We start from the raw sequence: 40687 nt of genomic DNA on the forward strand, positions 1-40687 counted from the left end.
CATGAGGCAGAAAGCCACCACTATAAACAAGGCGTTTAGTGGTGGGATGCTGGTGGGGGGCAATTTACTTAGATATATGCACTGAACAGATTTAACATAGATAAACATGCATTATATTTAGAAGTATACAATGTGTTACTCTTGCTCTATTCTATAGATTAGTATACATACTGCACTTTTGCCAGTTTTAACTACACCAGTTGCATTGGTGAAACAAGTTTCTGTGCCATTTTCATTTTCCAACCTATAGTTACCTTCAGTTGCTTTGGGTACATCATATTTGTTAAGAATGGCCTTTGCTTGGTTTGGGGTTATTGCACCTGTTACATCATTTGATAGAGCATTTGAGGCTGTAAGTGCTGTGCTATCAGGAATGTTATACAATATCAAGCCATTGCTAGAAAATGCACTAGTATCTCCTGCATTAGTTAAGAAAGCAGCAGCATATCCACCTCCAACACCTCTAGATTTTGGCACATTTTTACCTGGTACAACTTTATCATCGGTACCATATGTTAGGTTTGGTATATCTACACCTGATAAAGCAAGATGACACCAGAAATATCTTGTTTCTGCTGTTGTTGTTATCATTCCATTACCATCACCATCATTGCCACCTGTGCCTCCAGCTAAACAATTGGCATCGTGTGGAACAACTGTTGTTGCATTACTGCAGTCTCCAGGTATGCAATTATACGATACTTTAAATATATAAAATGCTTCTTGATAGCCAGTAAGTTCATTGTTTACAGCTCTAACTTTAGCTTGTTCAACTAATGCAGTACCAGTAAGTACAGATACACTAATAAGTCCCATTACAACCAAAACTATAGTAATTTCTATGATTGATATAGCTAATTTTCTGCTTTGCATGATTAAAATTCCTTTAATTATTTTTACCACTAATCTAACTATTAAACTATTACACATAAAAGTAAATTTTAACTTAATAGTCATATTTGCATTAGAATATTTGCCATGATATAAGTGCACTATTAATGTTTGCTTATTTAATATTTTATAGTGATATATTTTTTTTATTTTTTTGCACTTGCTCTACTGATATTTTCTTTTTTTGTTGTAATGCATACCAACCCAGTTAATTCTATTTTCTCTTTAATTGGTGTTTTTATAGCAGCAGCATGTTTAATGATTGCTATAGGCATTGAATTTTATGCTTTTACGCTACTGATAATTTATGTTGGAGCAGTGGCTATTCTTTTTCTTTTTTTGGTTACACTGTCTAATGCAAAAGATAAGGTTTTAAGGTCATTTATTCCACTGTTATTTTGCGCTATGCCAGTGCTGCTGCTGCTGTGGAAATTTTTAAATATATTTCATTTAACTAAGAGATCTTGGTCTACTGCTTCAGAAACTAGCACTGCTCATATAGGGTATGCAATGTTTACAAAATACTTTTTACCACTCCAACTTGTAGGAGTTTTACTGTTACTTTCAATGTGTGCTACTGTTGCATTGGTACTAGAAAAGTCAAAACGTAAAGATCAGTTGGTTGCATTAGAAACTAGGAAAGTTGTGCTTATTGACAAAAAATTTGGTGAAGGTGTGGATTGTGATTGTTGATTTTTCAATGTACTTGTTCTACTGTTTTGTATGTATAATATCATTATATTTTATTTGGGTTTATTATGCCTAGTGTTAGTTTACTTGTACAGCTAAGTAATGATATGTCAGCATTTGTTTCTAATCCAAGGATTATTGCCATTCCATTGAATTCACTTGGTGCTTATTCTATTCTATCATTTTGTCTATTTAGCATTGCAGTTTTTGGGGTGTTGATTAATAGTAAAAATATATTGGTTTTATTAGCATCCATAGAGTTAATTTTTTTGGCTGCAGGTATAAATTTTGCCTCACTATCATCTTTTAGTGGCAGGGCCGAAGGACAAGTATTCTCTTTTTTTTTGTTAGCTATTGCAGCAGCAAAGGTTGCTATTGGACTTGGAATTATAATTGTTTACTACAAAAAGAATAGTACCATTACTATAGAAGTTGACCCTAGTGTTGAGTAGGTTGTTATGCAATATGTGGATTTAGTGCTATTTATTCCTATGTTTTTTATTATGCTTAGTGGAGCTTGCTTGCTATGTTCTGTTGGGCATTATGTAGTTAAAACAGTTTTATTTGCAATTATATGTAATTTTGTCATAACTATTATTTTTTTTTGCAAAGGCATTATGTCAAGTGGTGAATATGTGCACACTATACTTGAATGGTTGCCATTGATTAGCATGAGTGCAGATTGGTCAGTGCATTTAGATAAGCTGAGTTTGTTAATGCTGTTAGTTGTATATACAGTTGCGCTGGTGGTTTTTATTTATAGCATAGGATATGTGGAAAATGCAGATGAGCGTGCTAGGTTTTTTTGGTTGCTTTTGATTTTCATATTTTTCATGACTTTGTTAGTTGTTTCAGGAAACCTGTTGCAATTATTTTGTGGATGGGAAGGGGTTGGTTTAAGTTCTTATTTATTAATAGGATTTAACAGAAATAGCAATAATGCAGCAAATGCATCAATTAAGGCATTTATAATGAACAGAATTGGTGATGTATGTTTTATTTTGGCAATAGTGTTAGTTTACAATGTTTTTGGTACTTTAAATTTTAACTTGATTGCTGCTGATATTATTGACAAAGATTTTAATATTTTGCATTGGATTGGCTTCAAGGTTAATATTTTAGATATAATATGCTGTTTAATTTTTATTGCTTGTATGGCAAAATCTGCTCAAATTGGTTTACATACTTGGTTACCTGATGCAATGGCAGGTCCTACACCAGTTTCTGCATTGATTCATTCTGCAACTATGGTTGCATCTGGTGTTTTTCTTGTAGTGCGTTGCTCATTCTTGTTTAAATCTTCAGTGATAGCTAGCTTGTTAATTATGGTGGTTGGTTCAGCAACTGCACTATCTTTTGCAATTGTAGCTCTTAGAGAGAATGATCTTAAAAGAATTATTGCTTACTCTACATGTAGTCAGCTTGGCTATATGATGATGGCATGTGGTGCATATGATTATGCTGGTGCCATGTTTCATCTAGTTACTAATGCTTTTGCCAAATCTCTACTGTTTTTATCGGCTGGTATTGTGATTAAAATTACTGGAATGCGTGACATTAGAAGCATGAGTGGTATCTGGAATACCCATAAACTAGTTTGCATATTTTTTTGGACAAGCTCATTGTCTTTAATAGGCATATTTCCTTTTGCAGGTTATTTTTCCAAAGAACATTTGTTGCTTAGTGTTTATTACTACTCTAAGTTTGGCATTTTATTCTTTTTTGTAGGCATGGTTGCAGCTTTTTTCACTGCACTTTATTTGCTACGTGTAGTTTTCAAAATATTTTATGGCAGCAATAATCAGTTAGACAATAATAAGCATCTAGTTGATTGTTTGATGTCTTTTTCTCCAATTGCATTAGTTTGTATGTTGCTTGTTTCTCCCATGTTAGATCTTATTGGTTTGACTGATGGCTCATACTTTTCTGGCATTCTTTCACTTGTGAATGCTAAGCAAAGCACTACTTCTGTGGTTAAGATATTGCCAATATTTACTGGCATTTTAGGTATATTGATGGCATATATTATGTTCTATAAAAATAAATTCTTTATCTTAGGCTCAACAGATGTCAGTAGTGGTAAAGTTTCTAGATTTATATCAATGGACAGAATATATAACTTTTTTATTGTGTTGAGATTTAAAAACTTGTCATTTTTTGCAGCCAATATTATTGATCTTAAGTTTTTAGATTGTATTTTTTCTAAATTAGTGAGTTGGTTGTTTAATTTTTGTGCAATGTTAGTAAATCTATTGCATTTAGGCAGATTAAACTATTATTTATTTACAATGTTTATTGGCATGGTATTGTTGGCACTGCTATTTTTATGATTTGTGTTGTTAGGCTTTAAATTTTGTGTACAATAACTATTTATTAAGGTGTATAACGTTTTGGTGAGTTCTGCTAATTTTCCAGTGCTGTCACTTATGGTTTGGTTGCCAATTATTTTGGCCATTTTTTTTATTTTTTCTCATAAAGTATATGGCTGTGCTATTGTTTGTATTTGCTCATTACTAATCTTTCTCTTATCTTTTTTTTTATTGTTACAGCAGAAAGGTGCTGCAGATGGGTGGCTTTTTTTAGAGCAGAAGAAGTTGTTCTTTTTTAACTACTATCTTGGTATTGATGCTGTATCTGCTGCTCTTGTGTGTTTAACTTCATTTATTGTTATGGTATGCATAGTTTATGCATGCTTCATTATTAAAGTTTCTGTCATGAATATAACTATGTTGTTGTTAATAGAATCATTTGCCACAGGTGCTTTTTTATCACTTGACTTATTATTATTTTATATGTTTTTTGAAGTTTCACTTATCCCAGTGTTTATAGTGGTAGGAATGGGAAATGATAGTGATAGTAGTAGTGCTTCTTTTAAAATGTTTTTATATACAATATTTGGATCTTTGCTTGCACTGCTTGCAATAGTATATTTGTATTTTGGACATGGTATTAGCAGTGTCAATGAGTTACAAAATGGTATTGCTACACTAACATCAAATATTAGATTATGTGTATGGATTGCTATGTTTATAGCTTTTGCAGTTAAATTACCTATGCTGCCATTACATATGTGGTTACCAAATGCACATACAAATGCCCCTACTATTGGATCTGCAGCTCTGGCAGCTATTATGCTAAAGCTTGGTGCATATGGTATGTTGCGTTTTATAGTGCCATTTTTTAGTGATATAAATAAGCTTGTTGTTAACTATATAAATATATTAAGTATTTCTGCTGTTATATATGGTGCATTGGCAGCATTTGCACAAAAAGATGTTAAGAAAATTATTGCATATTCATCTATATCACATATGGGATTTGTAACAGTTGGATTATTTAGCGGCAATGTGAATGCAATAATTGGGGCAATTTTTCAGATGATTGCTCATGGTCTTTCATCTGCTGCATTATTTTTTTGTGTTGGAATTCTTAAGCAAAAAATTCATGGCAAGCTATTGGATGACTATGGTGGTATTGCTAGAATTGCTCCAAAGTTAGCTGCATTTTTTTTATTTTTCACCTTTTCTGCTATTGGTGTGCCTGGTACATCTGGATTTGTTGCAGAATTTTTGATTGTGCTTGGCCTAGGAAGAGAAAGGATAATGATTGCAATATTATTAGCATTTGGTTTTGTGCTTGGTGCAACTTATATGTTGAATTTGTATAAAAAAGTTTTTACTGGCAATTTAAGCACTAGTCATGCTGCTTGTGGCGATATAGGCAAGCTGGAAATTTCATTATTGTTGTTATTGGCAATTTCAGTATTGTTCCTAGGAGTATATCCTAAGTTTTTTCTAACATTGTTGGAAGATTATGTTGAGCATAAGTTATTGTTTATTCCAAACTAGAGGTTATTTGTGTTAGGTATGGTTTGTGATCTGTGGGCTGAGGTTGCAGTTCTTGGTATTGCACTACTACTGCTCATCTCATCATTAATTTTTAAAAATAAAATCCAACTTGCAAAATTAGATTTTCTGTCAATGATTAGCATGCTAGCTATTGTGGGTTGTATGCTGGCGCTAAATCATCATAATACAGTTGATAGATTTTACCTTACTGATAGATTGTCTGTTAGTGTTAGGGTTTTGATTTTGCTTATAGGGTTTTGTACATATATGCTACCTACTTGGACAAGATATGCTAACAAGGAACATCATTCAAGCTATGGTTTTATTGTTATGATGGCTATTTTTGGTATGAATATTGTTGCTATAGCTAAAGATCTAATGGTTTTATACATTGGGCTGGAGATAATGAGTGTTGCATTTTATGCTCTTATGGCTATAGATAAAAATAATAGATTTGCCATAGATGCTAGTATTAAATATTTTATTAGCAGTGCTTTTTTTTCAGGGATATATATTTATGGTGTTTCTATAGTTTATGTGAATTATGGCAGCACTGAGATGCCAATTAGCTTGCTTTCATCTATTGCTAATGGATCCATGCTTTCTTTTGGTTTGTTAATGGTTGTTTCTGGTTTATTATTTAAAATGGGGTGTGTTCCATTTCATATGTGGACTCCAGATGTGTATCAGGGTTCGCCTATGTTTGTGACTGTGTTGTTATCAACTGCATCAAAAGTGGCTATTATTGCACCATTAATACATTTAATTCCTTTGCTTCAGACTGCAGCTGTAATGTTTTATTCTGTTTTTAAGCTGATAGCTATATCTTCAATCATTTTAGGATCATTAGCAGCTCTATATCAATCAAATTTAAAACGTTTAGTTGCTTTTAGCTCAGTGGCTCATATGGGTTATGTTGTGTTACTGATTGCATTTCTTTTAAATCAAAACTTAGGTAGTGTAAATAATAATTACTTTAGTGTTATTATGTTATATATATTTAGCTACATTGTTTTTACGCTAGGCTTTCTGTCTTTTATATCTCTATCAACTAAAAGCAATAGAGATAGTAGTGACTATGAATTATCTAATTTAGAAATTTCTGTTCAGCATCCACTGACTAATGTATTGGCTGTTATTTTGCTAATGTCAGGAGTTGCTATTCCACCATTGTCAGGTTTTTTTGCCAAATTTTATGTATTAAATCTAGTGGTAGAAAATAGTCCAATGTTAGCTGTTTTTCTAGTTATTTTTATTGTGGTCTCAAGTTCTTATTATATAAGAATAGTGATTATTATATGTTTTGCAAAAAATTTACAAGTTAATGTTGATAATAATTTGATTTTAGCCAGATCATCATCTTGGTGGCTATTGCTTATCACATCATTAATGTGTTTATTTTTTGTATGTTATGGTGGGTTTCTTATGAATCTGATACAGCCACTTCTACGTTAGTAATCATTTGATATATTTTAGTTTAATTTTAGTCTTCCCTTAGAAGTGTTTTGTAAGATTGTAGAATTGGCTGACAGAATGTTGTTTTTAATAAGGGTATATAATATGATATTTACTTGATATTGCTATTTAATTTGTGTGATTTATTCATCATGTTTGTGAATTATGTTAATAAAAATAAGTTTAACCAATGATGTGTGAGTTGATGCTTGAAATTGATGGAATGCCTGTTTTTATATATGATGAGGTCTCAAGCACAATGGATATTGCCTTAGAGCACTTTATGGCTGTAGATTATGAGTTTGCAGTTTTTGCAGCAAGTCAAACAAAAGGTGTTGGCAGGAATATGTCATATTGGAGCTCACCAAAAGGTAATATATACTTAAGTATAGTAAAGAAGTTGCCAAGTAATATTAACAACATATCATCTCTTTCACTTGTTGCTAGCATAGCAGTAGGTGATTTAGTGCAAAAATTTTCTAATCTTGATATTTCCTATAAATGGCCAAATGATGTAATGGTTAATGGTAAAAAAATTGCTGGTATTTTGTTACAAATGGTGGAAAATTTTGTGGTTATTGGTATAGGGATTAATATTTTGTCTGCACCATCTGATGCTTCAATGCTTGGATCAACAGGTGCAGGTCTGGATTCAATGTGCAGATCTTTAGTGCTACTTCTTAATAGCAGATATAATGAATGGTTGTTGCATGGATTTATTTTTTTAAGAGAATTGTGGATGCAAAGAGCAATGGGTCTAAATAAGATGGTTTATGTCTCTGATTATCAGGAGTGTATTGGTTGTTTTGTTGGAATTAACGACTGTGGTGCAATGTTGGTTAAGAAGAATGGTGTGGTGAATAGCTACTTATCTGCAGAAAAGGTAAGAGTCTATTAATGCATTGCATAACTGCCAAAGGTAAATTTTTGTTATATGATTTGTCAGTCTAATTGTTTTTAATATTTATATTAGATGAATTATATTATAATATAATTGTGAATAGATAGGATAACTGATGAACTAATTTACTCTTTTTAAGATTGTCAATTATCTTATATCTACTAGTAAAGAGGTTTTTGTGTTTAAATCCATTGAACAAGTCTCAAAGACTATTAACTCTCATGAAGTGTCTTTTATTGATTTATGTTTTACAGACTTTGATGGAAATCTTCGGCATAAAGTTTTTAGCACTAATTCCTTCAATCTTGCTGAATTAGATGGTAGTAATATAAAATGTGATAACTTGACACTCTCAGCAGTATTATCAACTGGTTTTATGAATCCATTTACAACACAGCGTACTATATCTTTTATTTGCAATACCAGCTCTTCTAATAATTTTGATTGGCGTAGTGCATGTGATTTGTTTGCAAAAAAAGGAATGCCTATTGGTATGTCTGATTTTTTTTATGTAACATTGCAATTCTCTGTTTTTGATAGCATATCATTTGACACTAAATTATATAATTCATTTTATAAAATTGAGTGTGGCAATAATTCTGATATGTTTGGCAACTTGCAGTGTGATAATAATAAAGTTAACACTACTGCTGGGCTTGCTATGTTGGATGATTTATTTGATTTGCGTTCAGAAATTGCCGATACTGCACAATCAATTGGTATTAATGTTGTTTCTCACGCTAATGGAGACAGCTCATCATCTGCTATAATTAGTTTTAAAGTTAATGGTTTAACATTAATGGCTGATCATTTACAATTATTAAAATTGGTTATTGTTAACACAGTTAGAGCATATGGTAAAAGTGTGGTTTTTATGAGTGGCTTTAGTAAAAATGAGAACTGTGCTGGTATTACTCTTTCACATTGTTTATCAAAAAATCTTATTGAAAATCATGCAAATAGTATAGTGAATTTGTCAAGTGCTCTTTGTCCTTTTGTTTCTCCAATGTCACTTGGTGGTAAGCGTTTTAATAAAAAGATAAATTGGATTATTGGAAAAAGAATACCCAATACAGATAATTTTATGTGTGAGTATAATTTTATTGATGGAATATGCAATCCTTATGGAGCAATTATTGCAGTATTTGCAGCTGGTAAAATGGGTTTGGGCTTGGATGTGAATGATATTGAATGCACTGCTTCTTTTAGTGATGACTTGCATATTTATTCACCGGATATCTTGCCTTATTCACTAGCAGAATCTTTGAATGCATTAAATGATGCACGTTCTTTTGCATTAGAGTTTATGAGTAGTGAACATTTTGATATTTTTTTGGCTAAGAAAAATGTTGAGGCTAAAAAAATATTAGCTACAATTAATCCTATTGAATTTGAATTTTACTATAACTCATAATTAAAATTTTCAGGAGGCAATATGCCAAATCCTATGACCACTAATGGCTATGAGGAGCTATTAAGGCGCTTAGATGAATATAAATCTCAACGTCGTCCAATTGCAGAAGAGATAGCTGAAGCAAGAAGCAAGGGTGATTTGTCAGAGAATGCTGAATATCATGCAGCAAAAGCAAAACAGGAAATGCTAGAGCGTAAAATAGCTGAAATAGGTAGCATTGCCTCTGATGCAGAAGTTATTGATGTTGCTACTATTGAATCTGATAATATTGTTTTTGGAGCCACGGTTTCTTTGAGGGAAGTGGATAGTGGCAAAAGACACATATATAAGTTAGTTGGACAAATGGAAGCAGATGTTAGTAATGGTCTTATATCAATAGATGCTGCATTATCTAGAGAAGTATTGGGTAAGAAAGTTGGTGATATTGTATGTGTTTCTTTGCCAGCTGGAGAGCGACTTTATGAGATAGAAAATATAAAATATGAATAATAAAGAGGTTTAAAATGAATGCTATTATTCAAGGCAAAGCATACAGTAAAGTAAATTTATTTTTAAATATAGTTGGTAAGCGTGAAGATGGTTATCATTTACTTGAGAGTTTAATGGTATTTGCTGATTTGTCTGATTCTATTATGATAGCAAAAGCAGATAAGTTTACTGTTAAATATACTGGTTCTTCTAAGAGTGATATTGTTGTTGGTGAAGATACAGTTAGTAAAGCAGTGCAGGAGCTTAGTAAGTATTTTGACTGTAATTTTAAAGTGGCAATACAGGTTGAAAAAAATATTCCTGTTGGTGCTGGACTTGGTGGTGGTTCAGCTGATGCAGCATTAGTGTTGCGCATGCTGATAAAGCTTTATAAGCTTGGTATTAATAATAATGCATTATATAAAATTGCTAAAAAGATAGGTTGTGATGTGCCAATATGTCTAGAGAACCATGCATGTTTAGTTAAAGGTGTGGGGGAAGTTTTGTTATCTGTTCCATATTTTAATAACATTCCTGCTATTTTTATCAACCCAATGAAATTTCTTGGTGCTGGTGATGTATTTAAGAATCGTACTGGTGATTTTAGTAAATCTAGCATTTTTAAAAGAAGCTCTATTATGGAGAATTTTTTGACATTTAAGAATGATTTGTATGACTCAGCTGTTTCTTTGGTTCCTGAGATTGCTGAAATAATTCATGCTATTAGAGCACAAAAAGGTTGTAGGCTTGGCGCAATGTCAGGGAGTGGTGCAACATGCTTTGGTTTATTTAATAGTGTATTATTACGTGACAAGGCTTATAAAGCTCTACAGGTAATGTTTAAGAATTATTTTGTAGCTCGAACTAGTATTACCCACAAAGGTGATACAGATTTTATGACACGTGAGTTAGATGTTAATTTTTGTTTATAGTGTTTTAATTATTTTTATCTATTATTTTTATATATTATTTTGATAATGAGGTCTTTTGTGAGCATGTTTGAGAACAATCTTATACCTATGGTTGTTGAACAAAATAGTCATGGGGAGAGAGCATATGATATATACTCTCGTTTGTTAAGAGAAAGAATAGTTTTCGTGACTGGTGGAATTGAAGATCATATGGCTAGCGTTATAGTTGCACAGTTGTTATTTTTAGAGGCTGAGAGCCCAGAGAAGGATATTTATATGTATATTAATTCACCAGGTGGCGTGGTAACATCAGGATTGTCTGTATATGACACAATGCAGTTTATTAAACCAAAGGTATCTACATTGTGCATAGGTCAGGCAGCCTCAATGGGCTCATTGTTGTTAGCTGGTGGTGCAGCTGGTGAGCGTTATTCTTTGCCAAATGCACGCATTATGACTCATCAGCCATCAGGTGGTGTTAGAGGACAAGCTACTGACATACAAATACATGCTGAAGAAATATTGTCATTAAAAAAACGTCTTAATAAGATTTATCAACATCATACGAAGAAAGATCTACAAGTAATAGAGGATGTTATGGAGAGAGATAGGTTTATGAGCCCAGAGGATGCAAAACGGTTTGGTATTATAGATAAAATTATTGAAAGCAGATAGACTGTCATGCTATACTAATAGTATTAAATTAATTTTCTATGGTTAGAGATGTTAAAAAATGACGGTGAGTTGATGTACTGTTCATTTTGTGGTAAATGTCAGAGTGAAGTTTTTAAGTTAGTTGCTGGTCCTACAGTTTTTATTTGCGATGAATGCATTGAGTTATGTAAGAATATCGTTAAAGAAGAAGATAAGGAAGGATCAAGTATAAACAAACTGTTAAAGCCTAGGCAGTTAGTAAATGTTTTAGATAGTTATGTTGTTGGTCAGCATTATGCTAAAAAAGTTCTTGCAGTAGCTGTTTATAATCACTATAAAAGATTGCTTAATCCTTCTAAAGAGCTAGCTGCTAATAATGTTTTGGATAATGTAGAGCTGCGCAAGTCTAATGTGCTTTTGATTGGACCTACTGGATGTGGAAAAACATTACTAGCACAAACATTATCTAAATTTTTAGATGTGCCATTTACTATAGCTGATGCAACTTCTTTAACAGAGGCTGGGTATGTTGGTGAAGATGTAGAAAGTATTGTTTTACGATTATTTCAGGTTGCTGGTAGTAAGATAGATTTTGCACAGCGTGGTATAATATATATAGATGAGATTGATAAAATAGCACGTAAAACTGATGGTCCATCTATAACACGTGATGTGTCTGGTGAGGGTGTACAGCAAGCTTTATTAAAGATAATTGAGGGTACTGTTGCCTATGTTCCTCCACAGGGTGGCAGAAAGCATCCACAGCAAGAATGTATAAAAATTGATACTTCTAATATATTGTTTATTTGTGGTGGTGCATTTGATGGGTTAGAGAAAATTGTGCGTAAGAGAATTGAAGGTAATTCAATTGGTTTTAGTGCAGATTTAAAAACTAAGAGTGAAAGATCAACTAATAGTATCCTAACACATGCCCAATCTGAAGATTTAGTGAAATATGGATTAATTCCAGAGTTTGTAGGGCGTTTTCCAGTTGCCTGTTCTTTGAGTGAGCTTGATGAAGATGCATTGGTTTGCATATTACAAGAACCAAAAGATGCATTAATTAAGCAATATCAATTATTGTTTGATATGGATGGTGTTAAACTCACATTTGATAATGAGGCAATAAGGTTAATTGCAGCCGAGGCAATGAAGACCAGCACTGGTGCTAGGGGTTTAAAAAATGTAATGGAAAAGGTGTTGTTAGATTATATGTTTGAGACTCCAAGTAATGATAATATCTCAGGCATTCAAATAACTACCAGCATAGTTAAAGAAAAGCTAGCTATTAAAAATGTCTTGGTTGATAACACTGCTGCATAATTATATGGTTTTTTGTGATTTTTGAGGATATGGATGTGAGTGAAAAGACATTGTTAGGATTTTATCCAATACTTCCTTTGAAAGATTCTGTTGTTTTTCCTGGTATTATTACCCCACTTTTCGTGGGTCGTGATAAGTCAATTATGGCAGTAAATAAGGCGCTTGAAAGAGATAAACATATTGTTCTTTTGTTGCAAAAAGAATCTTTAATAGATGCTGTTGGTATTGATAATTTATTTTCTGTAGGTGTTTTAGCTGAGATACTACAAAACAATGAACTACCAGATGGTGGTATGAAGGTTTTAGTTAATGCTGTTAGCAGAGTTTTAGTTAATACTGTTCAGGAAGCTAATGGTTTCCTTGAAACAAAAATAGAAATTATACAAGAAAAGGAAGAAAGCCCTGAGATAATTAGTTTATTTCGTAAGAATATAGTTAATGATTTTATGCAGTATGCAAATATTAACAAGAAGATTTCTTCAGAAGTTATAAGTTTTATAGAGCATATACCCAATGATTCAAAATTTGTTGATAAGATTGCTACTCATTTAGAAATTCCCTTACTTAAGAAGCAAAAAGTGCTTGAGAGTATTGATATTATTGATCGAATGGATCTTATATCTATGTATATAGCTGAAGAAATTAAGATTGTTAATATGGATAAAGTTATACGTAGTAGAGTGCAGCGGCAAATGGAGAAAACGCAAAGAGAATATTATTTAAATGAACAAATAAAAGCAATACAACGTGAGCTTGGGGTTTCTAATAGCAGTCCAGAAAAGGCTGAGCTTGATGAGATAGAGAAAAAGATACATTCAGTTCAACTGTCCAAAGAAGCTAAAGAAAAGGCATTATCTGAGTTGAAGAAGTTGAATTTTATGAATCAAATGTCAGCTGAGGCTGGTGTGTTGCGTGGTTATTTGGAATGGATGCTATCTGTACCATGGAAGAATAGAACACAAACCAAAAGCAACTTAAATGTTGCTAAAGATATCTTGGATAAGAATCATTATGGCATAGAAGAAGCAAAAGAGAGAATACTAGAGTGTCTTGCAGTGCAAGGTCGCATTAAGCACAATAAGGGGGCAGTTATATGTTTTGTTGGTCCTCCTGGAGTTGGCAAAACTTCACTGGCACGTTCAGTAGCAAAAGCAACAGGACGTAAGTTTGCACAGATAAGTTTAGGTGGAGTAAAGGATGAGTCTGAAATTAGAGGTCACAGAAAAACATATATAGGCTCTTTGCCTGGAAAGATTATTCAAGGTATGAAGAAAGCTGGATCAAGTAACCCATTGTTTTTGTTGGATGAAATAGACAAAATGTCCTCTGACTTTCGTGGTGATCCATCTTCAGCATTGCTTGAAGTTTTGGACTTTGAGCACAATCATGCATTTGTTGATCATTATTTAGAAGTTGATTATGATTTATCAGAGGTTATGTTTTTGGCAACTGCAAACTCTTTGTCTACTCTGCCATATCCATTGCTTGATAGAATGGAAATTATAAATATTGCAAGCTATACAGAAGCAGAGAAGATGCATATAGCGGTTGAGCATTTAATTCCAAAGCAACAGAAGTTAAATGGTTTGAACAATGCTGAATTAACTATATCTAATGATGCAATTTCTTTACTTATCAGAAGATATACCAGAGAGGCTGGCGTTAGATCTCTTGAGCGTGAATTATCTAAAATTGCTCGTAAAACTCTTAAAAAAATTGTATCAGATAAAAATGTTGAAAGTATTTATATATCAAATGACAATTTATCAAATTTTTCTGGACCTATGAAATATGTTTATGGCACTGTTAATACAAAAAGCCTAGTTGGTGTAGTAAATGGCTTAGCTTACACAGAAGTTGGTGGTGATTTACTGACAATTGAAGCTATTGCAATGCATGGAAAAGGCAGGCTGAGCTGTACTGGTAAACTGGGTGATGTAATGAAAGAATCTGCACAGGTTGCATTTAACTATGCATTATCTTACCTAACTTCTAGGTATGATGATGTTTTAGGTAAGCGTGATATACATATTCACGTTCCTGAAGGTGCAACTCCTAAAGATGGTCCATCAGCTGGTATAGCAATATGTTCTGTTGTGCTTTCACTGTTGCTCAACACTCCTGCAAAGCGTAATGTGGCAATGACTGGCGAGATTACATTGACTGGCAGGGTTTTGCCAATTGGTGGATTGAAAGAGAAGCTGCTTGGTGCAATTCGTGGTGGAATAGAGAAAGTTATTATACCACATGATAATGAACAGAGCTTGGTTAAAATGCCAGCTGAAATTTTAGATAGTCTAACTATAGTTACTGCATCTAGCATGGATGATGTGCTACAACATGTATTTGAGCACAAAATTAAATGGGAAAATATTATAAATAAACCACTTCCCATTTCTGATAATTTCATAACAGAAATTACCAGTTCAGTTAGCTAACAATATTGTCTCTTCAGCTAGTGATCATTGTTATCTGGTAGATCAAATGAAAATAAATTGTCTTTGTCTTTTATTTTTGCATATTTATCAGCTTCTGGATGTGGTTTTGGTTTGTAGGTGATATTTGGCCAATTATACTTGTGCACAGCATCATGATTTATTGCTAGCCATTTGTTATGATTTTTGTTAGCTGGATCATGTTGCACAATTGCATTAATAGGACATTCTTGGACACATACGCCACAGTCTATGCATGCTTCAGTATCAATTGCAAGAGAATTTTTACCTTCATGGAAGCAATCAACAGGGCATACTGCAACACAATCACCATATTTACATTTTATACATTTAGGTAGTACAATATGAGACATATATCCTCTTAATATGATTATGTGAGATTGACAGGAATTGAACTGTGGCCATCTGGATTAGCAATCCACTTCTATCCTACTGAGCTATAATCTTATTATTTGCTCAAAGCTCTTTTAAAAGCATCATTTATCATTTGATATGCATTCTCAGCATTTCCCCATGATTTTACCTTAACCCATTTATCATCATCAATATCTTTGTAGTGTTCAAAAAAGTGTTTTATTCTTCTTAGAGTATGTTTGTTGATATCATTGATATCATTGATGAAATCATAAAATGGATCAATTTTTTTTATAGGAGTGCATATTATTTTTTCATCATTACCTGCCTCATCTTCCATCATTAATACTCCAACTGCTCTGCATAACACTGAGGCATTAGGTAGAATTGGATTTGATGATATAACCAATGCATCACATGGATCATTGTCTTCTGATAGAGTGTTGCTTATAAAACCATAGTTACATGGATAGTGCATAGAGGTTTTTAGCATACGGTCAACAGAAAGGAGGCCAGTTTTTTTGTCAATTTCATATTTAACTGCTGAAGAGTTTTCAGAGATCTCAATTATGACCTCAAAATTTTCATTTTTCATTTTATGCAATAACTGCTAGATTAAAGCAACTATTATATAATCAATATTTTTTGTATGCAAAATATTTTCTGTTTAATGTTTTGCATATGCTGCTAATGATGTACTTGTTTAGTTATTTTACAGGCTCTTATGTGTGATAATAATTTTTTTATATGCACTTGCAATGGTGATGATGCAGTAAGCCCACACCCAACAGTTTATTTGTTTGTTGGCTCTGATGGTGCAGTTTGTCCTTATTGCTCTAAATTTATTAAACATTGTGAGTAAATTTTAATTTAGAGAGATGTTGTTATATTAGGCGTTATGTGGTTTTTTCTGGTTGTTTTAGTATATCTTCACGCTTTCCATATGCTGCAATCATTCCATCTTGCATAACAAGAATTTTGTCAACATGTGTAAGAAGAGATGTTTTATGGGTGGTGACTAATGTTGTTATACCATTCTGTTTTGCATACCCTAATGCTTTTACTAATGCAAGCTCACCTTGTTGATCAAGATTAGAGTTTGGCTCATCTAGAATAATTAGTTTTGCATTACCATAAAATGCTCGTGCTATTCCTATTCTTTGCTTTTGTCCACCTGATAGTTCTAATCCTTTTTCCCCAATTATTGTTTCATATCCATTAGGTAATGATAGAATGACTTCATGGATGCCAGCTATTTTGGCAGCATTGACAATTGCATTTGGATCTGGATCATTGTCCATCTTTGCTATATTTTTTTTTATTGAAGCATTAAATAATTCTATATTCTGTGGTAAATATCCTATATATTTTTTGCATAATGGTCTAGGCCAACGATGCATACTACATCCATCTAAAGAGACTCTTCCAGCTACTGGTTTCCAGACACCAACTAGCATTTTTGCAACAGTTGATTTTCCAGCTGCACTTGGTCCAACAATACCAACTATAGCTCCAGGATCTACTTTGAAAGAAATCCCTTTAATTATTGGTTTGTTAGTGCCTGGAGGGGCAAAAACAACTTTCTCAAAATCAATCATGCCTTTAGGTTCTGGTAATTCCATGGATTCATTTCTGTCAGCAACATTAGTAAGCATGTTATTAATACGTTTATAGGATAAACGTGCATTAATAAGATTCTTCCATGTTATTATTGCAGATTCAAATGGTGACATGGCACGACTCATTAATATAGAGGCAGCAATAATTCCACCAGCTGATTTATGGTATTTTATTGCTATAAAAGTTCCAAGACCAATAACCATGATTTGCAGTGTCATTCTTGAAAATTTAGTGATGCTTTGTATAATTGATGTTCTTCCATTTGACAGTGCTTGGATCTTTCTTAGGTCTTTGCTTCTATTCATCCATTCATTGATTATATCATTAGACATTCCCATAGCTTCCATGGCTTCAGCATTTCTGTTTGCTATCTCAATATCACGTACATTTTTCATGTATTTTTCAGCTGATTCTTTTATATTAGATTGTGTGCTTTTTTCATTCCATATAGCTAGTATTAGCATTAATATTATGCCAAATATAGCCAAGAAACCTGTAGCTGGATGTATCATAAATATTAGTGCTAGATATAATATTGACCATGGGGCATCAAATAATGAGAATATTCCACTGCTAGTTATAAATGCCTTAAGGGTGTTTAGATCACGCAATGCATCCCCTGTATAATTGCCATTATTGGAAATGGTCATATGAATTGCTTTTTTTAACAATACTGGTGCTATTTTTTCATCTAACCAATCACCTATGTTATTTAATATGGCGTGACGACATAAATCTAATGTTGCTATGCATAGAAAGGCAGATAGTGTAATAATAGTTAGCATAACTAATGTCTCCAAGCTACCACTGGACATTACCCTGTCTAATACTTGCATTGTGTATATTGGCATAAACATCATCAGAATGTTTGTGGCCATTCCAAATAAAAAGACTGCTTTGAATGCTTTTGTACATTTGTTTAGTGATGCTACTAGTATTGTTTCTTTATTTTGCATGATATGACAACTTATTGTAGAATAATAATCTATAATAATATTTTAACTGAATTAATATTTATAAACAAGATTTTGAGATGATATGCTTAAAATGTCCTATGCTGGTTTATTTTTTGTAGTTATTTTGTTGATTGCTGCTAGTTATTTTGCTGCACCTAATTTTTTTAGCAATGATATTGCTTGGCTGCCAAAAAGTAGATTACACTTTGGTCTTGATTTGCGTGGTGGGTCATCCATAACAATGCAAATTGATTATGATGGCTATGTTAGTGATTTTTTGGATGGAGCTATAGATGAAGTGCGTAATTCTTTAAAGAAAGCTAAAATTTCTTATCACAGCATTTCAAAAGAAAAAGATATGGTTGTTGTTTCACTAATTGGTGGGTCTGATAGCAAGCTATTGAAGAGTTCTTTTGGTGATTTTAGGGTTAGTTTTGATATTGATTTATCAAACACATCTTTGGTAAAAATTAGATTGAAAAAGCAATATGCTAAACGTCTGCAGCGTGATGTTTTGCTTGATTCAATAAAGAATATACGAAAAAGAATAGATGCTATGGGTATTGGTGAGGTGTCAGTTCAAATAAAAGGATCTAATTCAATATTGTTGCAAATACCACATTCTGAAAATGCTAATAAGATAAAAAAGATTATTAGTTCTACTGCTAAGATGACTTTTCATTTAGTCAGCGATTCTAAAGAGTCGAAAAATTTTGCTAAACCAACTAAAATGGTGAAGGATCGCAATGGCAAGCTTTATGAGATATATAGGAAAGTTGAGCTTGATGGCAGCTTGCTAAGAAGTGCAATAGTGGCTTATGGTCGCAATGATCAACCTGTGGTTTCTTTTGCATTTAATTCTATTGGAACTAGGAGATTTGCAGCACTAACTCAAAGAAGTGCTGGTAAGCATTTAGCAATTATGATAGATAATGTGTTAATGACAGTAGCTACCATTAAAGAGCCTATTGTTGCAGGCAGAGGAGAGATAAGTGGTAATTTTACCATGGAAAGTGCTGCTGAGTTAGCATTAATTTTGCGCACTGGTGCACTTCCTGCATCACTCAAAATTGTAGAAGAAAGGATTGTGGGTCCTACACTAGGTGAATCATCTGTATTAGCTGGCAAGAAGAGTATGGTTATAGCTTTTATTGGCATTGGATTGATGATGGTTGTAATTTATAAAATTTTAGGCTTATTTGCAGTTGTTGCATTATTGTTTAATTTAATTCTTTTATTAGCATCTTTAACTGTTTTGCATGCTGTTCTTACACTTCCTGGAATGGCTGGTATAGTTTTAACTATAGGAATGGCAGTAGATGGTAATATAATAATTTTTGAGAGAATTAAAGATGAAGTTAGGAGTGGTCATAGAATTTTTAGGGCAATAGAGGATGGCTTCAGTAATGCAACTACTACTATTGTAGATTCTAATCTTACTACATTGATTTCTGCTATAATTCTATTTTTAGTTGGCACAGGCCCAATTCGTGGATTTGCAGTATCTTTAGGTATTGGAGTATTGACCACACTTTTTTCAAATGTTACAATAAATAAAATGATGATTTATGCATGGTATAATTTAACTCATCCAAAAAAGATGATTATTTAAGTTATTTTCTGCTTGCATAAATTTTTTATTAGCGTAATTTATTAAAAATTTATTAGTTTGAGGATGCAATATGGATGATGTTCTTGAGAGAGTTAAGAAAAGAATGATTGAACGACTAGATATAAAAAATGCTGATGACTTAAGCATGAAATCTCATATAGCTAACGATTTAGGTGCAGATAGTCTTGATATAGTTGAATTAATTATGGATTTTGAAGATGAGTTTGATATAAGCATTCCTGATAGTGATGCTGAATCTATCTCTACAATTGGTGAAGTTGTTAAATATATTGAAGATAAAATTAATAACAATAGCACTGCTTAAGCACATGGTTAATAAAAACAGAAGAGTGATGGTAACTGGTTTAGGAATGGTTACTCCAGTTGGAATTAATACCAAAGAATCTTGGAATAATCTTATTAATGGTACCTCTGGAATAACTAAAATTGATCAATTTGATGCTAGTTCTCTGCCTTGCAGGATTGCTGCACCAGTTAAGTATAAAAGTGATAGCAATCCAGATGGGTTTGATCCATCATTATACCTTACACCTAAGGAAAGGCGTAAAGTTGATAATTTTATCTTACTTGGAATAGCTGCTGCTGATCAAGCAATAAATGATTCTGGCTGGAAACCAGAAAATGATTTTGATAGAGCAATGACCTCAGTTGTTTTTGGTTCTGGAATTGGTGGTTTGCCGCAAATAGAAGAGGTGTCAATTAAGCTTCATGAGTTTGGTTTTAGGAAAGTTAGTCCATTTTTTATTCCTTCAACATTAATAAATTTGTTACCAGGACATGTTTCCATCAGGCATAAATATTGTGGTGCTAATTTTTCTGCTGTTTCTGCATGCTCAACTGGTTCACATGCTATAGGTGAAGCAGCAATGATGATTCGTCATGGTAGAGCCAATGTAGTTGTTGCTGGTGGTGCAGAGGCTGCACTTTGCCCAATAGCTGTTGCAGGATTTGCTGCTGGCAGAGCACTTTCAACTAAATTTAATGATCAACCAGAGAATGCATCACGTCCATGGGATAAGGATCGAGATGGATTTATAATTGGCGAAGGAGCTGGAGTGTTAATCTTAGAGGACTATGAGCATGCTAGAAAACGTGATGCTAAAATATATGCTGAGCTTATTGGTTATGGTGTCTCAAGTGATGCACACCATATAACAGCACCACCAGAAAGTGGTGTTGGCGCTATATCAGCAATGAAAAATGCTGCAAATGATGCTAATGTGGATTTTGATGATATTGATTACCTGAATGCACATGGTACCTCTACTACAATAGGTGATCTTGCAGAATTAAATGCTGTAATGTCATTATTTAAGCTTGATAAAAGATTGCATACACTCTATATGTCTTCTATTAAATCATCTATTGGACATCTTCTGGGTGCAGCAGGTGGTGTTGAAGCTGTGGCAACTGTATTATCAATAGCAAATAATATAGTTCCACCAACTCTTAATTTGCAGAATCCTATATTGAGTCATAAGAATCTTGACTTAGTGCCAATGCATGCAAAAAGTTTTAAAGTGCAGTGTGCTATGTCAAATTCATTTGGATTTGGTGGCACAAATGCTAGCTTATTATTTGCTCAATACTCTTGAGATTTAGTATGTTGCTTATTGCATTAATTGCGATTTTGTTTAGTATCAGTTTACTTTTGCTGGCATTTTTTTTGCATGATACAAGGTTTGATAAGTTGTTAGTTGTTAATGCATTGAGTACTCACACTGTTGCATTAATGGCATTTTTTTCAGCAGTATACCTTACATATGATACTTTTGATGCTGCAATAGCCTATGTTTGTATTAGTTTTATTACCAGTATTTCAGTCTCTAATTTTTTTGTTATGAGTAAAGGTAAGTAAATTTATGGCTTTATGCTGGTTGTTCTTTGCTGGAAGTGTTAATAGTTTTTGTTTTATAATTTTGTTGATGTTTGAAGAATAATAAAATTGATATTCCTGGTATAGTGAGCACAATGCTAATAAGAAAAAATACATCCCATCCAAAAGCATCAACTACAAAACCACTTGATGATGCAAGTGTTGTACGACCAATTGATGCTACTGATGTTAGAAGTGCATATTGAGTTGCAGTATACTTTTTATTGCATAGCATAGATATATATGCCACAAATACTGCAGTTCCCATGCCACCAGCAATATTTTCTATAGATATAGTGGTATAAAGCATGTATATGTTATTGCCAATATGATGTTGAGCTATATACACTAAATTGGTTATTGATTGCACTATTCCACAAAGCAATATAGCATTCATTAGGTTGATTTTATAAGCTAAAGTGCCACCAAGAAATCCACCAATAATTGTTGCTATCATGCCAAAAATTTTAAGTGCCATGCCAATTTGCATTAAACTGAAGCCTAAATCTCTTAGAAATGGCGTGAACAATGATGTTGCAAAAGCATCACCAAGTTTAAAGGAGGCAATTAGAATTAAAATAAGAATCCAATGTTTTCGTTTTACTATATCTTTTAATGGTTCAACAAGAGAGTGTGTTAGCCATTTAATAATACTTTTTGGATCTAGTGCTTCTGATTTTATTTCATTTTCTTGTTTTTCTGATAGTAACAGTATTGCTGTGAGTATAATAATCATAACCAAAGAAATAATAATGTATGATTTATTCCAAGCATTCTGATAGTTTAAATTTTTTAAAAAATCAACTAACATGAGTGTAAATGCACCAGATATAAGCATGCCAATTCTGTAGCCAAAAACAGCTGTAGCAGATCCAGCCGCCTGTTGTTTGGTTGACAGGAGCTCAACACGGTAAGCATCAACTATAATATCCTGTGTTGCCGCAAGAAAGGCAATAACTAATGTGTGCAAAGCAATATTTTTTATTGATCCATCTAAGACTGTCAACTGATGCATGCCAAGAGTCATAATTGCTGCAGCAATCATTATTTGTATTAATGCTAACCATGAGCATCTTTTGCCAAATATTTTATAGATTATTGGTATTCTGATATTGTCAACTATTGGAGCCCAAGCAAATTTAATTGAAAATGGAAGGCCAATCATTGCAAAAAGCCCTATAGTCTTTTTGCTTATTCCATAATCATTTAACCATGCAGATAGTGTTGACCCTAATAGAGTTAGTGGTATTGCACTGGCAATTCCCATAAGAAACACTATAAATATTTCTTTACTTAGATAAATTTTAAAATTTTTTAAAAGCATCATATTACTCATAATTATTTATTCTTTTTGGTCTTGCCATGTGGTGGTCAATTGTTCTGATAGGCTGTTTAGTAAGATGTTATTATTGTTCATATTGATAGAAAGAGGAGTTACACTTACATATCCATTAGATACTGTGGCTAGATCTGAATTGTCATCTATATGTGCCAATGGGTCATTATTTATGCGCATTGCCAAAAGATTTTCCAGAGAATCAGTTTCATTCTTAGGTATTGTTTTATATGGTTTAATATTTTTTGATTTTATATTTTTATATAATTTCATTGCCTTTATTGCTCCACCATGTATCTGATATTCATCAACATTGCCATCTTTGCTGTTTCGTAATCCTGTAGTTGGTATCATTATAGCATGCCTAGTTGCACGTATACCCTTTGGTCTATGTGGTATATTGACATTAAAGGATAATTTTGGAAAGCTACTTAATGCAGGCATTAGTGGTATTAATGCACTTATTGTGTTGTTTGCCACAATATGTGCAACATCCCAGTTTACAGTAGGGTTGCTTTTTGATGAATATTCTTGGCTAATGGCGATAGAATTAATGCCTTGCAGCATTGATTCTATCGCTATGCCAACGGTGCCAGAATATCCTATATCCATAGCTAGATTAGCACCACTATTTATGCCAGACAGTACTAGGTCAGGTTTTTTTTCAGGCATTACTTTATATAATGCTGCAAGAAGACAATCAATTGGTGTGCCATCTACAGTAAATTTGTTCATACTAAGTTGTTTTATTGTCAGTTTTTCTTTAATTGTTAATGATCTGCTTGCAGCACTGCAATTTTTAGCAGGAGCAACTACCCATACATCATTTGAAAAATTTTTAGCAATTTTAGTTAATATATCTATTCCTTCGCTATCTATCCCATCATCATTACTTACAAGGATTCTCATAGTATGTTATATCTTTATTAATTATAATATAATGATATATTAAAAATTACTGTATAGCAAATTAGTGACTGTTGATTTTTAATTTATCCAAATGTTTGCTGCGTGCTTGCCAACTGCATAGAGCTATTGATACTTCATAAAGCAACATGAGTGGTATCGCAAGATATATTTGGCTTAAGATATCTGGAGGGGTCAGTATGGCAGCAATGAGAAATATTAGTATTATAGCAATTCTTCGTTTTTTACGCAGCCAATTAGCATTTATTATATTAGCTTTTGACATTATAGATAATAATAATGGCATTTGGAATGCTGCACCAAATCCAAATATTAAACTCATTGCTAGTGATAAATATTCATCTATTTTTGGTAAGAATATTATTTTGTTGTTTTTATCTGCAAAGCTAGTTAGAAAATGCCATGCAATTGGCATTATTCCACAATAAGCTAATAGTGCACCTAAGAGGAAAAGCAGTGGTGAGAATATTAAATATACGACAAATGTTTTTTTTTCATGGAGATACAGACCTGGTGCTACAAATAAATATATTTGCCAAAGTAGAAATGGAAAGGTGAGGCATATGGTAGTAAACAATGCTGTTTTTAGATAGGTAAAAAAAGCATCTGTTAGATTTGTGTATATTATATTTGACACACTTCCTGTATTGTACAGTGGCTTTAACAGTATGTTATATATATAGTGTGATTTGATGTAACATAATACAAATACTGCCATAAAAAATACACAATAGAGAAGAATTCTTTTTTTTAATTCTATAAAATGTTTTTTATATGACATTATATTAATTATGGCAAAATTATTTAAATAGAGAATTATCTATACAAGATATATTGTAATCAAGTATGCTGCATAAAACTATACAAATATGCTTTAATATTTGTATTTTGAGAATTTTTTTATTTTTGTGTTATTTTTAGATAAAATGCAGTTTCTGGATGTATTTTTAAATGTGCACATGTAAGCATTGATTTATTATTGCTAACAGTAAGCTAGCTAACAACCCTTCAATGAAACCAAATATAAACCAGCAGATTGCTAGTTTACTAGAAACAGGCAGTATTGTATAAAATCCTAAAGACATAGAGCCAAAAAGAAGTCCAATTATTATGCCAAAATTTAAGCTTTCATATATTCCATTATTAGCATGACTATAGAAAAATAGCAATGTAATCATAAATGCTGATGCTGTTTGTACTGTAATCATGATTGGCGACAATTTACATATTTCTTTTTTTGTTCTCCATATATTTGGTGTTTTATTATATAGTTTGCTCAGCAGCATTCCATGTATTAATAATTCATAGATAAATACAAAAACAGTAAGTGTGATTGAAAGTATGAAGTAATTTATGTCCATGTCTATACATATAATAATTATAAATAACTAATTTTTATTTATGCATAATATTATTTTTTTGTCAAAATATGCTTTATTATGTATGAAATTTGCTTTATGTATAATTTGTGGTTAATTTTATTTAATACTTTTTAATTTCTTGAATTAAAATAGATTGTTTATTCATTATTTAATATTAACTATGAAAATTAATTGAATTACAATTACCTCATCAACTTGCTTTAAAATAATGTAGTTGATAGAATATGCAAAAATTAACTCTTGATATCATTGGAAAAATTATTAATTTTAGTTATTGTTTGCCCTATAGCTATGGCATTGTTTGCAAGTTTTGCCCATGGCTTCTTTATACCATGGTTTATTTCCTTGCTTTCTTCAATTATTGTGCTAGTTCTTGTGCTATTTCTTTATTTAGAGTACAAGGGAAAAGTTTTACTTTATAGTGTTGGTGGATGGAACCCTCCCTATGGAATTGGCCTTAGGCTTGACCCTCTGGGAATTATAATGCTTTTTTTGATTAATATAATACTATTGTCTACTGTAATTCATTCATGGTCTACTATTAGAAATGACCTGCCTTCTAATCGTTTTAATATATTTTACTGTATACTGTTGATTTTTGCTGCTGGTATGTCTGGAATTGTTGTTAGTGATGATTTATTTAATATATATGTGTTTCTTGAAATAACTGCACTCTCAACATATACACTTATAGCTTGTGGTAATAAAAAGCAATCTTTAATAGCTGCATTTGACTATTTGGTTATGGGCACATTGGGGTCAACATTTTATCTGCTTGGCTTAGGTTTTTTATATGCAAAAACTGGAACATTGAGTTTGCCTGAAATGTCGGCAAGTTTGCCACATAATGCTGGAAATATAAGCTCAGTAATTGTAGGCGTTGCTCTGATAATTGTTGGACTGTCTGTGAAAAGTGCTATATTTCCAATGCATACTTGGATTGTAGAGGCATATAGTTGTGCACCACATTCTTTTGTAGTTATTCTCGCTGGCATTGGCACTAAGATTAATCTTTATGTAATGCTGCAAGTTTTATTCAGACTATTTAGTGTGCATTTGCTTAGCAGAATTGGTGTTGACAAGGCGTTAATAATTTCATCTTCTTTAGGAGTGTTGGTTTGTTCTGTAATAGCATCTCAAAGCAAAGATTTGCGTAGGATTTTTGCCAATTCTAGCATTGCTCAGATTGGTTATATAATCATCTGTGCTGTAATTAATACCAAACTTTCTCTGACAGCTGCAATTATACACATGCTAAGTCATGCATTGGCTAAATCAGCTTTGTTTATGGTAGCATCAAATATTAGTAATAGTAATAATCATCAATCACTTTCCAAGAAAGGATTGAATTTGCTATTATTTATGGATTATTTGGTGTTTTTTCTGTCCACAGCATCTATTATAGGACTACCTTTTACAGTTGGTTTTATAAGCAAATGGGTTATTCTTAAATCAGCATTATTGAGTAGCAATTATTTAGCTGTTTTTTCAGTAATTGTTGGTTCTATTATTGGTTTATTTTATTTTTGGCAAGCTTTGCAATATGTTTTTTATGAAGTAGATGCAAATACTCATAATACTAATACTATGAGCAAGACAACAGCATTCAACTTATTTCTTGTGCCATCTTATTTGCCGCCAATATTCTTAGCATTGTTGTTAATATTATTAGGTTTTTTTGGCAGTTCTTTGATCTCAGGTGTTGCAGAAGCTGTTAGATTAGCTTCATGGTGCTCATAATTTTTCATTAAGCGTTTTAAATAATTTTGTATTATATAATTGTCATCAATGTCTTCATTTTGCTTACAGTAGTCTATTTTTTCTAACTTAATACAAATGTCAGTTAATTTGGATAAGTTTGATATTATATTGTCAATATTAGTGCCACTGTTTTTAGATTCATTGGTCATTAGTTTTACAATGTTACTTACAGTTTTTGCAATGCTTGCAGTGGCTATGTGCTGCCATTTATTCATTTTGTGATTTGTGCATGCATTGATTGTGATTTAGCGCTGTATTTTTTTTATTTTTTGCTTGCCTTGTATTGTTTTTTGTTTTATAAAATATGATAGGTTTTTTATTATGTTTGTTAATTACCTCTACAGCTTTTTTTTTAACATACAGTGCATTGTATTCTGCCATATTACATATGATTAAGAAATCATTTGATAAGTCATTAAGCCAGGAATGTGATTGTGTTTTAGCAAGTTTTTCTTCAGTACGTGAAGAATTGTTTATAGCATCCAATAATGCTTGCATAATTACTGCACGCCAGAGTGATCGATAACGTAATGTATCTATATTTTCTTGGAAGTATTCAGATTCATCTAAATTTATTTCTCTGTCTGTGTAAAAACCCCCTATATTTTTATTATACATTTAAACCTCCATTGTTATATCAATTTATTATTAATTCTTGGTTAACTTATACAACTGATGCTACTATGATATTTTAATGATCTGGAAGCAGTTTTTTTGGGGGTATTATTTAGAATTATGTTAATTGAATGAAAGTTTAACAACAGGTTTTTGTTTGTATTTATAAATTAGCCAAAACTTCTTCTAAGATAATATTGGCAGCTATTTCATCTGTATGTAATTTTGACCATGATTTTGAATAATTAAGCTGCTGCATTCTTGATTTTGCAAAGAATGTTGTAAAATTTTCATCATATAACAAAATTGGCATAATTTTATTTTGATAGGTTAATTTTTGTAATATTTTTTTTGCAAATATCTTTGTATGTATTGTATAATCAGTATCCTTGTCTTGGTTAGTAACTCCAAAAATTAATCCAAAGATATTGTTGTTTTTTATGTATGTTGTAATATGCCATAGATCATATCGTATATTTTTGCGGTAATAGGTCTTCACAGGGAATGCAAATTTATGATCATTATCACTTTTTGCAATACCAATACGTTTTAAGCCCATGTCTAATGCTATTATTGGATGGTGGTCTCTGATTTGTTTTTTAAACTCTGATATATTATTGCATATAATGCTCATATTTTTTCTTTATCATTTTTTAGTTCATTTGTTAAATTATTTTTCATATCCTTATTAGTAGTTATTTTTATAGCTTGATTTTGTTCTACCTTACAAAGCTTGCCATCAATTAGTGCGCCACTTGTTATTATAATATTTTTATAACAAATAGTTCCTACAACTATTCCTGTTTCAGTTAGAAAAATATTTTTTGTTTTAATATTGCCTCTAGTTTTGCCACTAATTATTACATCTTCTGCTATAATGTCACCAATAACTACCCCAGATTTATGTATATTTATTGCTCTACATTTAGCATTGCCATCAATTTGTCCAGCAACCTCAATACTGCCACTACTAATGACTGTGCCCTGTATTTTTGCATCTTCTGATATAATAGATGGGATTGTTGATTTATGAGTTTTTTTAGAATTTTTAAATATCATTTGCTACTCTCATTTTTAGTAATGGTTAAAAATTTATTTGGATCAATGCGTTCTTTGTTGATTCGTATTTCATAATGTAAATGTGGGCTTGTACTTCTGCCTGAGCTACCCATTTTTCCAATAGCTGTATTTTTATTAATTTTCTGATGTTTTTTTACTAATGTTTTTGATAAATGAGCATAGAGAGTGCTAATATTGTTACCATGGTCAATTTCCACAATATTACCATAAGATCCTCTAGAACCTGCAAATTTTACTACTCCATTTGCTGTGCTATATATAGTTGCATTTAACTCAGATGCCATATCTATACCACCATGAAATGAAATCTTGCCATTAACTGGATTTTTTCTATTGCCAAATCCACTTGTTTTTCTAAATGTATTTATAAAAGGTGCGCCAAATGGTAGCTGATCCATTAATTGCTCTAAGATTATTAGTTGATGTATTTGATTGCCAATAGTTGAAATTGAGCTTAAGTCTTCTTTATCACAAATATTTCTAATAGATTGTATTTTATTTAATTGTTCTGCTATTTTTGCACTGCGAATAAGTTGAGTGTTGCTCAGTGCTTTTTCCATTGTTTCTATTCTTTCAGACAATCTTTCTTTAATTGAATTAGCTCTTTGATTGCTAGATGGTTGCATGGATTCAAAATATGATGCTATAGTCTCTATAGTTTTTGTTGTTTTTTGCAGCTCATTTTTCAGTTTGTTGTTTTCATTTTGTATGCACCGTGTTTGTTGACTAATTTTTGATATCTGATTAGATTGAATGTTTAGTTTAATTTTGATAAAAATTCCATACCCTAAAATAATTAACAGAGAAAGCAATATGATTTTCTGCAGATAATTTGGCATATATATGGATGATACAGTATTGTTGTCCTTAATTAAGATTACCGTTTTGCATCTTTTAATAGGATTTTTAGGATTTGCATACACATACATTGAAGTAACTAGATACTAACCTTGCATTATAGCAATGTATTATTTTATATCAATATTGATGGATTATGTTTTAGCTTAAAATTGCTTAGTAAAAATTAATTTATATTGTAATAATTGATACTTTCTATAAAAATTTAAGATATGAAAAATTGATCTACAAGATAAACAAATTTGTTAAGCTTGTAGTTGATATAATCATAAATAAAAAATAAACAAAAATATTGCTAAAGACACTAGAAAAGTGTTAGCAATAAGAAAAAATAATATTATTCTAATTCTAGAATATTTTTTTGAAAAATGTATTTTTAATGTTATGATTGTGTTCATTGAGATAACTCAAATAAAAATATGATATAGTATTGACAATATGATTTTGTAAGGTAAAACTTTGTAAAGTTTATAACAATGTCAGATAGTATGCTAAATTTTGCAAGAATGGCACAAGGAAAAGTCAGCTTGATTTGAAAAGAAGAATATTTAAATTTTCACTTTACTCACTTTATTTATACTTATATCAATTAACAATAAGATGAAATATTACTATTGATTTATCAAACAACATATGAAATTAACATTTTTTTTTAAAAAAATAACATAATATCAACTAATAATATAAAAATACTATTGTTTTATAAAAATGACGTTAGTTGATGATTTTGATTATAGTATTAGCAGAATACTGAAATCATATTGGAATAAAATAAATCATGACAATATAGATGAATGCTATAAATCTAGGTCAATTCCTTTAATTAAAAAATTTAAAACAAGCAAAATTAGCAACCTAAAAAGTGAACAAAATATCGTACAGTTTTTTAATGGCAAAATATCACATGTTAGTGTTAAAAATTTAGCTGATGTGTTATTGCCAGTTGATGCTAAGGAAAATATAGAATTTAACAGTGATGGTTCATTGATATTTATAAACCCCAATGAAGATGCTAATACAAATTTAGCAATAAGTATTATTACATTCATCACAATACTAGCAGAACTTGATATGATTGAATACACAATGCAAGAGGGCAATGGAGCAGTAGTATCTATGAAGTCAGCAAAAGTCAACAACAGGCACACAGTTGGCAATATTTTGTATAACATGACAAACCAAGAAGAAGAAAGAAATTTGATAAAGAAATATTATGCTAAAAATGCTGTACAAAAATATGATGCTATTGTTCTTACAACTGATTTTTTTATGATAATAGCAGTTGCAGCTATTGCTTTTAGCATAATTGCAGCAACATCAGTTGCAGCTTTATCAGCGTTAGCATGCACTGCTGTAGTGGCTATAGCAGGAGCTGTATTTTTCAAAAATAAAGGGAGGAAGATATTAAAATCAATAGAAAAAAATATGGAAGATATGGAAGATTTTTCAAAAGAACTAGAGGAAGATATAAAAGTTGCATGTAATACCCAATATAATATCAGACAAACAAAACCTACTAAGCAAGACTATAAGCAAGCAGCTCTCAAAGAGAATGATGAGAAAGCTCAAGATTCATCAGAAGCACATCCTTCTTTAAAAGATATGGATATAAAAATTGACCAAGATATAAATATACCTGATCAACATAGCACTGAGCAAGCTCTCAAAGAGAATGATGAGAAAGCTCAAGATTCATCAGAAGCACATCCTTCTTTAAAAGATACAGACATAAAAAAATTTTTTAAAAAACAAAGAAGAAATTCTATTTGATAAACCAGTCAAAATTGCATAAAGAAATAACTTTTGACTGAGACATTGCTGGATTATGTATCAATATTTTCTATATTTATAGCATTTTCAACAATAAAGTTACGACGTGGTTCAACAATATCACCCATAAGTACTGTAAACAATTCATCAGCTTTTTGTGCATCTTCAATGGTTACTTGTAATAATGTGCGATTCTCTGGATCAAGTGTTGTTTCCCATAATTGTTCTGGATTCATCTCACCTAGCCCTTTAAATCTTTGCAGATAAATTCCCTCTTTACCAACAGACCATATAATATCTAACAATTCTGATATTGTTTGTGGGGAATATGTTTTACTGTGATATTTTATCAATGCTTCTGGTGAGAATATGTTTGTTATAGGTTTGATTATTTGGGCAATTTCTTGAATATTTTTTATATCTTGATTATTTATTGTATGACTCTCTATTGATCCATATATTACTCTTGATAGTTTAAACTCATCATCTCCTGCAGTTATTTGCCATTTATTTGCACTCTCATCACTGAGTATTTTGTTCATCATTTGGATAATTGCCTCTGGAAGATACTCACTTCTTATTTCCTTGCTTGCAGCAATTGCAGCTACTTCAATAATATGTTTTGGTGTGCTGGATGATATTTGGTTTATTTTTTTTAGAATTTTTTTACACGAAGTAACAAGATCCATAACTGCATCACCTTTGTATTTTACTTCATCTGTGAGTGATATTGACAGGTTGTTGGTTGCTGATTTTAATAGATATTTATCAAGCTCTTGATCATTTTTGAGATAAATAGATTGGCTACCTTTGCGTATTTTATATAATGGTGGTTGTGCAATAAACAAATATCCACTGGTAATAACTTCACGCATATATCTAAAGAAGAAAGTTAGCAACAAGCTTCTTATATGAGAGCCATCAACATCAGCATCAGTCATTATGATAATTTTATGATATCTAATTTTTTCAATATTAAACTCATGACTAATGTTTGTGCCCATTACAGATATTAGTGATGCAATCTCATTTGATGCTAGTACTTTATCAAATCTTGCTTTTTCTACGTTTAATATTTTACCACGTAATGCTAGTACTGCTTGCTTTGCACGGCTCCTACCTTGTTTAGCTGAACCACCAGCTGAGTTTCCTTCAACTATAAATAATTCTGATTTTTCAGGAGATTTTTCTTGACAATCTGCTAACTTTCCAGGCATGGCATTTATTTCAAGTATATTTTTTTTTCTGGTAATTTCTCTTGCTTTGCGAGCAGCTTCGCGTGCAGTAGCTGCTGACATAATTTTTCCAATAATTTTTTTTGTTTCCCCTGGGTTTTCCTCAAACCAAGTAGATAGTTTTTTTGTTACAGCGTTTTCAACAATAGGCTTAACGTCAGAGCTAACTAATTTATCTTTTGTTTGAGATGAAAACTTAGGATCAGGTACTTTGGCTAACAATACACATGTTAATCCTTCACGTGTGTCATCACCACTAACTACAATAGCATTTTTTTTGTTGGAATTATGTATTGATATGTAGTTATTTATAACCTTGGTCAATCCAGATCGAAAACCAGCTAAATGTGATCCTCCATCTTTTTGGACAATATTGTTTGTAAAGCATAGTGTATTTTCATAGTATGAATCATTCCAAGCAAGTGCAAAAGAGATTTCTATTTGTTTTTCTTGATTAGTAGATGAGTTGAATATTATTTCATTATGGATCATAGATTTGTTTTTATTTATATGAGAAACAAAGCTTTTTAGTCCATCTATAGAATAAAAAGTTTCTTCTTTTATGCCACCATCTTGGCCATCTTCCTCTATTCTAAATATTATTTTTACCCCTGGTGTAAGATATGATAATTCTTGGAATTTTTTTGCTAGAATGTTTTTATTGAAGTCAATATTGGAGAATGTTTGTCTTGAAGGTTTAAATTTTATTAGTGTTCCTTGCTTGGATGTTGTGCTGTTTTTATGTAACTTTTCTATTACCTCACCTTTTGTAAATTGCATATGCCACTCAACACTATTGCGCCATATTGTTAGTTCTAAATACTCTGAAAGAGCATTGACTACCGATATACCAACACCATGCAATCCACCCGATATTTTATACGTATTATCATCAAATTTACCACCAGCATGAAGTTGTGTCATAATAAGTTCAGCTGCTGATATACCTTCTTCTTTATGAATTTCAGTTGGTATTCCTCTGCCATTATCTTCAACAGATATAGAGTTATCAGTGTATAAGGTAATGATAATTTTATTGCAATATCCAGCTAATGATTCATCAATAGCATTATCTACAGCTTCATATACCATATGATGCAAGCCACTTCCATCATCTGTGTCACCTATATACATACCAGGTCTTTTTCTTACAGCATCTAAGCCTTTAAGCACTTGTATTGATTCAGCATTGTAATTATTTTTTTGCATAATTATGGATGATGCAGAAGATATATTAGTTAATATTATATACAACTAGCATGAAAAGACAATAATTAAGAAGATTTGACCTAGTGCACAAGGTACTGTTATCAATTGTACTGAGACATTCGATGTGAGCACATATAAACTATATGATAATAATAGTCTGAATTTATGTAACAAAAATTGCTAAGTGTTTGTGTTTGATTGAAAGAAGTTACTGTAATTCCAAGTATTAAGACATTTTAAACAAGAATTAATATTGTTAATCTAAGATGATAGTGTAATAAATTAATTGTTAGTTTTGTATGCCAACCTATAATGACAAATTACTAACTCATGCTCTTAACGTTTCATCTGATTATTATTCTCACTTTATAGAGAACTATTTAAATAGTTTGTTAAGAAAAGAGAGTTTTACAATTGATGGTAAAAAAATTGATAGCAGTGCTTTGTTAAAAATAGATAAACAATTAGCAGATCATAATGTTGCTATTCAATTTAATTTTGCAGCAGTAGATCCTGATAATATTGCTGAGTTAGATCGTTTTTTAGGATCTGCAAACTACACAGATGATGATGAAGTGAGGGGTTTTTTTGCAGAAAATATTATTAATAACAACAGCAAGAATATTTTATTTAGGGAGATTGTGCAAAATATTCTTCATAATAAAGATGTTAGCACATTTTTAGCTAATAGCATGGCTAATGGCACACCTTTGGCTAAAAGAAATGTTGAAGTACAACATTTGCCAGTTGATAAAAGAGCAATGTTTTATCCAGCAAATTCTATTCTTCGTCATACAAATTATTCAGGCATTCAATCCAATATTGACTCTAAGACTGATGATATGGAATTGCTTAAGCATATTAAAGATGCTATGGATAGAGAAGATGCAGCTAATAGTTATAGTAGATTTGGTTTTCTTCATGAAAAAAAATGGTTTACTGATTTAGTAGAAGAAGAGGCTGCAAAAGCCATAGTGAATAGTGCCATAAGATATATTATTACCAATGGTAGAACAGGTGTTAAGCTTGATGAAAGTCAATGGAAGCTTCTTGACAGTAGCGCCAAAAAATGTCTAAAAGAAGCTGTTAGTTTTGTAAAAAAAAGAGATGAAACTAAATTTAAGGGCAAGGCTTTTGAGGATGCTTTTAATGTTTTGCTGTATGAGGCAGTAGATAGTAAAGGAAATTGGAATTCATCAAAAGTAAAGCTTATTACTAAAGGTTTGTTGGCAGTGCATGATGCATACCAGCATAGTAAGCTTGATGGTGAGAATGTTGTTGATTTTGCTAGAATGATGGATTATTTTGTCAATAATAGCATTAAAAGCAAGAGTTTAGGAAAAATAGTTGTGGCAAGAGGTGGGCTGCCAGATAGTTTTAAGGAGCAAGATATCTCTATTGTTGATGGTATTGTTAATGCCATGAATTTTCATGGAATTAGTTTGTCTGACATGAGGGAATTTTTTCAACTATCAAAATCATGGCTTAAAACTCCAACAGCTGTTGGAAGAACAATTAGATCAGTAGATCTTGATATTGTTGATAAAAGTGTAGAGAGAGATGCTAGGCATTATTTAAGAGTTAGAGATTTTTTGCATAATTTGCATTCAGATCCTTGTAAGGGTTTTAAAATAATACCTAGTTTAAAAATGGATCTCTATAGGCTTGTTATGAGTGATGTTTTGGACTCAACAGATAAAGCAGAGGTTGTAAAAGCTATTAAAGCTGTGCAAGTTAAGCAGCAATTATTTTATTCTGGTAGAAACATATTAGGTTTTGCTTCTCTGGAAGAATTATTGAATGATGTGGATGCTTGCAGTAGTACAGAAGTTCAAAGTGTAGTTAACGGTGTAGGAATTGGTTTAGATGATTTAAGAAGATTTTGTGCAATGTCAGCTAGGGCAATGAACTATGGTGCCACGCATGGTACTGTAAGTGATTCTAGCTTTGTAGAGGTTGATTCTGCACATGACTCCAAGAAAATGACTGATGATGAAGTTAAATCAAATGTTTTGTTGGAAGTTAAGTCTGGCTTTGCCCATAAATTTAGATCAGTTGGAAGTAGAACTGGTATTTATGCAGAGTCATTAAGAGGTGGTAAATCTGAGCTTGGCTTCACTAAAGATAAGACTAACTATGATTCTAAGTCAAAAAATGCTAAAACTAAATTTAGTAAAATGACTAAGAGTTTTGTTAAATATTTGAGGAGCACAAGACAAAAAAGTAGTAAAGATATTGGTAAATACTAAGATCTGTCCTCTAAGATATGTATGTATTTTTTTAATCGTGCTCCAGTTATAAATTTTACATATCCATCAATTTTTGCAAAAATAGTATGGTCTTTGCCTATACCTGTGTTTTTTCCAGGGTAGAATTTTGTACCTCGCTGACGTACAATTATATTACCAGCTCTAACAGTTTGACCATCATATTTTTTCAGCCCTAACCTACGTCCTGCAGAGTCTTTAGTCTTCCGTGTACTCCCACCTGATTTTTTTGTTGCCATATAATTAGTACCTCATTTTTATAGATTAATATCAGCAACTTTTAGTATAGTAACAAATTGTCTATGGCCATGTTTTCTTCTATAATTTTTACGTCTTTTCTTTTTGAATACATATATTTTTTTATCTTTTTTTTGTTCAAGGATACAAAGATTTACACTGCCTTTTTTAAAGCTTAGCTTATTAGCATCATCTGAAATCATTAATGGTTCTTTTATTTTGATAATATCACCAACATTTCCAAGTATTTTTTCTGTTTTAATTATAGTATTCTGTTTTACTACATACTGCTTCCCACCTGTGCCAATGACTGCAAACATCCTATGCTCAAAATATTTACTTAAGAATTTAAGATTATAATTTATATCAAATATTTAGAAATGTCAAGTGCATTATTTGATCAAGTGTAGGCAGATGATTAAATAACTAATAACTAGTATGATAGAATAAAGCAATAGTTAAGTTGATAATTGCAATTACTAGAATAGTGTGCATAGTGTGCATTAAATTTGTTGCTGTTGCTGTACTTAAGTTGTTATTTTAGCAATAAGATATATAAAAATTTTTAAATGAAATCACTTTATGAAAAGTTAGTTTGTTGACTAATTCAAAAATTAGCAAATCAGCAAAGTATAATAGGAGTAGTTTTTGATCTTAATAAAAATTTATCATTACAATTTTGGAGTTCTGATTTGCTAAATTTTAGATAGAATGCCTCCTGAATTGCAAAAATTATTAAATATTTACTGTATGTTTTATAGCTGTTAGCAGATTATGACAGCAATATATTGTGCAAGTGTTTCTTATAACGTTCTTTATCATTGTCAAAATTTGGTTTTTTTACTATATTATGACATGAAAAATGAGGTAGTTCTTTAAAGCCACAATATATATGTGCTTTCCTCATGGGTAATAATATATCATTTGGCGTTTTCCCTGAAAAGAATGCTTTTTGATTCTCAAATGCTTTAGCAGGGCTGTTCCATGTGGTTGATAACATGAATTTTTTACCATTCATCAGTCCACCTGAGGCATAATCTCCATCATTATTTTCAGTGAAAAATATATTATAGGTAAATACACTTTCTATATATTCTTTTAGCACTGCAGGTGGCATATACCAATAAATAGGATATTGGTATATTACTATATCTGCTTGTTTAAATTTATCAATTTCTTTCTCTATGATGCAATCCTCTGCTACAGCAGTGGTTAGTATATGATATTTTGATTCCAGTGTAACTATTGCAGCATTAAATAATCCATGGTTGTAATGACCTTTAGATGAATTGGTTGGATTTATGCCTAATATTAATAGAATAGTTTGCATTTTACTACCATGAGTTTATTTACCATACTATCTAGTAATTTTTATATTATTATGTCTATGATATCAAGTGCTAAAAATTAATGCTAATTTTAGGTTCAGATATTTGCAAATTAAATAGTCTATTATTTTGCTATTGTTAGTTTTTTATTCTTATATTTTTTTTTTGCATAAGGTTTTTTAATGCATTTTCCTGTGTTAGTTTTATACACTTTTGTGTTTTTATCGCTATTGCTATTACCATTAATTAGACTGTTTATAGAATTCCATTTATATTTGTCAGCAGGCGTTACTATACATATTGCAGAACCTGTAGCACCAGCACGTGCAGTGCGCCCAATTCGATGTATATAGTCTTCTGGGCATTGTGGTAGGTCGTAGTTAATAACATGTTCAATATGAGGTATATCTAACCCACGCGCAGCAATGTCTGTAGCAATTAGAATTCTATATTTTTGCTTCCGAAAAGCTTTCATAATAGAATCACGCTTTCTTTGATGCAAGTTACCATGTATTGCAGCAACACTATAATTATTACTGGATAGCATTTCTGCTATTTTTTCTGTATTGTGTCTTGTTTTGACAAAGACAATTATAGTGCCTTGCCTCTTGTCTAATTGTATGAGAAGTTGTTTATATTTATCATTTATGCTTACCTGAACAACTTCCTGTTTGATTTTTAAGTTTATGTTATTTGTATGTTTTATACTTATGTATGCTGGATTGTTTAAGTATTTACTTGAGATTTTTTTGATATTTTCTGGCAGTGTAGCAGAAAAAAGTAGAACCTGTTTTTTTTCCGGCATGAAATTAATAATTTTTTCAATTTGAGCAGAGAAGCCCATATCAAGCATGCGATCAGTTTCATCTAGAACTAAAAAGTCAGTATCATTTAATTCTAAATTGCCTCGCACTAGATGGTCATTTATGCGCCCTGGTGTGCCAACTATAAGGCGTGGGTTTTGCTTTATTTGTCTTATCTGCTTTGGCAATGGCTCGCCACCTATCAGTAAGGTGGTTTTTATATTTGATTTTTTCCCTAGTAATTTTTGCAGTTGTTGCATAACCTGTGTTGCAAGCTCACGTGTTGGTGTCATTACTAATGCTGAGTTATGCTTTGTGCATATTAATTTTGCTACTAATGGTATGCCAAATGCAGCTGTTTTTCCTGTGCCAGTTTGAGCAGATCCTAAAATATCCTGACCATTTAGTGCTGGAGGAATGGCTTGTATCTGAATGGGCGTTGGAGTGTGAAATCCTATATATGTTAGTGTATGCAATAAAGACTTTGGAAGTCCAATTGTTTCAAAATTTTTCATTATTTGTTCCTAGCTATGTAAAATGCAGCCATTTAAGAAGTTTTTTAGATTATAGATAGTGCCTGTAAAAGTTTTAAACTGTGTTAGCATCAAGTAGTTTAAGTTCTATTGCATAGTGTTTGCCTCTATTGCTTGTAACCTCATAACTTACTCGTTGTTTTTCTGTTAATTTGACTAAACCAGCTTTTTCTACTGCACTTATGTGTACAAATACATCATTCGTTCCATCATCAGGTTGGATAAAGCCATATCCTTTATTTAAATTAAACCACTTTACTGTACCATTAATCATTAATTATCTCCATTTAGCATTATGTTATAGCTATTTATAAACAGCAATTAAAAATAAGAGCTGTTTTCATACAATGCTATTCTATTAGCACAGTGTTATTAATAAATCTAAATTTAATAACAAGAAGAATGTAATATTCACATGATTAGCATCAGAGATACCACAATATGGCTTTACAAAATAGCTAAAGTATTCAAAGAACTCAAATACTATTATAACATTATAACAGCAATATACAACCCATACTTGGATGATAGTTAATACTATATTAAATATAATTTGTTTATGCTAATTTGTATGTTGACATGGAATGATAGTTGATTTTTGTATTAATAGCTTGAAATAAATTTAGCTCATTATTTTATATATTTATTATTTTACAAATTGCATGTATTGTAAATTTTATTTAAGACATCTTTCACCCCACCTCTAAAGACAAACCATACCTCTTTAAAAGTTTTTTGGATAAAGTTTTTTTGTGCTTCATTTACCATAAGTAAAAAATAACCAAAACAAGGTTTTTTATGGGTCTGCCTATGCCAACAGCAGGTCTCTAATTTGCTTTTTGTTATGAAAACATTCTATATCTAGCTGTTTCAGTTTTTTAGTTTCAATTAAGAAGTGGCATGCTTTGATGCATTACCATGCTAGCATTGTGTGAACTATTTAATGTAAATTAATTTTATTTTGTATTATTTTGTATTATTTTATCTACTATTTGTTTATTTTTGCTAATTTTTAAGACCAGAAAGTGCTAATTTTGTTATTTCTGGCCAACCTTGTGTTTCAGAGATTAAAAATCCATGAACTTTAATGTTTTTAGCAAACTGCATGTCAGTTTGTATGTCACCAACCATCAAGCTGTGTTTTTTGCATATATGGATTGTTTTCAGATATTCATCTACTAAACCAGTTTTTGGCTTACGACAGTTACAATTATTAGATGCAAAATGTGGGCAGCAAAACAATTTGGAAAAGATTATTCCTTCACTGTTAAATACTTCAAACATCTTTTTGTTTATTAGTTTATAATTTTCCAAAGGATTGTTTACACTTCCTAATCCATTTTGATTAGTTACCATTATTATTTCAAATCCATTGTTAATGAATTTTTTTAATGAGCTTATTACAAATGGCATGAATTTTAATTCTTCAAGAGAATTTATCTGTTCTGTTATTGGTGGCTCAACAATCAGTGTACCATCTCTATCAACAAATAGTATTTTTTTGAAATTCATTATTAGTGTATTAATTTATTGTTAATTTATGCATTGTACATCAAATTTTTTTGAGTTACTTGTCAAGTTGTTTTATGCAACTTTTTTATATTAATGGCCATTTTTAATTTAATACTGGCAATTATTTTTATAAATTTATACCATGGCATTTCTGTAAAATTTATGTTTTCAAATCCACTATCTTTAAAATTGCATATGCTTAAATATAAAATTTTGTTCATAAATTTTTATTTTAATGATTATGCCAATATTTTAATCTTCATCAAGAATAATATATACAAAATCAGTTTATTGTTTGTGGTTTTGTAAAATATTTAAGTTTTTATTAGAAAACTCTTGCTTGAATTATTTTAAATTTCTTACAGTGCATACTATGCTGCTATT

At 31.4% G+C, this 40687-nt stretch carries 40 protein-coding genes; 20 read left to right on the forward strand and 20 right to left on the reverse strand.

The window, feature by feature from the left end; genetic code table 11:
* Positions 1–135: 135 nt before the first annotated feature.
* On the reverse strand, positions 136–873 hold the full coding sequence (locus AABI72_RS02810; RefSeq protein ID WP_338364195.1) for a hypothetical protein: 738 nt from the start codon (positions 871–873) through the stop codon (positions 136–138).
* A 150-nt stretch (positions 874–1023) separates the two neighbouring features.
* Here AABI72_RS02810 and AABI72_RS02815 point away from each other — a divergent pair, with 150 nt between their 5' ends.
* The 12 genes from AABI72_RS02815 to lon all read left to right on the forward strand — a co-directional run bounded on the left by AABI72_RS02815 (position 1024) and on the right by lon (position 14993).
* Complete coding sequence (locus AABI72_RS02815) at positions 1024–1584, forward strand: NADH-quinone oxidoreductase subunit J (RefSeq protein ID WP_338364198.1); 561 nt, start codon at positions 1024–1026, stop codon at positions 1582–1584.
* A gap of 65 nt (positions 1585–1649) precedes the next feature.
* Positions 1650–2033, forward strand: coding sequence for an NADH-quinone oxidoreductase subunit NuoK (gene nuoK / locus AABI72_RS02820; RefSeq protein WP_338364200.1), 384 nt, complete (start codon positions 1650–1652; stop codon positions 2031–2033).
* A gap of 6 nt (positions 2034–2039) precedes the next feature.
* Positions 2040–3911 (forward strand): NADH-quinone oxidoreductase subunit L, encoded by a 1872-nt coding sequence (locus tag AABI72_RS02825; RefSeq protein WP_338364202.1) that lies wholly within the window; start codon positions 2040–2042, stop codon positions 3909–3911.
* 63 nt (positions 3912–3974) lie between these two features.
* A complete protein-coding gene (locus tag AABI72_RS02830) occupies positions 3975–5429 on the forward strand; it encodes an NADH-quinone oxidoreductase subunit M (RefSeq protein WP_338364203.1) in 1455 nt (484 codons plus the stop codon).
* An 18-nt stretch (positions 5430–5447) separates the two neighbouring features.
* A complete protein-coding gene (locus AABI72_RS02835) occupies positions 5448–6884 on the forward strand; it encodes an NADH-quinone oxidoreductase subunit N (protein ID WP_338364267.1) in 1437 nt (478 codons plus the stop codon).
* 190 nt (positions 6885–7074) lie between these two features.
* A complete protein-coding gene (locus AABI72_RS02840; protein WP_338364204.1) occupies positions 7075–7782 on the forward strand; it encodes a biotin--[acetyl-CoA-carboxylase] ligase in 708 nt (235 codons plus the stop codon).
* 181 nt (positions 7783–7963) lie between these two features.
* Positions 7964–9199, forward strand: coding sequence for a hypothetical protein (locus tag AABI72_RS02845; RefSeq protein ID WP_338364205.1), 1236 nt, complete (start codon positions 7964–7966; stop codon positions 9197–9199).
* Positions 9200–9220: 21 nt separating this feature from the next.
* Positions 9221–9688 carry a transcription elongation factor GreA gene (gene greA, locus AABI72_RS02850; protein WP_338364207.1) on the forward strand — a complete coding sequence of 156 codons (468 nt, stop codon included), beginning with the start codon at positions 9221–9223 and terminating at the stop codon, positions 9686–9688.
* Positions 9689–9702: 14 nt separating this feature from the next.
* The gene (locus tag AABI72_RS02855; RefSeq protein WP_338364210.1) at positions 9703–10599 is read left to right on the forward strand and encodes a 4-(cytidine 5'-diphospho)-2-C-methyl-D-erythritol kinase; all 897 of its coding nucleotides are present in this window, start codon (positions 9703–9705) and stop codon (positions 10597–10599) included.
* A gap of 63 nt (positions 10600–10662) precedes the next feature.
* On the forward strand, positions 10663–11253 hold the full coding sequence (gene clpP / locus AABI72_RS02860; RefSeq protein WP_338364269.1) for an ATP-dependent Clp endopeptidase proteolytic subunit ClpP: 591 nt from the start codon (positions 10663–10665) through the stop codon (positions 11251–11253).
* A 48-nt stretch (positions 11254–11301) separates the two neighbouring features.
* Entirely contained in the window at positions 11302–12555 is a 1254-nt protein-coding gene (gene clpX, locus AABI72_RS02865) for an ATP-dependent Clp protease ATP-binding subunit ClpX (protein ID WP_338364212.1), read from the forward strand.
* A gap of 14 nt (positions 12556–12569) precedes the next feature.
* Positions 12570–14993 (forward strand): endopeptidase La, encoded by a 2424-nt coding sequence (gene lon / locus AABI72_RS02870; protein ID WP_338364215.1) that lies wholly within the window; start codon positions 12570–12572, stop codon positions 14991–14993.
* 17 nt (positions 14994–15010) lie between these two features.
* Here the strand turns inward: lon and AABI72_RS02875 are convergent, their stop codons facing one another.
* Entirely contained in the window at positions 15011–15364 is a 354-nt protein-coding gene (locus AABI72_RS02875; protein ID WP_338364217.1) for a ferredoxin family protein, read from the reverse strand.
* Between the two features lie 95 nt (positions 15365–15459).
* Entirely contained in the window at positions 15460–15960 is a 501-nt protein-coding gene (gene ppa, locus AABI72_RS02880) for an inorganic diphosphatase (RefSeq protein ID WP_338364219.1), read from the reverse strand.
* 129 nt (positions 15961–16089) lie between these two features.
* Between ppa and AABI72_RS02885 the strand changes: the two genes are divergently transcribed.
* A complete protein-coding gene (locus AABI72_RS02885; protein ID WP_338364222.1) occupies positions 16090–16227 on the forward strand; it encodes a hypothetical protein in 138 nt (45 codons plus the stop codon).
* A gap of 34 nt (positions 16228–16261) precedes the next feature.
* Here AABI72_RS02885 and AABI72_RS02890 read toward each other — a convergent pair whose 3' ends face one another.
* Positions 16262–17941: a type I secretion system permease/ATPase gene (locus AABI72_RS02890; protein WP_338364224.1), complete on the reverse strand. Its 1680-nt coding sequence runs from the start codon at positions 17939–17941 to the stop codon at positions 16262–16264.
* Positions 17942–18023: 82 nt separating this feature from the next.
* Here AABI72_RS02890 and secD point away from each other — a divergent pair, with 82 nt between their 5' ends.
* The 4 genes from secD to AABI72_RS02910 all read left to right on the forward strand — a co-directional run bounded on the left by secD (position 18024) and on the right by AABI72_RS02910 (position 21432).
* Positions 18024–19553, forward strand: coding sequence for a protein translocase subunit SecD (gene secD, locus AABI72_RS02895; protein WP_338364225.1), 1530 nt, complete (start codon positions 18024–18026; stop codon positions 19551–19553).
* Between the two features lie 70 nt (positions 19554–19623).
* The gene (locus tag AABI72_RS02900; RefSeq protein ID WP_338364227.1) at positions 19624–19878 is read left to right on the forward strand and encodes an acyl carrier protein; all 255 of its coding nucleotides are present in this window, start codon (positions 19624–19626) and stop codon (positions 19876–19878) included.
* A gap of 4 nt (positions 19879–19882) precedes the next feature.
* Positions 19883–21169: a beta-ketoacyl-ACP synthase II gene (fabF, locus tag AABI72_RS02905; protein WP_338364229.1), complete on the forward strand. Its 1287-nt coding sequence runs from the start codon at positions 19883–19885 to the stop codon at positions 21167–21169.
* 56 nt (positions 21170–21225) lie between these two features.
* Positions 21226–21432 (forward strand): MrpF/PhaF family protein, encoded by a 207-nt coding sequence (locus AABI72_RS02910; protein ID WP_338364231.1) that lies wholly within the window; start codon positions 21226–21228, stop codon positions 21430–21432.
* A gap of 10 nt (positions 21433–21442) precedes the next feature.
* On the opposite strand, the gene AABI72_RS02915 is transcribed toward AABI72_RS02910, so the two are convergent.
* The 4 genes from AABI72_RS02915 to AABI72_RS02930 form a co-directional block, all read right to left on the reverse strand.
* Positions 21443–22786, reverse strand: coding sequence for an AmpG family muropeptide MFS transporter (locus AABI72_RS02915; RefSeq protein WP_410520601.1), 1344 nt, complete (start codon positions 22784–22786; stop codon positions 21443–21445).
* Positions 22787–22792: 6 nt separating this feature from the next.
* The gene (surE, locus tag AABI72_RS02920; RefSeq protein ID WP_338364234.1) at positions 22793–23695 is read right to left on the reverse strand and encodes a 5'/3'-nucleotidase SurE; all 903 of its coding nucleotides are present in this window, start codon (positions 23693–23695) and stop codon (positions 22793–22795) included.
* Between the two features lie 61 nt (positions 23696–23756).
* Positions 23757–24494 (reverse strand): twin-arginine translocase subunit TatC, encoded by a 738-nt coding sequence (gene tatC / locus AABI72_RS05000; protein WP_410520602.1) that lies wholly within the window; start codon positions 24492–24494, stop codon positions 23757–23759.
* 166 nt (positions 24495–24660) lie between these two features.
* Complete coding sequence (locus AABI72_RS02930; protein WP_338364237.1) at positions 24661–24999, reverse strand: hypothetical protein; 339 nt, start codon at positions 24997–24999, stop codon at positions 24661–24663.
* A gap of 387 nt (positions 25000–25386) precedes the next feature.
* Between AABI72_RS02930 and AABI72_RS02935 the strand changes: the two genes are divergently transcribed.
* Complete coding sequence (locus tag AABI72_RS02935; protein ID WP_338364238.1) at positions 25387–26835, forward strand: proton-conducting transporter membrane subunit; 1449 nt, start codon at positions 25387–25389, stop codon at positions 26833–26835.
* A gap of 228 nt (positions 26836–27063) precedes the next feature.
* On the opposite strand, the gene AABI72_RS02940 is transcribed toward AABI72_RS02935, so the two are convergent.
* The 4 genes from AABI72_RS02940 to AABI72_RS02955 all read right to left on the reverse strand — a co-directional run bounded on the left by AABI72_RS02940 (position 27064) and on the right by AABI72_RS02955 (position 29390).
* Complete coding sequence (locus AABI72_RS02940) at positions 27064–27474, reverse strand: hypothetical protein (RefSeq protein WP_338364239.1); 411 nt, start codon at positions 27472–27474, stop codon at positions 27064–27066.
* 160 nt (positions 27475–27634) lie between these two features.
* A complete protein-coding gene (ruvX, locus tag AABI72_RS02945) occupies positions 27635–28105 on the reverse strand; it encodes a Holliday junction resolvase RuvX (RefSeq protein WP_338364240.1) in 471 nt (156 codons plus the stop codon).
* A complete protein-coding gene (locus AABI72_RS02950; protein ID WP_338364241.1) occupies positions 28102–28530 on the reverse strand; it encodes a polymer-forming cytoskeletal protein in 429 nt (142 codons plus the stop codon). Before AABI72_RS02950 ends, ruvX begins: the two co-directional genes overlap by 4 nt.
* The gene (locus tag AABI72_RS02955) at positions 28527–29390 is read right to left on the reverse strand and encodes a M23 family metallopeptidase (RefSeq protein WP_338364243.1); all 864 of its coding nucleotides are present in this window, start codon (positions 29388–29390) and stop codon (positions 28527–28529) included. Before AABI72_RS02955 ends, AABI72_RS02950 begins: the two co-directional genes overlap by 4 nt.
* Positions 29391–30117: 727 nt before the next feature.
* Here AABI72_RS02955 and AABI72_RS02960 point away from each other — a divergent pair.
* Positions 30118–31179 carry a hypothetical protein gene (locus AABI72_RS02960; protein WP_338364245.1) on the forward strand — a complete coding sequence of 354 codons (1062 nt, stop codon included), beginning with the start codon at positions 30118–30120 and terminating at the stop codon, positions 31177–31179.
* Between the two features lie 53 nt (positions 31180–31232).
* On the opposite strand, the gene gyrB is transcribed toward AABI72_RS02960, so the two are convergent.
* On the reverse strand, positions 31233–33623 hold the full coding sequence (gene gyrB / locus AABI72_RS02965) for a DNA topoisomerase (ATP-hydrolyzing) subunit B (protein ID WP_338364247.1): 2391 nt from the start codon (positions 33621–33623) through the stop codon (positions 31233–31235).
* Between the two features lie 299 nt (positions 33624–33922).
* Between gyrB and AABI72_RS02970 the strand changes: the two genes are divergently transcribed.
* Entirely contained in the window at positions 33923–35872 is a 1950-nt protein-coding gene (locus AABI72_RS02970) for a hypothetical protein (protein ID WP_338364249.1), read from the forward strand.
* Here AABI72_RS02970 and rpmA read toward each other — a convergent pair.
* The 7 genes from rpmA to AABI72_RS03005 form a co-directional block, all read right to left on the reverse strand.
* Positions 35869–36129 (reverse strand): 50S ribosomal protein L27, encoded by a 261-nt coding sequence (gene rpmA, locus AABI72_RS02975; RefSeq protein ID WP_338364251.1) that lies wholly within the window; start codon positions 36127–36129, stop codon positions 35869–35871. The genes AABI72_RS02970 and rpmA overlap by 4 nt on opposite strands.
* An 18-nt stretch (positions 36130–36147) precedes the next feature.
* Positions 36148–36447: a 50S ribosomal protein L21 gene (gene rplU, locus AABI72_RS02980; protein WP_338364252.1), complete on the reverse strand. Its 300-nt coding sequence runs from the start codon at positions 36445–36447 to the stop codon at positions 36148–36150.
* Positions 36448–36899: 452 nt separating this feature from the next.
* Positions 36900–37457: an NAD(P)H-dependent oxidoreductase gene (locus AABI72_RS02985; RefSeq protein WP_338364254.1), complete on the reverse strand. Its 558-nt coding sequence runs from the start codon at positions 37455–37457 to the stop codon at positions 36900–36902.
* A 122-nt stretch (positions 37458–37579) separates the two neighbouring features.
* Entirely contained in the window at positions 37580–38773 is a 1194-nt protein-coding gene (locus tag AABI72_RS02990) for a DEAD/DEAH box helicase (RefSeq protein ID WP_338364257.1), read from the reverse strand.
* Between the two features lie 73 nt (positions 38774–38846).
* A complete protein-coding gene (locus tag AABI72_RS02995) occupies positions 38847–39065 on the reverse strand; it encodes a cold-shock protein (protein ID WP_338364259.1) in 219 nt (72 codons plus the stop codon).
* Between the two features lie 731 nt (positions 39066–39796).
* Positions 39797–40303, reverse strand: coding sequence for a histidinol-phosphatase (gene hisB / locus AABI72_RS03000; protein ID WP_338364262.1), 507 nt, complete (start codon positions 40301–40303; stop codon positions 39797–39799).
* Positions 40304–40365: 62 nt separating this feature from the next.
* Positions 40366–40524 carry a hypothetical protein gene (locus tag AABI72_RS03005; RefSeq protein WP_338364265.1) on the reverse strand — a complete coding sequence of 53 codons (159 nt, stop codon included), beginning with the start codon at positions 40522–40524 and terminating at the stop codon, positions 40366–40368.
* Positions 40525–40687 lie beyond the last annotated feature (163 nt).

This window comes from Candidatus Xenohaliotis californiensis, assembly GCF_963930935.1.
Lineage (GTDB): Bacteria > Pseudomonadota > Alphaproteobacteria > Rickettsiales > CAWVOK01 > Xenohaliotis > Xenohaliotis californiensis.

Bases quoted from the DNA above. Each gene is read 5' to 3' on its own strand.
- AABI72_RS02810 (WP_338364195.1), bottom strand. From the start codon at position 873: ATGCAAAGCAGAAAATTAGCTATATCAATCATAGAAATTACTATAGTT.
- nuoK (WP_338364200.1), top strand. From the start codon at position 1,650: ATGCCTAGTGTTAGTTTACTTGTACAGCTAAGTAATGATATGTCAGCA.
- AABI72_RS02825 (WP_338364202.1), top strand. From the start codon at position 2,040: ATGCAATATGTGGATTTAGTGCTATTTATTCCTATGTTTTTTATTATG.
- AABI72_RS02835 (WP_338364267.1), top strand. From the start codon at position 5,448: ATGGTTTGTGATCTGTGGGCTGAGGTTGCAGTTCTTGGTATTGCACTA.
- AABI72_RS02840 (WP_338364204.1), top strand. From the start codon at position 7,075: ATGATGTGTGAGTTGATGCTTGAAATTGATGGAATGCCTGTTTTTATA.
- greA (WP_338364207.1), top strand. From the start codon at position 9,221: ATGCCAAATCCTATGACCACTAATGGCTATGAGGAGCTATTAAGGCGC.
- AABI72_RS02855 (WP_338364210.1), top strand. From the start codon at position 9,703: ATGAATGCTATTATTCAAGGCAAAGCATACAGTAAAGTAAATTTATTT.
- clpP (WP_338364269.1), top strand. From the start codon at position 10,663: ATGTTTGAGAACAATCTTATACCTATGGTTGTTGAACAAAATAGTCAT.
- clpX (WP_338364212.1), top strand. From the start codon at position 11,302: ATGTTAAAAAATGACGGTGAGTTGATGTACTGTTCATTTTGTGGTAAA.
- AABI72_RS02875 (WP_338364217.1), bottom strand. From the start codon at position 15,364: ATGTCTCATATTGTACTACCTAAATGTATAAAATGTAAATATGGTGAT.
- ppa (WP_338364219.1), bottom strand. From the start codon at position 15,960: ATGAAAAATGAAAATTTTGAGGTCATAATTGAGATCTCTGAAAACTCT.
- AABI72_RS02885 (WP_338364222.1), top strand. From the start codon at position 16,090: ATGTGTGATAATAATTTTTTTATATGCACTTGCAATGGTGATGATGCA.
- AABI72_RS02890 (WP_338364224.1), bottom strand. From the start codon at position 17,941: ATGCAAAATAAAGAAACAATACTAGTAGCATCACTAAACAAATGTACA.
- secD (WP_338364225.1), top strand. From the start codon at position 18,024: ATGCTTAAAATGTCCTATGCTGGTTTATTTTTTGTAGTTATTTTGTTG.
- AABI72_RS02900 (WP_338364227.1), top strand. From the start codon at position 19,624: ATGGATGATGTTCTTGAGAGAGTTAAGAAAAGAATGATTGAACGACTA.
- fabF (WP_338364229.1), top strand. From the start codon at position 19,883: ATGGTTAATAAAAACAGAAGAGTGATGGTAACTGGTTTAGGAATGGTT.
- AABI72_RS02915 (WP_410520601.1), bottom strand. From the start codon at position 22,786: ATGAGTAATATGATGCTTTTAAAAAATTTTAAAATTTATCTAAGTAAA.
- surE (WP_338364234.1), bottom strand. From the start codon at position 23,695: ATGAGAATCCTTGTAAGTAATGATGATGGGATAGATAGCGAAGGAATA.
- tatC (WP_410520602.1), bottom strand. From the start codon at position 24,494: ATGTCATATAAAAAACATTTTATAGAATTAAAAAAAAGAATTCTTCTC.
- AABI72_RS02930 (WP_338364237.1), bottom strand. From the start codon at position 24,999: ATGCTGCTGAGCAAACTATATAATAAAACACCAAATATATGGAGAACA.
- AABI72_RS02935 (WP_338364238.1), top strand. From the start codon at position 25,387: ATGGCATTGTTTGCAAGTTTTGCCCATGGCTTCTTTATACCATGGTTT.
- AABI72_RS02940 (WP_338364239.1), bottom strand. From the start codon at position 27,474: ATGTATAATAAAAATATAGGGGGTTTTTACACAGACAGAGAAATAAAT.
- ruvX (WP_338364240.1), bottom strand. From the start codon at position 28,105: ATGAGCATTATATGCAATAATATATCAGAGTTTAAAAAACAAATCAGA.
- AABI72_RS02950 (WP_338364241.1), bottom strand. From the start codon at position 28,530: ATGATATTTAAAAATTCTAAAAAAACTCATAAATCAACAATCCCATCT.
- AABI72_RS02955 (WP_338364243.1), bottom strand. From the start codon at position 29,390: ATGCCAAATTATCTGCAGAAAATCATATTGCTTTCTCTGTTAATTATT.
- AABI72_RS02960 (WP_338364245.1), top strand. From the start codon at position 30,118: ATGACGTTAGTTGATGATTTTGATTATAGTATTAGCAGAATACTGAAA.
- gyrB (WP_338364247.1), bottom strand. From the start codon at position 33,623: ATGCAAAAAAATAATTACAATGCTGAATCAATACAAGTGCTTAAAGGC.
- AABI72_RS02970 (WP_338364249.1), top strand. From the start codon at position 33,923: ATGCCAACCTATAATGACAAATTACTAACTCATGCTCTTAACGTTTCA.
- rpmA (WP_338364251.1), bottom strand. From the start codon at position 36,129: ATGGCAACAAAAAAATCAGGTGGGAGTACACGGAAGACTAAAGACTCT.
- rplU (WP_338364252.1), bottom strand. From the start codon at position 36,447: ATGTTTGCAGTCATTGGCACAGGTGGGAAGCAGTATGTAGTAAAACAG.
- AABI72_RS02985 (WP_338364254.1), bottom strand. From the start codon at position 37,457: ATGCAAACTATTCTATTAATATTAGGCATAAATCCAACCAATTCATCT.
- AABI72_RS02990 (WP_338364257.1), bottom strand. From the start codon at position 38,773: ATGAAAAATTTTGAAACAATTGGACTTCCAAAGTCTTTATTGCATACA.
- AABI72_RS02995 (WP_338364259.1), bottom strand. From the start codon at position 39,065: ATGATTAATGGTACAGTAAAGTGGTTTAATTTAAATAAAGGATATGGC.
- hisB (WP_338364262.1), bottom strand. From the start codon at position 40,303: ATGAATTTCAAAAAAATACTATTTGTTGATAGAGATGGTACACTGATT.
- AABI72_RS03005 (WP_338364265.1), bottom strand. From the start codon at position 40,524: ATGAACAAAATTTTATATTTAAGCATATGCAATTTTAAAGATAGTGGA.